The 51,737-nt window shown below is 66.2% G+C and carries 77 protein-coding genes and 1 tRNA gene (2 of these 78 running past the window's edge); 48 read left to right on the top strand and 30 right to left on the bottom strand.

What is annotated here, in order from left to right; genetic code table 11:
- Positions 1–403, top strand: partial view of an arginine N-succinyltransferase gene (gene astA, locus KZ810_RS08180; protein WP_219768551.1) — the 3' portion only. Its footprint begins 614 nt before the window's first position; 403 of the gene's 1,017 nt are visible here — the last part of the coding sequence; its start codon lies off the left edge, out of view; it ends in the stop codon at positions 401–403.
- Positions 404–408: 5 nt separating this feature from the next.
- Positions 409–1,659: an N-succinylarginine dihydrolase gene (locus KZ810_RS08175; RefSeq protein WP_219768550.1), complete on the top strand. Its 1,251-nt coding sequence runs from the start codon at positions 409–411 to the stop codon at positions 1,657–1,659.
- 71 nt (positions 1,660–1,730) lie between these two features.
- Here KZ810_RS08175 and KZ810_RS08170 read toward each other — a convergent pair whose 3' ends face one another.
- From KZ810_RS08170 to KZ810_RS17360, 15 genes are all read right to left on the bottom strand, one after another.
- Positions 1,731–2,747, bottom strand: coding sequence for a site-specific integrase (locus KZ810_RS08170; protein WP_219768549.1), 1,017 nt, complete (start codon positions 2,745–2,747; stop codon positions 1,731–1,733).
- Complete coding sequence (locus tag KZ810_RS08165) at positions 2,737–2,967, bottom strand: hypothetical protein (protein ID WP_219768548.1); 231 nt, start codon at positions 2,965–2,967, stop codon at positions 2,737–2,739. The genes KZ810_RS08170 and KZ810_RS08165 overlap by 11 nt, the downstream gene beginning before the upstream one ends.
- Positions 2,968–3,013: 46 nt before the next feature.
- Positions 3,014–3,463: an XF1762 family protein gene (locus KZ810_RS17235; protein WP_258044650.1), complete on the bottom strand. Its 450-nt coding sequence runs from the start codon at positions 3,461–3,463 to the stop codon at positions 3,014–3,016.
- A complete protein-coding gene (locus tag KZ810_RS08155) occupies positions 3,463–3,720 on the bottom strand; it encodes a hypothetical protein (RefSeq protein WP_219768547.1) in 258 nt (85 codons plus the stop codon). The genes KZ810_RS17235 and KZ810_RS08155 overlap by 1 nt, the downstream gene beginning before the upstream one ends.
- Positions 3,717–4,556, bottom strand: coding sequence for a Lar family restriction alleviation protein (locus KZ810_RS08150; protein ID WP_219768545.1), 840 nt, complete (start codon positions 4,554–4,556; stop codon positions 3,717–3,719). Before KZ810_RS08150 ends, KZ810_RS08155 begins: the two co-directional genes overlap by 4 nt.
- Positions 4,553–4,738 carry a hypothetical protein gene (locus tag KZ810_RS08145; protein ID WP_219768543.1) on the bottom strand — a complete coding sequence of 62 codons (186 nt, stop codon included), beginning with the start codon at positions 4,736–4,738 and terminating at the stop codon, positions 4,553–4,555. The genes KZ810_RS08150 and KZ810_RS08145 overlap by 4 nt, the downstream gene beginning before the upstream one ends.
- Positions 4,735–5,505, bottom strand: a complete 771-nt coding sequence (locus KZ810_RS08140; RefSeq protein ID WP_219768542.1) for a hypothetical protein — start codon at positions 5,503–5,505, stop codon at positions 4,735–4,737. Before KZ810_RS08140 ends, KZ810_RS08145 begins: the two co-directional genes overlap by 4 nt.
- The gene (locus KZ810_RS08135) at positions 5,498–5,734 is read right to left on the bottom strand and encodes a hypothetical protein (protein ID WP_219768541.1); all 237 of its coding nucleotides are present in this window, start codon (positions 5,732–5,734) and stop codon (positions 5,498–5,500) included. Before KZ810_RS08135 ends, KZ810_RS08140 begins: the two co-directional genes overlap by 8 nt.
- Positions 5,735–5,737: 3 nt before the next feature.
- Positions 5,738–6,169, bottom strand: a complete 432-nt coding sequence (locus KZ810_RS08130; protein WP_219768540.1) for a hypothetical protein — start codon at positions 6,167–6,169, stop codon at positions 5,738–5,740.
- A complete protein-coding gene (locus KZ810_RS08125; RefSeq protein ID WP_219768539.1) occupies positions 6,159–6,395 on the bottom strand; it encodes a hypothetical protein in 237 nt (78 codons plus the stop codon). Before KZ810_RS08125 ends, KZ810_RS08130 begins: the two co-directional genes overlap by 11 nt.
- Positions 6,392–6,766, bottom strand: coding sequence for a VRR-NUC domain-containing protein (locus KZ810_RS08120; RefSeq protein WP_219768538.1), 375 nt, complete (start codon positions 6,764–6,766; stop codon positions 6,392–6,394). Before KZ810_RS08120 ends, KZ810_RS08125 begins: the two co-directional genes overlap by 4 nt.
- The gene (locus tag KZ810_RS08115; protein ID WP_219768537.1) at positions 6,766–6,993 is read right to left on the bottom strand and encodes a hypothetical protein; all 228 of its coding nucleotides are present in this window, start codon (positions 6,991–6,993) and stop codon (positions 6,766–6,768) included. Before KZ810_RS08115 ends, KZ810_RS08120 begins: the two co-directional genes overlap by 1 nt.
- A gap of 91 nt (positions 6,994–7,084) precedes the next feature.
- The gene (locus KZ810_RS08110; protein ID WP_219768536.1) at positions 7,085–7,483 is read right to left on the bottom strand and encodes an HIRAN domain-containing protein; all 399 of its coding nucleotides are present in this window, start codon (positions 7,481–7,483) and stop codon (positions 7,085–7,087) included.
- 5 nt (positions 7,484–7,488) lie between these two features.
- On the bottom strand, positions 7,489–7,863 hold the full coding sequence (locus KZ810_RS08105) for a hypothetical protein (protein ID WP_219768535.1): 375 nt from the start codon (positions 7,861–7,863) through the stop codon (positions 7,489–7,491).
- Positions 7,863–8,570, bottom strand: coding sequence for a LexA family transcriptional regulator (locus tag KZ810_RS17360; RefSeq protein WP_219768534.1), 708 nt, complete (start codon positions 8,568–8,570; stop codon positions 7,863–7,865). Before KZ810_RS17360 ends, KZ810_RS08105 begins: the two co-directional genes overlap by 1 nt.
- 94 nt (positions 8,571–8,664) lie before the next feature.
- Here KZ810_RS17360 and KZ810_RS08095 point away from each other — a divergent pair, with 94 nt between their 5' ends.
- From KZ810_RS08095 to KZ810_RS08040, 12 genes are all read left to right on the top strand, one after another.
- Positions 8,665–8,892, top strand: coding sequence for a hypothetical protein (locus tag KZ810_RS08095; RefSeq protein ID WP_219768533.1), 228 nt, complete (start codon positions 8,665–8,667; stop codon positions 8,890–8,892).
- A gap of 291 nt (positions 8,893–9,183) precedes the next feature.
- A complete protein-coding gene (locus tag KZ810_RS08090; protein WP_219768532.1) occupies positions 9,184–9,591 on the top strand; it encodes a hypothetical protein in 408 nt (135 codons plus the stop codon).
- Positions 9,592–9,652: 61 nt separating this feature from the next.
- Positions 9,653–9,799: a hypothetical protein gene (locus KZ810_RS08085; RefSeq protein ID WP_219768531.1), complete on the top strand. Its 147-nt coding sequence runs from the start codon at positions 9,653–9,655 to the stop codon at positions 9,797–9,799.
- Entirely contained in the window at positions 9,796–10,425 is a 630-nt protein-coding gene (locus tag KZ810_RS08080) for a hypothetical protein (RefSeq protein WP_219768529.1), read from the top strand. Before KZ810_RS08085 ends, KZ810_RS08080 begins: the two co-directional genes overlap by 4 nt.
- A complete protein-coding gene (locus KZ810_RS08075) occupies positions 10,425–10,613 on the top strand; it encodes a conjugal transfer protein TraR (protein ID WP_219768528.1) in 189 nt (62 codons plus the stop codon). The genes KZ810_RS08080 and KZ810_RS08075 overlap by 1 nt, the downstream gene beginning before the upstream one ends.
- Complete coding sequence (locus KZ810_RS08070) at positions 10,613–10,873, top strand: hypothetical protein (protein WP_219768527.1); 261 nt, start codon at positions 10,613–10,615, stop codon at positions 10,871–10,873. The genes KZ810_RS08075 and KZ810_RS08070 overlap by 1 nt, the downstream gene beginning before the upstream one ends.
- Before the next feature lie 29 nt (positions 10,874–10,902).
- Positions 10,903–11,169, top strand: coding sequence for a DUF2312 domain-containing protein (locus tag KZ810_RS08065; RefSeq protein ID WP_373369146.1), 267 nt, complete (start codon positions 10,903–10,905; stop codon positions 11,167–11,169).
- Positions 11,169–11,321, top strand: a complete 153-nt coding sequence (locus KZ810_RS08060; RefSeq protein WP_219768525.1) for a hypothetical protein — start codon at positions 11,169–11,171, stop codon at positions 11,319–11,321. Before KZ810_RS08065 ends, KZ810_RS08060 begins: the two co-directional genes overlap by 1 nt.
- A gap of 2 nt (positions 11,322–11,323) precedes the next feature.
- The gene (locus KZ810_RS08055) at positions 11,324–11,530 is read left to right on the top strand and encodes a hypothetical protein (protein ID WP_219768524.1); all 207 of its coding nucleotides are present in this window, start codon (positions 11,324–11,326) and stop codon (positions 11,528–11,530) included.
- A gap of 1 nt (position 11,531) precedes the next feature.
- The gene (locus tag KZ810_RS08050; RefSeq protein WP_219768523.1) at positions 11,532–12,206 is read left to right on the top strand and encodes a helix-turn-helix domain-containing protein; all 675 of its coding nucleotides are present in this window, start codon (positions 11,532–11,534) and stop codon (positions 12,204–12,206) included.
- Positions 12,199–12,849: a hypothetical protein gene (locus KZ810_RS08045; protein ID WP_219768521.1), complete on the top strand. Its 651-nt coding sequence runs from the start codon at positions 12,199–12,201 to the stop codon at positions 12,847–12,849. Before KZ810_RS08050 ends, KZ810_RS08045 begins: the two co-directional genes overlap by 8 nt.
- Before the next feature lie 74 nt (positions 12,850–12,923).
- On the top strand, positions 12,924–13,460 hold the full coding sequence (locus tag KZ810_RS08040) for a transcription termination/antitermination protein NusG (RefSeq protein ID WP_219768520.1): 537 nt from the start codon (positions 12,924–12,926) through the stop codon (positions 13,458–13,460).
- 85 nt (positions 13,461–13,545) lie between these two features.
- Here KZ810_RS08040 and KZ810_RS08035 read toward each other — a convergent pair whose 3' ends face one another.
- Positions 13,546–14,508: a DUF2806 domain-containing protein gene (locus tag KZ810_RS08035; RefSeq protein ID WP_219768519.1), complete on the bottom strand. Its 963-nt coding sequence runs from the start codon at positions 14,506–14,508 to the stop codon at positions 13,546–13,548.
- 195 nt (positions 14,509–14,703) lie between these two features.
- Here KZ810_RS08035 and KZ810_RS08030 point away from each other — a divergent pair, with 195 nt between their 5' ends.
- From KZ810_RS08030 to KZ810_RS07935, 20 genes are all read left to right on the top strand, one after another.
- Complete coding sequence (locus KZ810_RS08030) at positions 14,704–15,204, top strand: terminase (protein WP_258044648.1); 501 nt, start codon at positions 14,704–14,706, stop codon at positions 15,202–15,204.
- On the top strand, positions 15,170–17,176 hold the full coding sequence (locus KZ810_RS08025) for a phage terminase large subunit family protein (RefSeq protein WP_219768517.1): 2,007 nt from the start codon (positions 15,170–15,172) through the stop codon (positions 17,174–17,176). The genes KZ810_RS08030 and KZ810_RS08025 overlap by 35 nt, the downstream gene beginning before the upstream one ends.
- The gene (locus KZ810_RS08020) at positions 17,176–17,388 is read left to right on the top strand and encodes a hypothetical protein (protein ID WP_219768516.1); all 213 of its coding nucleotides are present in this window, start codon (positions 17,176–17,178) and stop codon (positions 17,386–17,388) included. The genes KZ810_RS08025 and KZ810_RS08020 overlap by 1 nt, the downstream gene beginning before the upstream one ends.
- On the top strand, positions 17,385–18,824 hold the full coding sequence (locus tag KZ810_RS08015; RefSeq protein WP_219768514.1) for a phage portal protein: 1,440 nt from the start codon (positions 17,385–17,387) through the stop codon (positions 18,822–18,824). Before KZ810_RS08020 ends, KZ810_RS08015 begins: the two co-directional genes overlap by 4 nt.
- Before the next feature lie 50 nt (positions 18,825–18,874).
- A complete protein-coding gene (locus tag KZ810_RS17475) occupies positions 18,875–20,182 on the top strand; it encodes an HK97 family phage prohead protease (RefSeq protein WP_219768513.1) in 1,308 nt (435 codons plus the stop codon).
- Positions 20,131–20,814: a phage major capsid protein gene (locus KZ810_RS08005; protein WP_219768512.1), complete on the top strand. Its 684-nt coding sequence runs from the start codon at positions 20,131–20,133 to the stop codon at positions 20,812–20,814. Before KZ810_RS17475 ends, KZ810_RS08005 begins: the two co-directional genes overlap by 52 nt.
- A 24-nt stretch (positions 20,815–20,838) precedes the next feature.
- Positions 20,839–21,129 (top strand): hypothetical protein, encoded by a 291-nt coding sequence (locus KZ810_RS08000; RefSeq protein ID WP_219768511.1) that lies wholly within the window; start codon positions 20,839–20,841, stop codon positions 21,127–21,129.
- 14 nt (positions 21,130–21,143) lie between these two features.
- A complete protein-coding gene (locus KZ810_RS07995; RefSeq protein WP_219768509.1) occupies positions 21,144–21,476 on the top strand; it encodes a DUF2190 family protein in 333 nt (110 codons plus the stop codon).
- 2 nt (positions 21,477–21,478) lie between these two features.
- Positions 21,479–21,832 carry a head-tail joining protein gene (locus KZ810_RS07990; RefSeq protein WP_219768508.1) on the top strand — a complete coding sequence of 118 codons (354 nt, stop codon included), beginning with the start codon at positions 21,479–21,481 and terminating at the stop codon, positions 21,830–21,832.
- Positions 21,833–21,846: 14 nt separating this feature from the next.
- Positions 21,847–22,038, top strand: coding sequence for a hypothetical protein (locus KZ810_RS07985; protein WP_219768506.1), 192 nt, complete (start codon positions 21,847–21,849; stop codon positions 22,036–22,038).
- A gap of 5 nt (positions 22,039–22,043) precedes the next feature.
- Positions 22,044–22,736, top strand: coding sequence for a DUF6441 family protein (locus KZ810_RS07980; protein ID WP_219768504.1), 693 nt, complete (start codon positions 22,044–22,046; stop codon positions 22,734–22,736).
- Positions 22,733–23,191: a hypothetical protein gene (locus tag KZ810_RS07975; RefSeq protein WP_219768503.1), complete on the top strand. Its 459-nt coding sequence runs from the start codon at positions 22,733–22,735 to the stop codon at positions 23,189–23,191. The genes KZ810_RS07980 and KZ810_RS07975 overlap by 4 nt, the downstream gene beginning before the upstream one ends.
- 17 nt (positions 23,192–23,208) lie before the next feature.
- Entirely contained in the window at positions 23,209–24,147 is a 939-nt protein-coding gene (locus KZ810_RS07970) for a phage tail tube protein (RefSeq protein WP_219768501.1), read from the top strand.
- The gene (locus tag KZ810_RS07965; protein ID WP_219768500.1) at positions 24,147–24,731 is read left to right on the top strand and encodes a hypothetical protein; all 585 of its coding nucleotides are present in this window, start codon (positions 24,147–24,149) and stop codon (positions 24,729–24,731) included. The genes KZ810_RS07970 and KZ810_RS07965 overlap by 1 nt, the downstream gene beginning before the upstream one ends.
- Positions 24,732–24,754: 23 nt before the next feature.
- Positions 24,755–24,931: a DUF7697 family protein gene (locus KZ810_RS07960; protein WP_219768499.1), complete on the top strand. Its 177-nt coding sequence runs from the start codon at positions 24,755–24,757 to the stop codon at positions 24,929–24,931.
- The gene (locus KZ810_RS07955) at positions 24,918–27,509 is read left to right on the top strand and encodes a D-alanyl-D-alanine carboxypeptidase family protein (RefSeq protein ID WP_219768498.1); all 2,592 of its coding nucleotides are present in this window, start codon (positions 24,918–24,920) and stop codon (positions 27,507–27,509) included. Before KZ810_RS07960 ends, KZ810_RS07955 begins: the two co-directional genes overlap by 14 nt.
- A complete protein-coding gene (locus KZ810_RS07950; protein ID WP_219768497.1) occupies positions 27,509–28,114 on the top strand; it encodes a hypothetical protein in 606 nt (201 codons plus the stop codon). Before KZ810_RS07955 ends, KZ810_RS07950 begins: the two co-directional genes overlap by 1 nt.
- A complete protein-coding gene (locus KZ810_RS07945) occupies positions 28,115–28,720 on the top strand; it encodes a hypothetical protein (protein WP_219768496.1) in 606 nt (201 codons plus the stop codon).
- Positions 28,717–29,148: a DUF6950 family protein gene (locus tag KZ810_RS07940; protein WP_219768495.1), complete on the top strand. Its 432-nt coding sequence runs from the start codon at positions 28,717–28,719 to the stop codon at positions 29,146–29,148. Before KZ810_RS07945 ends, KZ810_RS07940 begins: the two co-directional genes overlap by 4 nt.
- A 208-nt stretch (positions 29,149–29,356) precedes the next feature.
- Positions 29,357–29,872: a hypothetical protein gene (locus KZ810_RS07935; protein WP_219768493.1), complete on the top strand. Its 516-nt coding sequence runs from the start codon at positions 29,357–29,359 to the stop codon at positions 29,870–29,872.
- 3 nt (positions 29,873–29,875) lie between these two features.
- Here the strand turns inward: KZ810_RS07935 and KZ810_RS07930 are convergent, their stop codons facing one another.
- Positions 29,876–30,211 (bottom strand): hypothetical protein, encoded by a 336-nt coding sequence (locus KZ810_RS07930; RefSeq protein ID WP_219768492.1) that lies wholly within the window; start codon positions 30,209–30,211, stop codon positions 29,876–29,878.
- Between the two features lie 19 nt (positions 30,212–30,230).
- Here KZ810_RS07930 and KZ810_RS07925 point away from each other — a divergent pair, with 19 nt between their 5' ends.
- The 10 genes from KZ810_RS07925 to KZ810_RS07880 all read left to right on the top strand — a co-directional run bounded on the left by KZ810_RS07925 (position 30,231) and on the right by KZ810_RS07880 (position 40,540).
- A complete protein-coding gene (locus KZ810_RS07925; RefSeq protein ID WP_219768491.1) occupies positions 30,231–32,219 on the top strand; it encodes a hypothetical protein in 1,989 nt (662 codons plus the stop codon).
- A complete protein-coding gene (locus tag KZ810_RS07920) occupies positions 32,216–32,674 on the top strand; it encodes a hypothetical protein (protein ID WP_219768489.1) in 459 nt (152 codons plus the stop codon). Before KZ810_RS07925 ends, KZ810_RS07920 begins: the two co-directional genes overlap by 4 nt.
- Before the next feature lie 15 nt (positions 32,675–32,689).
- The gene (locus KZ810_RS07915) at positions 32,690–35,311 is read left to right on the top strand and encodes a sialate O-acetylesterase (protein ID WP_219768488.1); all 2,622 of its coding nucleotides are present in this window, start codon (positions 32,690–32,692) and stop codon (positions 35,309–35,311) included.
- Positions 35,308–35,748 (top strand): hypothetical protein, encoded by a 441-nt coding sequence (locus KZ810_RS07910; RefSeq protein ID WP_219768487.1) that lies wholly within the window; start codon positions 35,308–35,310, stop codon positions 35,746–35,748. The genes KZ810_RS07915 and KZ810_RS07910 overlap by 4 nt, the downstream gene beginning before the upstream one ends.
- 13 nt (positions 35,749–35,761) lie before the next feature.
- Positions 35,762–36,067 (top strand): hypothetical protein, encoded by a 306-nt coding sequence (locus tag KZ810_RS07905; protein WP_219768486.1) that lies wholly within the window; start codon positions 35,762–35,764, stop codon positions 36,065–36,067.
- A complete protein-coding gene (locus tag KZ810_RS07900) occupies positions 36,064–36,378 on the top strand; it encodes a hypothetical protein (RefSeq protein WP_219768485.1) in 315 nt (104 codons plus the stop codon). Before KZ810_RS07905 ends, KZ810_RS07900 begins: the two co-directional genes overlap by 4 nt.
- 137 nt (positions 36,379–36,515) lie before the next feature.
- Positions 36,516–37,133, top strand: a complete 618-nt coding sequence (locus KZ810_RS07895; protein WP_219768483.1) for a glycoside hydrolase family 19 protein — start codon at positions 36,516–36,518, stop codon at positions 37,131–37,133.
- Positions 37,134–37,417: 284 nt separating this feature from the next.
- Entirely contained in the window at positions 37,418–38,047 is a 630-nt protein-coding gene (locus KZ810_RS07890) for a hypothetical protein (RefSeq protein ID WP_219768481.1), read from the top strand.
- The gene (locus KZ810_RS07885) at positions 38,047–38,706 is read left to right on the top strand and encodes a hypothetical protein (protein WP_219768480.1); all 660 of its coding nucleotides are present in this window, start codon (positions 38,047–38,049) and stop codon (positions 38,704–38,706) included. The genes KZ810_RS07890 and KZ810_RS07885 overlap by 1 nt, the downstream gene beginning before the upstream one ends.
- A 10-nt stretch (positions 38,707–38,716) precedes the next feature.
- Positions 38,717–40,540, top strand: coding sequence for an SGNH/GDSL hydrolase family protein (locus tag KZ810_RS07880; protein WP_219768479.1), 1,824 nt, complete (start codon positions 38,717–38,719; stop codon positions 40,538–40,540).
- A 518-nt stretch (positions 40,541–41,058) separates the two neighbouring features.
- On the opposite strand, the gene KZ810_RS07875 is transcribed toward KZ810_RS07880, so the two are convergent.
- From KZ810_RS07875 to KZ810_RS07850, 6 genes are all read right to left on the bottom strand, one after another.
- Positions 41,059–41,727 (bottom strand): DUF4145 domain-containing protein, encoded by a 669-nt coding sequence (locus KZ810_RS07875; protein WP_219768478.1) that lies wholly within the window; start codon positions 41,725–41,727, stop codon positions 41,059–41,061.
- A 3-nt stretch (positions 41,728–41,730) separates the two neighbouring features.
- Complete coding sequence (locus KZ810_RS07870) at positions 41,731–42,000, bottom strand: zinc ribbon domain-containing protein (protein WP_219768477.1); 270 nt, start codon at positions 41,998–42,000, stop codon at positions 41,731–41,733.
- A 95-nt stretch (positions 42,001–42,095) separates the two neighbouring features.
- Entirely contained in the window at positions 42,096–42,464 is a 369-nt protein-coding gene (locus tag KZ810_RS07865) for a hypothetical protein (protein WP_219768475.1), read from the bottom strand.
- A gap of 24 nt (positions 42,465–42,488) precedes the next feature.
- A complete protein-coding gene (locus tag KZ810_RS07860; protein ID WP_219768474.1) occupies positions 42,489–43,064 on the bottom strand; it encodes a hypothetical protein in 576 nt (191 codons plus the stop codon).
- On the bottom strand, positions 43,061–43,318 hold the full coding sequence (locus tag KZ810_RS07855) for a hypothetical protein (RefSeq protein ID WP_219768472.1): 258 nt from the start codon (positions 43,316–43,318) through the stop codon (positions 43,061–43,063). The genes KZ810_RS07860 and KZ810_RS07855 overlap by 4 nt, the downstream gene beginning before the upstream one ends.
- Positions 43,318–43,581 (bottom strand): hypothetical protein, encoded by a 264-nt coding sequence (locus KZ810_RS07850; RefSeq protein WP_219768471.1) that lies wholly within the window; start codon positions 43,579–43,581, stop codon positions 43,318–43,320. The genes KZ810_RS07855 and KZ810_RS07850 overlap by 1 nt, the downstream gene beginning before the upstream one ends.
- A 73-nt stretch (positions 43,582–43,654) precedes the next feature.
- On the opposite strand from KZ810_RS07850, the gene KZ810_RS07845 reads away from it, so the two are divergent.
- Complete coding sequence (locus KZ810_RS07845; RefSeq protein WP_219768470.1) at positions 43,655–44,173, top strand: hypothetical protein; 519 nt, start codon at positions 43,655–43,657, stop codon at positions 44,171–44,173.
- A 139-nt stretch (positions 44,174–44,312) separates the two neighbouring features.
- Here the strand turns inward: KZ810_RS07845 and KZ810_RS07840 are convergent, their stop codons facing one another.
- Positions 44,313–44,954, bottom strand: coding sequence for an SOS response-associated peptidase (locus tag KZ810_RS07840; RefSeq protein ID WP_219768469.1), 642 nt, complete (start codon positions 44,952–44,954; stop codon positions 44,313–44,315).
- On the bottom strand, positions 44,954–45,253 hold the full coding sequence (locus KZ810_RS07835; protein WP_219768468.1) for a hypothetical protein: 300 nt from the start codon (positions 45,251–45,253) through the stop codon (positions 44,954–44,956). Before KZ810_RS07835 ends, KZ810_RS07840 begins: the two co-directional genes overlap by 1 nt.
- Before the next feature lie 226 nt (positions 45,254–45,479).
- Between KZ810_RS07835 and KZ810_RS07830 the strand changes: the two genes are divergently transcribed.
- Positions 45,480–45,698, top strand: a complete 219-nt coding sequence (locus tag KZ810_RS07830; protein ID WP_219768467.1) for a hypothetical protein — start codon at positions 45,480–45,482, stop codon at positions 45,696–45,698.
- A 124-nt stretch (positions 45,699–45,822) separates the two neighbouring features.
- Here the strand turns inward: KZ810_RS07830 and KZ810_RS07825 are convergent.
- Positions 45,823–45,899 (bottom strand) — tRNA-Arg (locus KZ810_RS07825).
- 84 nt (positions 45,900–45,983) lie between these two features.
- Between KZ810_RS07825 and KZ810_RS07820 the strand changes: the two genes are divergently transcribed.
- Positions 45,984–46,502 carry a hypothetical protein gene (locus KZ810_RS07820; RefSeq protein ID WP_219768466.1) on the top strand — a complete coding sequence of 173 codons (519 nt, stop codon included), beginning with the start codon at positions 45,984–45,986 and terminating at the stop codon, positions 46,500–46,502.
- Here KZ810_RS07820 and KZ810_RS07815 read toward each other — a convergent pair.
- From KZ810_RS07815 to hemB, 3 genes are all read right to left on the bottom strand, one after another.
- Positions 46,499–48,700, bottom strand: a complete 2,202-nt coding sequence (locus tag KZ810_RS07815) for a spermidine synthase (RefSeq protein WP_219768465.1) — start codon at positions 48,698–48,700, stop codon at positions 46,499–46,501. The genes KZ810_RS07820 and KZ810_RS07815 overlap by 4 nt on opposite strands.
- A 94-nt stretch (positions 48,701–48,794) precedes the next feature.
- Complete coding sequence (locus tag KZ810_RS07810) at positions 48,795–49,325, bottom strand: GNAT family N-acetyltransferase (protein WP_308461514.1); 531 nt, start codon at positions 49,323–49,325, stop codon at positions 48,795–48,797.
- Position 49,326: 1 nt separating this feature from the next.
- Positions 49,327–50,319, bottom strand: a complete 993-nt coding sequence (gene hemB / locus KZ810_RS07805) for a porphobilinogen synthase (RefSeq protein WP_219768464.1) — start codon at positions 50,317–50,319, stop codon at positions 49,327–49,329.
- A gap of 95 nt (positions 50,320–50,414) precedes the next feature.
- Here hemB and KZ810_RS07800 point away from each other — a divergent pair, with 95 nt between their 5' ends.
- Positions 50,415–51,302 (top strand): diacylglycerol/lipid kinase family protein, encoded by an 888-nt coding sequence (locus KZ810_RS07800; RefSeq protein WP_219768463.1) that lies wholly within the window; start codon positions 50,415–50,417, stop codon positions 51,300–51,302.
- Here the strand turns inward: KZ810_RS07800 and KZ810_RS07795 are convergent.
- A protein-coding gene (locus tag KZ810_RS07795; RefSeq protein ID WP_219768462.1) for an MATE family efflux transporter crosses the window boundary here: on the bottom strand, positions 51,299–51,737 show its 3' end. The gene runs 1,022 nt beyond the window's last position; the window shows 439 of its 1,461 coding nt (coding positions 1,023–1,461); its start codon lies beyond the right edge, outside the window; it ends in the stop codon at positions 51,299–51,301. The two genes, KZ810_RS07800 and KZ810_RS07795, sit on opposite strands and share 4 nt — an antisense overlap.

The following is a 51,737-nucleotide window of genomic DNA, read 5'->3' as shown; positions in this document are numbered from 1 at the left end:
CGCTGACCTGATGCCCAAGCACCCGATCTATACCGCGATGCTGTCGGAGACCGCGCGCGCCGCGATCGGCAAGCCGCACCCCAGCGGACGCGCGGCGATGCGGATGCTTGAGAACGAGGGCTTCGCCTTCGAGAATTACGTCGACATCTTCGACGGCGGCCCGACGATGACCGCGCGGACCGACGCAGTGCGCAGCATCCGCGACGCGCGGCGCGCGACTGTGGTCGCGATCGACGCCGAGGCGGGCGAGCAGGCACTGATCGCGACGGGCGAGCTGGCCGGTTTCCGCTGCACCTACGGCGAGGTGCGCGAATGCGGCGACGGCGTCATCCTCGGCAGATCGGGCGCCGACACGCTCGGCATCGCGGAGGACGCGGCGATCACCCACGTCGGCAGGCTGTAACCGTGATGCGCGAGATCAATTTCGACGGCATCATCGGCCCGACGCACAATTACGCCGGATTGAGCCCCGGCAATCTCGCCGCGACCAGCAACGCCGGTGCCGTGGCGCACCCGCGCGCCGCGGCGTTGCAGGGCATAGCGAAGATGCGCGCCAATCTCGCGCTCGGGCTGGTGCAGGGCGTGCTGTTGCCGCATCGCCGCCCCGATCACCGCTGGCTCGCGGCGCTCCACACCGATTACGCGCGTGCCGAGCCGCATCTGCGCGCGCGCGCGCTGTCGGCATCGGCGATGTGGGCGGCGAATGCCGCGACGGTATCGCCTGCGCCCGATTGCGCCGACGGGCGCTGCCATCTGAGCGTCGCCAACCTCGTCACGATGCCGCATCGCAGCCACGAATGGCCCGATACGCTGGCGCAGCTCCGTCTCGCCTTCGCGCACGACGCCTTTCGCGTCCACGCCCCCGTTTCCGCCCCGTTCGGTGACGAGGGCGCCGCCAATCATATGCGCCTGTGCGCGTCGCACGACGCCGCGGGGGTCGAGGTGTTCGTCTACGGCGTGTCGGGCGGGCCCTTCCCCGCGCGCCAGCACGTGGAGGCGAGCCGCGCGATCGCGCGCGGGCATGGACTCAATCCCGCGCGGACGCTGTTCGTCGAGCAGTCGAGCGAGGCAATCGCGGCCGGGGCGTTCCACAACGACGTCGTCGCGGTCGCGAATGAGCGCACGCTATTTGCGCACGAACAGGCTTTCGCCGATCGTGCGGGGTTCTACGCGCAATTGCGCGCGGTGATGCCGGAGGTCGAGATCGTCGAGGTGCCCGCCGCGGCGGTCAGCCTGAGCGACGCGATCGGTTCCTACCTCTTCAACGCGCAACTGGTGAGCACACCCGCGGGTCAGCAAACGCTGATCGTCCCGCAGGAGGTGCGCGAGAATCCGCGGACGTGGGCGTGGTTGCAGGATCATCTGGCCGGGAATGGCCCGATCCGGCGCGTCGAAGTGGTCGACGTCCGCGAGTCGATGGCGAACGGCGGTGGCCCCGCGTGCCTGCGGCTGCGCGTGGCATGCGATCCCGCGCACGTCGATCAACGGTTCACCGTCGATGCGGCGAAGCTCGATCGCATCGACGATGTGGTCGCGTCGCACTGGCCCGAAGCGATCACGCCGGGCGAGATCGGCGATCCCGCCTTCGTCGCGCGGGTCGAGCAGGCACGCGTCCGGCTGTTCAGCGCGCTCGACCTTGTCGAGTTAATTGACACCTAACTAGAACATAAGGAAAACAGCCGTGTTCCGGCGATGGTTTTCACAAGTTTGCACGTTCGTGTTTCGTGCTCTCAGCCGCGCGGGTTATCTGCCGCGCCCTCCCAGCGCATCATCGCGGCGCTCGCGAGCAGCGCCTGATCGCGCCGCTTGGCGTAGTGTTCTACCATCTGGAGCGTCTGCCCCGAGATCGCCGCGGTCTCCGCTACCGAACACCCGGCCTCGAGCAGCGCGATCACGGCGTTCTTGCGCAAGCCGTGCGGCACGCAGGGCACGTTCTGCGAGGCGGTGAACGTCTTGAGCACCTTGCGCGCCATGTCGCCGCTGTAGGGCCGGCCAGCGGGGCTTCGCAGGATCGGACCCTCCCCGCCCTCACGGCCAAGCTCGTCGCGCAACGCGCGGTGGAGCGGGATGCTTAATACGCGCCCCGTCTTCTGCTGGCGCACGAGTAGACGATCGTCGCTGACGTCCGCCCAGGTCATCGCCAGCACGTCGCCGAGGCGCTGCGCGGTGTAGTAGAGCATGTGTGTCAGGCGGCGGACGGCAGGGTCGTCGCTTGCCAGCGCGGCGCGCAGAACATGCTCCGGCCACGGCTGGTGCTCGCCCCCGGGGAGCGTATCGACGCCTTCGCAGGGATTGGTCGGTACTAGGTCACGGTCCTTCGCCCAAGCGAAGAGCGCGCGCGCGGCCGAGAGGAAGGCGTTCGCGGCGCCGGGCGTCGCGGCCATGCCATCCATCAGCTTGCGAACGTCCGCGCGCGTTACCTCAGCGGCGGGCGCGGTCGGCAGCAGCTTCTCCAGCCGGCGCAGGTAGATCTCGTACAGCCGCTGACTGTTCGGGCTCAGCGTGCGCCACGCCGGGCTCGACTCGTATTGGTCGACCAGTTTAGGCACCTTCAGCATCTCGACAGGCGCGCGGCGGCTGCGATGCCCCTGCAACGCGGCGAGGGATCCGCCGAATTTCGGGTCGCGCAGGTCCGGCAGCCGTGCAAGTACCGGCTTGCCGTCAACCTTCTGGCCGGTGTCGAAATAGTAGTAGGTCCGCCCCTTCGACACCTTGCGGCGGACATGCTTCGGGAGGCTAAGCGGCAAGGCCCGGCTGCTCCCTGCGCCAGTCGGTCACATCGCCGGCGAGCCGGTCGAGGTCGCGATCGAGCGCGCCCCTGTCCCAATGATCTTCGCCCCCAAGCGTTACCGGCGGTGACAAGCGTCCGCTGGCGACCTCCTGGATGAATTTGCCGGGCGCGAGGCTGCAGTAATAGGCGGCGTCGGCGCGCTTCATCATGCGCGGTGGATACGCGCGCGAGGTCATCTCACCCCCTTATCGGTACTAGTGGAAAGACGGCGGATGGCGGAAATCATGCGGCGATCTCCCACCGTAGCTTCGGCTCGATCGGGTGCTTGTCCTGGCGGGCGCGGGACGGCACAGACCAGCTCTTACCGGGCGTCTCACCGATCAGCTTCCAACCGGCAGCGGCGAGGCTGGTGCCCGGCTCACGCTTCAGGATGTACGTGCCGATCCGCGAGTAGCCGAGCGCGAAGGCAGCGCGTGCGGCTGCACCGTACAGGAAGGAGCAGGCGTTGCGATGGCCGGTGGTGCACAGGCGCGTGACTTCCAGCGTGCGGCCATCATCCAACCTGCGCGCGACCGGACGGCCCACGATCACGACGCCGACTACATCATCGCCCGCCATCGCGGCGAGACTGAATTTGTGGCCGGTCGGGCGAGTGTGGTGCCGATGATGTTCGATCACGAAGGCCGCAGCGTCCGCGAAGGCGATCGGAGCGACACGAAGGCGCTCGCCCATCAGCGGTCCCCTTCATTTACCTGAGTGGGGGTGTCGGACAGCAGGTGCGCGCGGACAGCGAGACCCAGCGGGGTTACGTCAAACCGCCAGAACTCGTCCTCGTCGTCGGGCGGAAGCGCTTCCCAGATGCCTGCCCGTTCAAGTGCAGCCGCATCTTCGTGGCTGGCGAAGTCATCGTCGTACCGCCCGCTTGCTAACGCGCGTTGCTGTGCGGTCAGCCCCGCGGCAATCGCTGCCACGTCCTGCTCCCCGCTCATTCCGCCTTCTCCGTCTTTGCGGTGAGGGTAGCGACGAGCGCCTCTACCGTGTCGAAGTGCTCGACGTTCGGCAGGTGGTGGAACACCGTTTCGCGCGGGCCGATGATGGTCAGCCGCTTGTTGAGCGCAGCCGCGATGCCGAATTCAACGTGCCGCCCGCCGCGACCACCAGAGCGCTCCGGCTCCTGCAAGCTGATAAGCCAGTCGCAGTCACGCACGTTCTGTAGGTCAAGCTTGCCCCAATACTCACGGTATTCAGGCGCAGCGGTGTCACTCGGCCCGACAACCGGCACGCTTTCTTGATCGGCCTGTACCCACTCACTTGCGATGCTGTGCCCTGCCGCCTTCAACACCTGCGCAAGCGCATGGCACTCGTGGCGTCGGCTGAACCGGCTGGCGAGGTACACGCGCGCGGGTTGCCCCTCCACCGCTGTATTATCGAGTGTTGCGGGAGTGGAGAGGGCCGCGTGCGCCAGGCGCTCGAAGGTGCCGCGGCGCCCGCTTTCGTCCAGCGTGCCGGGTTCATCCTCGCTGGCCCACATTGCCTGCACCAGCCGTTCCACCATGTCTGTCCCGCTTACGGGAGATGAGAGACGGGTGTTCCAGGCGGCGATGGCGTCGGCCTCGCTGCCGTGGACCTGATAGGGCTCACTGCAATAAAGCGGGCAGTCCTTTCGCCCGTGGCACACGACGTGCCACCCAGCGTCAATCTCAAAGATACTGTGGCGGAGGTGCCCCGGCCCCGCGCAAAACGGACACGGCAGCAGCTTCTCGGGTTCGCTGGTCAGGGATGCGGCGGGCGAGTTCGTGCTTTCGGGTAGAGTTGCATCGGTCATGCGCCGCGCCTTTCGCTGCGGGTGGAGAGCGACGCGAGCTGCTGACGGACCTTGTTCAGGCCGAGCGTGCGCGCGGGAGATTTTGGTAGCTTGAGCAGCTGCTCGCGGCGGTCGATCAGGCGATCGCGCGAGAGGGTGCGCTCAGGGCCTCCGGTGTGGGGTCGAGGGGCACGGGCGGTCATGCTGCCTCGCTCTCAATTTGGGGGCGCACGTCGTCGATGGCCTGCACCATCGCGCGCGCGTGGTGCGCCAGCGTGTTGAGCGAGCCGTAGGTCGCCGCAACACCGGTGCGGTGAACCAGCGCGATAGCCCGGCCCAGCCCCTCGCCGTCGAAGTAGCGTTCGGGCTCAATGCCCGCGGCCTCGCGGATCGCTGCAAGTTGTCGGACAGCATCGGAGGTGGTGCGGGTATGCCGCTCGATCTCGTACTTCGAGCGGCGCTCGACCTCCTTCTCGATGGCGGCGCGCTCGTCTTTCATGGCGGTGGTCACGCCATCACGAATTGCCTGCTCGCGGGCGTCATGCGCGCGACGCAGCAGGGCGGCCAAGAACTCCGGCGACCACGCCTCGCGCTCCAGAACGGGTGCCTTTATCGCGCAGTTGAAGCCGTTGCCTTTGAGGATCAGGTGACCCCAGGTTGGCGGAAGCTCCCCGTCTTTCACGATGTCAGCCGGCGTGACGATCCACCAGTGGTCGCAGTAGCGCTGGAGGGCAACAGACTTCTCGGGCTGCTTCAGCTCGTGCAGCCAGTCCGATCGGCTTACCTTGATCTCGAACCCGTGCAGTCGAAGCCCGCGCGAGGGGTAGAGGCTCATCGCGATCGCGTCCGCGGACCGCGTGGCTCGCGCGCCCGTACTGTCGGCGACCTCGAAGAAGCACGCCCACTCCGGCGCCCGGTAACGGTTCAACAGCGCGGCGCGAACCTGCGCAGCGGTATAGCGCTCAGCCATGCCGCACCACCTTGCCGGCCGGCTCGGCGCGCGAGTCGCTGATCGTGTACGGACCGCGGCGATCGGCGGCGCCGTGCAGCGCCCGCCAGCGGTCCAGCTCGCGCGACGTCGGGACGCGCGGGCGACCGGCGAGCGCGTCGAGGATCTCGCCGAAGTGACGCTGGAGCTCGTTGATTATCACCGCGGCGGCGGCGATGCCGGCGCAAAGGATCACGATCCATTGCAGCATGGGTCAGTACCTCACGACGATTTGGCGGGAAGGTGCGATGCCCCAGCCGTCCTGGCGGACGTTGTAGGGCTTGCCGTCGGGCGCGATCACGCGGATGCGCTGGTCGGGCGTCAGGCTCAGGATGGGGCAGTCGAAGCCGAAAACGACGCGCTCGCCGTTGTAGCCCATGCTCCACTCCTGCGGGGTGGCCTGGCGGCGGACGAACATGAACTCGCGCGTGTCGAGCGGGATGCCGTGGTGCGCCATCGCGAGTTGCTGCTCGACGGTGAACCGCTCCCCGCCCACCAGCGCGCCGCTCACGACCTCGAAGCCGCGGATCGACCCGTAATACCAGGGGTCGCGCTTCGATGGCGTCCACTTCGCTTCGTTCGGCTGGCGCCCGATCGGCGGGCGGTTCGGGTTCAGCAACCCGCGCGAGCAGGGGTCAGCGAACACGGGCGAACGCCTTGCGATCTTCCGCATGCCAGTCCTTCCCGGCGACGGTCAGATGCCAGCTGTAGACCCGCGGTTTGGCGCGCGTCGTCCGCCATTCGACCAACCCGCGACGGCTGAGCGCGACGAGCGTGCGATCGAACTCGGGCGCATCGTGGCCCTTTGGCTCGGCAGCCGCGACGAATGACATCGCGCACCGCATGGCGGTGGTGAGCGGGGCCACGGTCATCGCCACCCCCACGCGCGCAACGCGGCGCCGGCTCCGTCGGGCGTGTTGACCAGCGCCCAGGGGAAGCCGAGCCGCTGCAGCTCGTCGCGCCACCAGATCTGATCGGGATCGATCTTCGCGACCCCTTCCCGCTTCACCTCGATAAAGCCGGTGTGCGGCGCCGTCTGATCGATCACGATCAGATCCGGGAAGCCCGGCCGCACGCCGTCGCGCTTAAGCGCGGTCGTCTGTTTCGCGCGGGCGATCGCGTCACCGGCGAGATGCGACCCGTTCGGCACGTGCGCCGCGTGGCAGCGCATGTGCGCGAGCATCTGGATGCTGGCGCGCTGGACGGCGCGCTCGGCCAGCTTCGGCTGTCGTACAGCACCCATCACGCGGCGGCCGCGCGCGTGCCGCCAACGAGGCTCAGTTTCGCGAGCGCGGCGGAGAGGCTACCGCCCTGCCCCTGCATCGACGCACCGACGGCGTGCGCGTGAACAGTCCACAATTCGCGACCGTCGACATTCTGCATGGTCAGCGACGCGCGCCCGGTGGCGCCGGTGAGGTGGCGAACGGCGGCTTCTACCGCCTCAAGCGTTGATCCTGTGATAGGTGCCACATTGGCCTCCCAGCGCCACTACGCGGATGTGCGGTGGCGTCGGTTCACATGTGCGCTATACTCACATTGTCGTCAAGGCTAATTGTGCGCTTTATTCACACTCGTCATCATCGTAGACCGGGTCGGGACAAAAACCGCTGTCGTCCTGTGGCTCGGGGGCGGCGCGCTGCGACGGTAGGTCAGGTACCTCGCCATCGAAAGCCACGCGTACCCAACCAGTGTTGCTAGTCAGCCCTTGCCAGACAACTGTCATCTCGCGACCTTCGCGGATCATGCCTCCGATCCACTGAGCCTTTTCGGCCGTCAGGTAGCCGATCTGAACGTCGCGACATGAGAACACCGCTACGGCCCATCGGTCCTGTTTGTTCTTCGGCTCGGGCCGTAGCTCGATCGGTTCACCGGGCGTGCAGAGATTGGCCTCAAACAGCCGGTCGGGTCCACGCTTATTCTGGTACGGAAGGCCAACGACCGCGAGAGAGAACGGGCGCACGCTTTTTAGGCTGGGCAGCGCTTGTACGCGTTGAACGGGTCGCGCAGAGCGTCCGGGTTCTCACTTTCGCTTATGTAGAGCCCACCCTTGTCCATCGACAATCGGATGACGCCTGTTGAGAACTTCAGGCCTTCAACCCAGCGCATCGAGGCGTGCACCGCCGGCACGTCGTCAATCTCATTGAGCCTCAGCAGATCAACGACACCGTGACGCTCGTAAAAGTCGATATGCCGAGGGCGAATCTCCACAACGTCACCTCCTGGCGCCTTGCAGTCGGATAGATCTATCGCCCACCGCCCGATGTACGATGCCGGGATCACTGCGACATCTGGGTCTACGTACCCGCCCTGAACAATGAGGAGGGCGAGCGCGAATAGCATCAGAGGTCCCTCGCGAAGCGGATCACCCTGCCCCAGATCACGACTTCGCTCGCCTCGACCTCGTAGGGCTCGATCATCTTGTTATCGGATATGACCAGAATGCGAGCTCCGCCCGCGACTGGCCGCAGGCGTTTGATGGCCGCGCCTCCATTGATTGATGCGGCATAGATGCGATCGGCGTGGAGCAGCTGGTTCTGTGTGGTGTCGATCCACACGAGATCGTTTGGCACCAGGGTTGGAAACATGCTGTCGCCGGCGCCGGCTGCTAGACGCAGCCGGTATGGCGGCGTGCGGGTGAACGATCGAACGTAGGCGGCGTCGAATACAAGAGGCTCGTGCTCCACGTAGTCATCGACGGTGGCGCCTGGCCCCATCGGGAGCGAGAGGTCTAGTCGGGTGATCTCAACGATCTCGCCCGCACCTATTGATCGAGCAACAGGCTGGTCGGCGGCCAAGCCGACTGCCGGGCTAACCGGCATTGCGGGGGCGGCTTCCTTCTCGTCGATTGTGACGCCCACACGCGCGAGGATCTCTGAGGTAGGCACCTTCAGAATCGCGGCAAACGCATCAACGTAAGATAGGTCGAAGCGCACATCGCCATTGATGACCTTCGTGACGGTGGTGCGATCACGCCCAATCGTCTCAGCGATTCGCTCATCGCTGACCTTCAGTTCCCGCTTGCGAGCCTTGAACCACGCCGTATCCACAGATGGCTTGTGGAGCGTTCCGCCAAAGCCGTCTTGGGCGTATTCTTCACACATTGCCCTTGACGAGTGTGCGTTTAACTCACATTGTGAGCGCATGAGCAACCCTCTCGATATCTACATGCGGCGCGAGCGGATCACCGATGCGGTCATGGCGGCGGCTATTGGGAAGGATCGCTCGCTCGTAACGAAGCTCCGTAAAGGCTCGGTTCGGCCGACGATTGAAGTTGCTGGCGCCCTCGAGCGCGAGTCCGGTGGCGCGGTTCCCATGCAGGCTTGGCTGGCGCGCGCGGAGAAGCCGGCAATTCGCAAGGCGGCCGCATGACCTGCCGCGGCTGCAACGAGCAGGTCTGCACCTGCCCCGACCCTATCTACGCCGGCCTTACCCAGCCCCCCGCGAGCGCTGTGCCCCCTTGCAGCGCTCATCCTCTCGCCGGCGGGGTGCCTCCCTGCCTCGCCGGTGACCTTGTCGACCAGTGCGCGCGCGATCGCGATGCGCACGGCGCGCGGGGCGAGGTGAAGGGTGCTGCTATCCATGAAGGAGTTGATACCCATGCCGCTTAGCAAAGGGTTGGGTGATGAGGTCCGCCTCACCCAAAGTTCATACCGCAACGCCGTGTCCGAGACGGTTCGCGACCTGCAGGACAAGGGCACCGACCGCGACATGGCGGACGCCTGGGGCGTGTCGGCCAGCACGGTCGAGAACGCGCGCAACCGGAAGCACGACCTTGCTGGGCTGTCGATGCTCAAACTGGGCGAGCGCTTCGGGCCCGAGGCGATGGACACGATCCTGTCGCTGATCGGCGCGCGCGCCGTGCGACGCGACGCGGTGACCGTCGATGTTGCGCGCATCCCCTGCGACGTCGCCAAGACTCTGCCCTTACTGATCGAGCTGCTCGCCGACGGGAAGTGCTGCGCCGCTGACGTTCGCACCTTGGAGGAGGCTGGTGCGATCGATTGCCTGATCCGAACGGCCGACATGCTCCGCGACGCCCGCGACCGCATGCGGCTGCAAGTCGCCTGACAACCTGAGGTTCTAACGCGCCGGCACTGATCCGGCTGGAGGTACGACAATGGACGCCACAATGGCGCGGAGGCCCGCTTCCGCGAATGAAGACCTGCGCCCGATGGCGCACCGGCAGTTCAAGCGGCGGGACGTGTACCCGGTGCCGCTGCACATCCCGTTCGCCGACGCATGGAACGCCGCAATCGTCGCGCAGGTGCTCGGGTGAGCCAGAACCGTTCAACCGCCGTCATGCAACGCCGGGTTCAGCCGCTGCGATCGCTCGACGACTTCCCCACACCGCCTTGGGCGACGCGAGCGCTTTGCGAGTGGCTTTTGGCCGAGGGCGAGCCGCTGGCATCGCTGACCTGCCGCGAGCCCGCAGCGAACCGCGGCTTTATGGTGCGCCCGCTGTCCGAGCACTTTGCCTCCGTCGATGCGAGCGACATCGGCGACTACGGCATGGGCTACCGGCAGGAAGATTACCTCTTCCCGTTTGAGCTGCCGGCGGTGGATTGGACGATCACCAACCCGCCATTCACGCTCGCCGACCGCTTCATCGAGCGGGCGCTCGCGACCTCGCGTGTAGGTTGCGCCGTCATCTTGCGCGCGGCCTTCCTTGAAGGGGTCGGCCGGTACGATGCGCTGTTCTCCAAATGCCCGCCTGCTGCGGTGCTTCAATTTGCCGAGCGCGTGCCGATGGTCGCCGGCAAGGTCGACCCCGCCGCCTCAAGCGCGACTGCATACGCCTGGCTCGTTTGGCGTCACGGGCAGTCAGACACGCGGCTGCATTGGATCGCGCCGTGCCGGAAGCGCCTGGAGCGCCCGAACGATTATCCGGCGGAGGCTGCATAATGGCCGACAACGTCGACATGGCGAACGATTTCGCCGAGCAGCACCTCGAGCGCAGCCTGCGCGCGGCGACGCAGCCGGTACTAGCGGGCGAGCCGGGCGAATGTCAGCAGTGCGGTGACGACAGCCCCCGCCTCGTGCACGGTCGCTGCGCCCCCTGCCGTGATGGTCGCAACCGGCGGGTGCGCTGATGGTCGCGCCCCTCCCCGCATCATCGATCGATTTCACCGGCATGTCGGTCGCCGACGCCGTCTCGATCATCGGCCGCCCGTACGGCGCGACCCGTGCATGGCTGATCCACAAGGGATACCGGTTGCCCGGTGACGTGTGCGTAGCGCCGACCAACCCGCGCGACATCCAGGATCAGATCGCCGCGCGCATCGCCGCGGCACCGCCCTCGACGCCCTGCTTCCGCTGCGGCGTCCGCGCCGGCTGCGAGCACCGCCCGTGACCCACACCCACTCACCCAAGGAGCATACGATGACCGAAGAACGCGGAGAAGGCATGGGCGGTGGTCACGTCGCGGCGGATGAGCTGCGGCTGCTGATCGAGCGCGCGGAGCGGCTGGAAGAAGAGAAGAAGGGGATCAACGACGACCTGAAGGACGTCTTCGCGGAAGGAAAGAGCCGCGGATATGATCCCAAGGCCATCCGCAAGATCATGCAGATCCGCAAGAAGAAGCGGGAGGAGTACCAGGAAGAGGAAGCGATCCTCGAAATTTACATGCAAGCGCTGGGCATGATCTGATGCGCACGCTCGCTGCCACTCTCATCATCGGCGCAGCGATCGCGGGTGCGCTGTCGCTCATGGTCACTGGTTTCCCGGCAGGCTTCGCTGCTGGCGTCGCCTACATGCTGGTCGCGTCGATCACCATCAACACGCGCGCGCGGAGGGCCTGACCATGTGGGGCCTGTTCTCCAAGCGCAGCCGTGAGCAGGCCCCACCCCAGCCGGTCAGCCTTGCCGACGAGATCGAGGCAGCGTGCGCGCGGCAGGCGGAAGCTCGCCGTGCTCGCGCGCCGCGGGACGAGGCCAAGCGGTTCGCCCACGCCCGTCCCAAGCTCGAGCAGCTCCGGCACGACATCGCTATGCAGCAGGTCGACTTCTGACGTGCTGACCGGCTTCGATCTTTGCCGAGCTGCCGTCGCGGTCGAGGGCATCAGCGCGCCCGAGCAGAGCGTGCTGATGGTGCTCGCCATCATGGCGGACAAGCAGGCGCAATGCTGGCCGAGCGTCGCCATGCTGGTCGCAAAGACGAAATTGTCGGAACGCGCGGTGCAGAACGCCGTGAAGGCGCTGGCATTGGCCGGCCACATGACGCGGACCGAGCGCCCGGGCCGTGGCGTCATCTACTCGCTGCACCCCCGCATTGTCTGCACCCCCGCACAAGATGCACCGGTGCAGGATGTGCGCCCCGCAGGAGATGCGCCGACCCCCGCACCTCCTGCACCCAATCAGCCAAGAACCACCAAACCCAAGAAAGAGCGCGAGCGTGGTTCGCGGGTGCCGATCAACTTCGCTCCCGAACCGGCAAGCGGCTCGATCACGGCAGCCGTCATGGCCGAGTGGCCACCCGGCACGCTGGCCGAGCAGGTCGAGCACTTCGTCGACCACCACACGACACACGGGACGCTGAGCCTCGACTGGCAAGCCTCCTGGAGAACCTGGGTCAAGAACTGGAAGCGCTTCAATGGCCAACGAGCTAACCACCACCAGCGCCGCGGTACCGGCAACCACCGATCGACCGAAATGGCTGACGCCTACCGAGACCTCGGCTTTGGCTGACCGCGGCACGATCCTGCCGTTCAGCGCGCGCGCCGCGGTCGCCGCATTCACGCCCGACCGGCTCACCGAGCTGTCACTGCGCTACGACGCCGCGCTGATGCCATGCGATCCGACGAAGCTCGCCGCACGCCTGCGCGCGCTGTGGGAATCGACCACGGCACCGGGGAACATGACCGCAAAGTCGTGGCTGCACGAGGGCAACCGACTGCTCCGCGACCTGCCGCTCGCGATTGCGTACCGTGCGATCGACCGGGCAGTGCTCGACAGCACGCGCGGGTTCACGCCGTCGGTCGCTGCGATCCGCGCGCATGCCGACCCGATGCTTTCTGAGATGCGCCGGCACGCGACGCGGCTGCATGCCGTGAAGCGCGCAGCGGAGACGCCAGAGCCGACCGAGACCGCCGACCACCCGCACGCCGGCGCGATCGCCGATCACGAGACGACGTCGGAAATCCTGCAACGCGTCTGGCCGGGTATGGGGCAACATGACACTGGACCGCGCGCGCCAAAGAGCGAGGCGGATCCCGATCGCCCCTGCCGCGCCCCGACGCGCGAAGATTACCTGCGCATGGGCGTGACGCCCGAGGTGCTCGACCGGATCGCAGCACCGCCACCAGCGGACGAGCAGCGCGACGCAGCGTGACCACAAACGACAAATCTACACGGCATCAGGTTGGAGTGAGGCGAATGGGGCGGGATAGCGAGGGCAATCGTTGGGTGATCCTGACGACGGGGAGCAGCCGCACGCTCCTGCTCACGGACAGCTTGGCCGAGTTCGGCGCGTGGACGCCGCGTCGCGTCGAGCGCCGCAAGGGTCGCGGTAAGAAGCGCGACGTGGTTGTCCAATTCGACGTGCCAATCACGCCCACGTTCGTGTTCGTGCCGGCCAAGTATCTGTCCGAGCTACTGCGCATTCGCGCGCTGCCAACCAGCCCGCATCCCGCCTTCCGCGTGCTTCAGTTCCGCGACCGCATCCCGGTTGTAACCGATGCCAGCCTGCGCCCGCTGCGCGCTGGTGAGGAGAAGTTCCGCGCGTCGCTGATCAAGACCATCCGACGCCGCGTCGAGCCGGGCACGTCGGTGCGCGTGAGCAAAGGCGGGTTCGCCGGCATGACGGGCATCGTCGAGAGCAGCACGGAGAAGGATGCCAAGGTCAACTTCGGTAGCGGCTTTGTTGTGAAGATTGCCTCTTACCTGATCGGAACAGACGTGGTACAGGCAGAGCCACAGTCCGGCATGGACCTCGCCGCATAGATGGCGATCGACGGGTTAGCGACGGTTCCGACCGCCTCCGTTGACACCGCACCGATTAACTCGGGGCGGAAGTCCGAAGGTATGGTCAACTTTGAAACGTCGGCTCTTCGTGAGTGACGATAATTTCTCCCGCGTTCGATTTGAGCTCTACAATTGAGGTGGATGTCAAACTCCCGGCGAGGGCGGCGGCAATCCTTCTCAGCAAGGGCCGTTCGTCTATCGCGGTGAGTAGATTTAGCACAGCGGCTCCTGATCGAGTTACCTGCAGGCCAGACAGCGTCAGCTTCCCGGCAGGCGGGCCTCTCACAAGCAAGCTTTTCCGTGCTCCAATATAGTAGGTTGTTCCGTCGTCGCGGATGGTCTTCGTTGCCGTAAGTCCAGCTCCTGGATCAGAGATTAATCCGACTCCACATGCGGTGAGCATGTCGGCCATCGCGGGTCGGTCTGTCTTGTCCGAGAAGGTGTATAGAAAGTCGTCCAAAACAAACGACTGCAGGTTTGCCATAGCTTGAATGTCAGCCTGCTCTAACTCGGCGATCGTTCTGATTACAGAGCGGGGAAATGTTCCTCTCTGCTTTATCTCGCCCGCAAGAACCCGGCCAAGCCGATCACGCAACTGTTCTGAAGAGGCAAGTTCAGCTTCACGAGAGAGGGTGTCGGCCCACTCCTGATCTAGCCCCGCCTCGCTATTTTCATCAGCCGGTTCGCTGGTTGTGTCGAGGTGGGAGAGGGAGGCTTTGAACACTCCCTCAATGTTTTCTTGCCCCCGAAGGGCCTCAGCAAGGTATCGTGAGCGGGCTCGCTCCATGACGAGTGGGTCACTGATGGCCTTCCTTCCGACAGCCTCGGCCACCATCTTACTGACGGTTGATTGAGCTTCAACCTCGTCGAGGCGGGCCCGGGCTTTGGCGTAGACCTCTACGCCTGCATCAGATCCTGCGATGATCTGGAAGGCTATGCGCCCTAGTTTCTGCCGCCATCTCTCGGGCCCAACCTGGTCGATAAGCGCAAGTGCGCCCCCCGACTCGCTTCTTGTCTCATCCGCCATGTCGCCCCCCCCGATCTAATCGTACTTGTGGACCGAGGCTTGGCAAGCGGGACCGTTGGGTCCTTCCCGGCCCCAAAATGGATACGGGGGGCAAAGGCCCGGAACGTTTCTAGGCACGAAACTGCCTATGGTGCCGCCGCCTCCTAACGGTTTCGCGCAGTTTTCCGCCACTTTCGACACCGAGGAGGCGGCACTTTGCCGATCGACACCGTCACCCTCACCCGTGCCGACGTCGCGTGGCTCACCGGCATGTCCGATAGCTGGGTCCGCGACCGCATGCAGGCCGGTGACCTGCCGCGGCCGGGTGCGACCGCCGACGAGTATGTCGAGGCGTTCGTCGCCTACCGCGTGCGCAAGTTCGAGATCGCCGACGAAGACGGCACGCTGAACAAAGAGCAGGAGCAGGCCCGGCTCGCCAAGGAACAGGCCGACGCCAAGGCGATGGACAATGCCGAGCGTCGGCGCGAGCTCGCCTCGCTGCCCGACATGATGGCGGCCGGCGCGGGCGTGATCATCATGGTGGTGGCGCAGCTGCAGCAGATCGGCGCGCGCGTCGCCGGGGCCGACATCAAACTACGGCAGCGGATCGACGCCGAGGTCAACAACGTCCTCACCGACCTGAGCATGACGCGGATCGAGGAGGCGCGCGGCGGGGGCCTTGATGAAGAAGAGGCCGCCGAAACCGAGGGAGCCTGACACCTACCGCGCTCCCGGCGCGCACGGTGCCGCCCTCGCCCGCAGCTGGTTCGCCGCCTGCAAACCGCGCGAGCGCCCACCGCTGTCGAAGTTCATGGCCGAACACGCCCGCACCGATGATGGGCAGCGCATTCGGCCTTTCCCGTTCCAGTCGGACATGGCCGACGCGTTCACCGATCTCGACACGCAGCAGGTGTCGTGCCGGAAGAGCAGCCGCATCGGCTACTCGACGATCCTGCAATGCTTCGTTGCCTGGGCGATCAAGCACGATCCGCGCCGCCAGCTGTTCTACCAGCCGACGATCGACGACGCGGAGAAGTTCAGCCGCGACGATCTCGACCCGGTGTTGCAGTGGCCTGTCGTACGCAGCGTCGCGACGTTCAAGCCGCGACACGCCGACAACCAGATCCGGGCGAAGCGCTACAAAGGCGGCTGGATCCAGATCAAGGGCGCGAACAGCCCGAAGGAATTTCGCCGCGTCACCGCCGACGACGTGCTGCTCGAGGAATGCGACGGCTATCCCTGGGCGTCGAAGGAAGAGGGTGACCCTGCCCGTCTCGCGTTCAAGCGCAACCTGACATCGCCGCGCCGGTTCAGCGCGGCCGGCTCGACGCCGAAGGTGAAAGGCTTCAGCCGCATCGATTCCCTGTTCGAGCAGGGCAGCCAGGAATACCGCTACGTTCCCTGCCCGCACTGCGGCGAGATGCAGCAGCTGGTGTTCGGTGACGGTACCGGCGCCGGGATAAGATGGGAGCCGACGGAGAACCCGACCCGCGCCTGGTACCAGTGCGTCAACGGCTGCGCGATCGACGAGGCCGACAAGGCTGCGATGGACGAAGCGGGCGAGTGGCGAGCACACAATCCCGCAGCGTTTCCACGGCACCGGTCATTCCACATCTGGGCCGCGTACAGTCAGCACCCCGGCGCCGCGTGGTTGGAGATCGCACGCGAGTTCATGGAGGTCCGCAAGGATCCGAACCTGCTCCGCACGTTCGTGAACCAGGTGCTCGGCGAGGCATGGGCCGAGCGCGGTGAAGCCCCCGAGTGGCAGCGGCTCTACGATCGCCGGGAGAAGGCGATGCGGCTTGGGAAACCGCCGGAATGGGCCGGTCTGCTAGTCGGCGCGGCGGACGTCCAGCGCGGTGGCGGTGGTCGTATCGAGCTGGATGTCTGGGCCTTTGGGTCCAACCGGCGTCGCGCTCTGGTCGAGCACATCGAGATCGACGGCGCCGCGTCGGACGCAGCTACATGGGCGAAGGTCGACAAACAGATCGCCCGTGAGTGGACGTCGGAAGATGGCCGCTCGATGAAATTGGCGCGCGTCGGCATCGACTCTGGCGACGGCGAGTCGACAATGGAGGTCTACAATTGGGCGCGCCGGCATCCCGGCTTCGTCATGGCACTGAAGGGCCGCGAAACCTTGGCCGCGGCGCAAGCGATTGCCGGGCCCACCTGGGTCGATGTCACGATCCGCGGGCGCAAGGTAAAGCGCGGCGTGCGGTTGTGGACCGTCGGCACTTCGATGCTGAAGCTGGAACTCTACGGTCAGCTCGCGCTCGAAAAGCCGGTCGACGGCGAGGTATACCCTGACGGGTACATCTACCTGCCTGACGGTACGCCAGACGAGTGGATCAAGCAGCTGGTCGCCGAGGAGCTGCGCATGACGCGGCTGCGCAACGGCGGATTTCGGCGGGAATGGCACAAGACCCGCGATCGCAATGAAGCGCTCGACATGGCGGTCTACGCTCGGGCGATCACGTACGCCTTAGGCATCGATCGATGGTCGGCGTCGCACTGGCAGAAATTGCGCGGCGAGATGGATAAGCCGGCCGAGCCCTTAGCCTCGCCGCTCAAGCCGCCACCGCCAAAAACCGGCTCGGAGCTACGGAAACAGGCTCCCGCGAAGCGGCAGCTCGCCCGTCCGACCGCACCGTCCCGCAAGCCGAACCCATTTACGACGCGGAGGCGCTGATGGCGTTCCAACAGTCCGACCTCGACAAGCTCGACGCGGCCATCCTCGACGACACGCTTGAGGTGCAGTTCGCGGACGGCCGGAAGGTGCGCAAGCACAGCAAGGCCGACATGCTCGCTCTGCGCGTTGAGGTGAAGGCGGATCTGGCGTCGGCAGCCTCGCAAACGCGACCGCTGCGCCGCACCACCATTGGCCGGTTCCGCCGGTCGTGAACCTGTTTGAGCGATCGATCGCAGCGGTGGCGCCTCGCTATGCGGCAAAGCGAGCCTTGGCGCGCATCCAGTTCGATCAGGTGCAGCGCGTTCGTAGTTCGATGCAGCGCCTGCGCGAAGAAAACCCATCTTTCGGCGTCAACACTGGCGATCCGAACGACGCCCGGCCAGCTCGAATTGTTGATCGTGCCGCGGTGTTACGGCTCGCCTACCAGAACCCGTATGGCCGGAAAGCCATCCGCGCGCTGCTGAACGGTACGATCGGCTGGGGCATCACGGGTGCGCCCAAAGGCCCGAAGGCTGTCCAAACGCTGTGGGCGAATTGGGTGCGCGTGAGCGATTTCCGTGGGCGTCTGAATTTCTACGGGCAGCAGGCGTTAGCCACCCGCACCATGTTCCGGGAGGGCGACAGCTTTATCGTCCGACGCCTGGTCAAGGGCGCAGCTGTCATCCCGCTGCGCATCGACGTGCTCGACGGTGGGCTGCTCGACACCAGCAAGGTCGGCGAGAACGTTGAGGGCGGTATCGAGTACGATGCCGACGGCAATGTCACCGGTTACTGGTTCCTGCCGGCGCGCGCCGACTATCGTCGCAGCCGCCCGTCGTTCCGCATTCCTGCCGAGGATGTGATTCACCTCTACGAGCAGGAGGAGGCGGGGCAGAAGCGCGGCCGGTCAGTGTTCGAGCCGGTCATGAAGAAGCTCGGCGACATCGACGATGCGCTCGACGCCGACCTTGTCCGCCGCAAAATCGAATCCTGCTTCGTTGGGTTTCGCCGCATCAATCCCGACTGGGTTGATGAGCCCTTCGGACAAGTCCAATCGCGCGGTGACGAACTCCCGCCTGTCGAGTTCTTCGAGCCCGGCACCATGACGACGTTGGCACCCGGTGAGGATGTACAGTTTGCCGATCCGAAACCCGCGGGCGGCCTAAATGACGCGGTCAAGATCAATCTGCTGGCAACCGCGGCAGGCGTCGGCGCCACCTATGAGCACGTCACCGGTGACCTCTCGAACGTCAACTTTTCCAGCTACCGTGCGGGAGCGTTGGAGTTCGACGCGACCAACGAAGAGCGACAGTTCAACACCATCATCCCGGTCTTTCTCGACCGGGTGTGGGACTGGTTCTGCCAGGCGGCGTACGAGTTCGGGAAGACGCGCGCGCCGTATTACGAGATGCGGTGGACCCCTCCCCCTCGCAAGTCGATCGACCGCGAGGGCGACGCGAAAGCCGACATTCTGGAGATGCAGGCCGGTCTAGAGAACCGCCGCAGCCTGCTGAATTCCCGCGGCATCGACCACGATACGTTCATGGCCGAAACCAAGGCCGACCTCGCCAAGCAGCAAGGTGAAGGTCTGTTCTACAAGGGCGATCCCTTCACCGCCGCGCAGGCCGCGGGCGGGAGCACCGGCGCCGCAGCGCAAGGAACCAGCTGATGACCGCAACCGCACCTTCCGCGGGGACGCGCGCGGTATCCGCGCCGACAATGCTCCGCGCGGCCGATGTCCGGCCCTCGTCGTACCAGGAAGAGGACAATTCGATCGAGGTCGTATGGTCGATCGGGGCCGCTGGGCTTCGGTTCGACTGGCTGGACGGGGGTTACTACACCGAAGAGCTGAGCATGGACGCGGGCGCTGTGCGCCTCGGCCGCCTGAATGCCGGCGCGTGCCTGCTCGACAGCCACAGCACGTACAGCCTTTCGAGCGTGCTTGGGTCGGTAGTGCCGGGCAGTGTCCGCATCGAGAACGGCGAAGGACTATGCCGGGTTCGCCTCGCGCGCACGCCGGACGTCGCCGACACGGTCGCGAAGATCATCGACGGTCACATCCGATCGCTCAGCGTATCCTATAACGTCTTCGAGTTTCAGCGCACCGAGCGTGAGGGTGAATATCCCCACATGCTCGCCACGGATTGGGAGCCGGTCGAGCTCTCGTTCGTGACGGTGCCTTTCGATGCCGCGGCGCAAGTGCGTCAGCGGAGTGCCGCGCAGGGCGGCGAGCACCCCTGCACCATCCGCGGCGTCGCCGCGTCCACCACCCAGGAGATGACCATGGCCGATGAGGCTACCCAGGCGGCGGACACCGCGCCCGCCGAGACCACGACCGCCGCAGCCCCGGAGCAGCGACAGGCGCCCGAAAATCAGACCCGCGCCGCGCCCGCGATCACCGCGACCCGAATCTTCGAGCGATGCGGTCGCGCCCCCGAGCTTGGCGACGCGTTCGCGCGACAGCTGATCGAGCGGAATGAGGCAACGCCCCTGAGCGAGGTCGAGTTCGAACGCGCGATTAGCGATCACCTGATCGACAGCCGTGCGTTGCCGACGATCGACGCGCGCGCGGGGCGCACCGGCACTGACAGCGACGGCTATCGTCGCGCGATCGAAGCAGCGGTGGTGCTGCGCGCGGACCCGTCCGCACAGGTCGCCGAGGCCGATGCGCTCGCCGCGCGCGAGTTCCGCGGCATGTCGATGATGGAGATGGCGCGTGATTACTGCCAGCGCACCGGCATCGGCGTGTTCGGCGGCAACAAGCTGGAGATCGCCGGAGCGGCGCTCGGCCTGCGGTATGGCGCACACACGACCAGCGACTTCGCGAACGCCCTTTCGAACGCAGCCGGAAAGCGGGTGCGCGCTGCCTACGAGGCGGCGCCCCAGACGTTCGGCCCCATCGTGTCGCGCGGCACCCTGCCGGACTCAAGGACACCAACATCATCGGCCTGGGCGATGCGCCCTCGCTGCTGCTGGTGCGCGAGAACGCCGAGTTCACGTACGGCGCGATGTCCGACACCGGCATGACCTACCGGCTGCAGACCTATGGCCGCATCATCGCGATCACGCGTCAGGCGTTGATCAACGATGACAAGCGGCTGTTCTCGCGCGTGCCGCAGCAGTTCGGCTTCAAGGCGAAAGACCTCGAGAGCGACCTCGTCTGGGGCATCATCGTCAGCAATCCGACGATGGCGGATGGCTTCGCGCTGTTCTCGAACCAGCACGGCAACCTCGGCGCCGGCGCGGCTATCAACGTCACGTCGGTAGCTGCCGGCCGTCAGGCGATGGCAACGCAGAAATCTGCCGAGGGTGGGTTCATCACCGTTCGCCCCGCCTTCCTCGTCGTCGGCCCCGCCAAGCAGACCGAAGCCGAGCAGTTCTTGACGGCCGTGGCCGCGGCGCAGCCGTCGAACGTCAACCCGTTCGCGGGCAAGCTGCAACTGATCGTCGAGCCGCGCATCACCGATAACAGCTGGTACCTGGTCGCCGATCCCAGTGCGATCGACACGATCGAGCTGTCGCACCTGGAAGGCCAGGAGGGCGTGTTCATCGAGACGCAGGCCGGCTTCGACGTGGACGGCATCAAGACGAAGGCTCGTCTCGACGTCGGCGCCGCGACGATCGACTTCCGCGGCTTCTACCGCAACCCCGGCAACTGAGCCGAACCGAGAAAGGATTGAGCGATGAAGATCGTGGACCTGATCGGCCCGGCGGTGATCGCCGGAGCCGTTCGCTACCCCGTCGAGGGGCCGTTGACCGTCACCGACAAGGAGGCGGAGCAGCTGCAGGAATCGCGCCGCCTGGATGGTGAGCCCGAGGACATGCCGGAAGAAGGTGAACTTGAGGACGACGGGCTCGATGCCCTGAAAGTCGAAGAGCTGAAGTCGCTCGCGGGCGACGAGGGCGTCGACTTCACCGGCGTCACCACCAAGGCGGCGATGATCGCCGCAATCCGGGCCGCTCGCGCGGACTGATTGGGAGAAACAGCATGAAGAACTACGTGCAGAAGGGTGAGAACCTCACCTTTACCGCCCCTCGCGATCTAAAGAGCGGCGACGGCTTCCTCGTCGGCTCGATCTTCGCGGTCGCCTCCGGTGCTGCGGCATCGGGCGCGCCGGTGGTCGGGGTCACCGAGGAGGTGTTCGACCTCCCAAAGGCGGCCGGCGCGGTCACGCCGGGCGCCAAGGCGTATTGGGACAACACCGCGTTCGTGGTGACGCCGAACGCCTCGGGCGCGGTGCTGATCGGCGCTTTCACGCAGGCGGCAGCGTCGGGTGACCCAACCGGTCGCGTGAAGCTGACCGGGCAGATCGCCGCCTGATCATGTCGGACCCGTTCGCCGCGGCGCTGGACGCGCTATTCAACGCGCCCGGCACCGCGGCGGCGGTCTACCAGCCCGATTACGGCGAGCCCGTCGCTATCCGCGTCATCATTTCCAGCCTGGAAGACGACGCCTCGTATGGCGGCGGTCAGCGTACCCGCATGCGCGGCACGGTGCTGGAGATCCGCCGCTCGGACGCGCCCCGCATCAGGCCGGGCGAGATCGTCGCGATCGGCGGCAGCATCGCTGACGGTCAGCTTGTCGGCGGCGACCCGGTCCTTCGCATCAGCGGCGACCCGCGCGGCGACGTCGAGGGGCTCACCTGGTTCTGCGGCACCGAGCCGCTCGACGAATGACGAAGGAGCGCGCCATGAAGGACGTCTATCTGTTTGGGCCGACAATCGTGAGGTCCGGCGACACGCAGAGCGTGCAACACCCGCACGACAACCCGATCAGCGTCAGCGACGCCGAGGAGAAGCGTCTGCGCGAGCAGGACGTGCTCGCCGAGCCGCCCGTTAAGGGTGAGGTCGCGCCGACGCCCCCTGCCCCGGCAGCGGAGTAACCGCCATGCGCGTCGACGTCGGGTTGCCGTCATTCGGCAAGCTGGCCGACGAGATCGAGGGCGGCATCGCCAAGGCTGCCACCCGCGCCATGCGCGCCTCGCTGATCCCGACGCGCGACGAGCTCCGGCAGCAGATTGTCTCAGCGGGACTCGGCACGCGGCTGGCGAACACCTGGACCGGCCGCGCCTATCCTGACGGCGAGAAGAACAGCATCAATCCCGGCGGCTTCATCTGGAGCCGCGCGCCGACCATCATCGCTGGCTTCGTCGCTGGCGCCACCATCCGTCCGGTCGCCGGTGCGCGCTACCTCTGGATCCCCACCGACAACGTGCCCCGCGCGCGCAGCCGGAGCGGTCCGCGCATCGGCACGACGGGCGGGCGACCGCGCTACCAGCGCTATGCCGCCGGAGCGATCACGCCGGAGGAGTGCGAGAGCCGGTTCAACACCGACTTCGTCATCCGCCCTGGTCGAAACGGCAACCTGCTCGCGTTCATGGACCTGATCGCTGGCCGCTCGCGGGGTGTCCGTCCGAACACGCCCGGTCGGCGCGCGCGTGGTCGCGTGTCGAAGCTCACGCTGATGTTCACGCTCACCCGGCAGGCGCGCTTGCCGAAGCTGCTCGACCTCGACGGCCCCGCGCAGCGCTGGACCAACCGCTTCGACAGCGCATTTGGCGAGGAGTTGCAGCGAATATGAGCAGGCGACTCGATGTGCTGAACGCGGTCAAGCAGTTGATGACGATCGCGGTGCCCGGCGCAGAGGTGCTTGGGCTCGACGGCAAGGACATGGCACCGTCGGACGTGCCGGCAGCGGGTCGCGTCATCGTTCGCGCGGGGGTTCCGACGCTGACCGAGACGACGCTGAGCCCGCTGACCTATTGGTACGATCACGAGATCCCAGTCGAGGTCTACGGTTTCCGCTCGGGCGGCATCACGCGCGAGGAAGCGCTCGACACCATGCTGGTCGGCATCGGCGAGCAGATCGAGGCTGATCGCACGCTTCGTGGGCTGATCGACTGGCTCGACACTTCGGCGCCGGAAACCGACGACCTCGCGAGCTACACCACAGACGGCGACATCATCGGCAAGCCCGAGCGCGTCACCACCCTCACCCTTACCGCCTCGTATTCGACGAGCGGCCCCCTCGCCTGACCCTGGAGACCTGACCTATGGGACGCGCACGCGGCGCTACGGCGCAGATGCTCGCCAGCATCGAGACCACCTACGGCACCCCGCCAGGCAGCGGCTTCCTCAAGCTGCCCTTCATCTCGTCGCAGCTCGGTGCCGAACAGCCGCTGATCGACAGCGACTTGCTGGGGCTCGGCCGCGCGCCGGCGGACCCGACCTATGATGTCGTGACCAACGACGGCGACGTCGTCGTGCCGCTCGACGCCAACAACCTCGGTTACTGGCTGCGGCTGCTGCTCGGCACTGCGGTCGACAGCACGGTCTCGGCCAATGTCTACCAGCACGTCTTCTCCAGCGGCGCGGACCCGCTGCCCTCGGGCTCGATCGAGATCGGGCACCCGTCCGTCCCGAGCTTCCAGACCAGCTACGGCGTGCGGGCGAACACGTTGCGCATCGCGATGCAGCGCTCGGGCAACACCAGCGCCACGATCGGGCTGATCGCAAAGGGCGAAACCGCGCCAGCCTCGGCGTCGAACGGCGGCACGGCAACCGTGCAACCGACCACCCGCTTTGCCGCGGCGACCGGCGCCATTCGGATCGACGGCGTGCAGGTCGGTGAGATCGTGTCGGCCGACATCAGTTTCAGCAATGCGCTGGAGAAGATCGAGACGATCCGCCCCGACGGCGAGATCGCCGACGCCGATCCCGGCATGCCGATGGCGAACGGGTCGCTGACCGCCAAGTTCAGCGACAATGCCCTGTTCAACAAGGCGACAGCAAAGACCCCGGTGTCACTCGAGTTCGCGTGGACCGCGGGCGCGTACAGCCTCAAGATCGTCATCGCGCGCGCGTTCCTGCCGAAGGTGAAGCGGCCGATCACGGGGCCGGGCGGCGTGCAGCAGGACTTCAACTTCCAGGGCGCGACCGGCGCAGGCGCGATGTTCGTCGCCACGCTGGTGAACGCGGTCGCGGCGCACTGATGCTGATCATCTCGACCAAGCCGACCGAGCCGGAGTGGACGCCCGTGCTCGGCGCCGAGGTGCTGTTCGCACCGATCGACCGCGCGGCCGTCCTGCGCGCGCGGCATGCGGCGCGTGCGGTGTCGCAGGCTGAGCCTGAAGATAGCGATCGCTCGACCATCGACTTGCTCGACGACATGGGGACCGCGGTCAGTCACGCATTGATCATCGCCGGCGCGCGTGACTGGCGCGGTGTCGCGACGCAGCGATTCGACAATGAAGGCGAGCCGGTGCTGGAAGACGGCGAGCCGGTGTTCGATGACCTGCCCTTTACGCCCGAAAACCTCGACGCCGCGCTCAGCGACGCCATCACCTTCGACGCCTTCGACGAGGCGTATGTTCGCCCGTTCTGGCAGCGCGAGCGGGAGCGCAAAGCGCCGGGAAAAGGCTCGCCGCGCTCGCCGCGTGGCACTGGAACGAAGGCGCGGAAGGTGCGGACTACTGCAACCTCTCGTGCGGCGGCGAGCGCGGCCCGTGCAACGAATGCCCCTATCGGATCCACGAAGCGCGGTCGGTCGAAGAGGAAGACGTCTGGCGAGTCCTGACCGATTGCTCTCACCAGCTGCGCATGGCGCAGTTCGGCCCCTTCGCGCTCGACTTTGGTGCGATCATGCAGGTCGGCGCCGCGCGCGGCGTTGATCTCGACCTGCTCTCCCAAGCGCTGCCTCACGTTGAAGCCGCCATTATCAGCAACCTGACCGATCAGGCACCGAGCGACCAGGAGGGCGGCGATGGCGGATCGTAAGGTCGCAATCCGGTTCGGCACTGAAGGCAAGGCGCAGATCGTCGCTGATCTGGGTGAGATTGGCACGTCCGGTGATGCAGCGTTCAATCGCGTCGCCAAGTCTGCCGCGCGCGCCGGACAGGAAGCGGAAGCCGCAGTCGCGCGCGCGAACAGGCAGGCCGACAAGCTCGCCGCGCTGATGCCGGGCCTGAACCCCGGCAAGCTCGACATGTACGCCGGCATAACCGAGGGTGTCCGAAAGGATGCCGCGGCATCAGGCGCGATCTTCGAGGCCGCGTTCGCCCAGATGGAGAGACGCGCCGACGCGCTGCGTGCCGCCATTGATCCGGTCTATGCCGCACAGCAGCGCTTCAACCGCGAGATCGGTGAGGCGCGCGGACTGGTCAATGCGGGCGCGCTCTCGCTCGATGATTACGTCGCCAAGCTGCGCCACGAACAAGCCGCGCTGGACGCCGTCGCTGATCAGCACCAGCGTGTGTCGCAGAAGTCGGGGGCGATGGGTCAGGCGATGGCCGGAGCTTCGTACCAGCTACAGGACTTCTTCACGCAGGTCAGCATGGGGCAGAATCCGGTGCTCGCCTTCATCGTCCAGGGCGGACAGCTCGCCGGGCAGTTCCAGAATATCGAGAATCGTGCCGGCGCCGTCGCGCGCTTCTTCATGACCGGCTGGGGTCTGGGCCTTCAGATCGCCGTGCTGGCGCTGGCGCCGTTCGTGTCCAAGCTGTGGGAGGAAAGCGAGGCCGAGAAGGCCGCGCGCGAAGCGGCCGACGAACACCGCAAGGCCGTGCTGGACCTCGCAGACGCGCAGGGCACCGCTATCCGCACGGCTGAGCGCAAGCAGGCGATCGACGTCGCTAATATCAAGATCATGCTCGACGCCGCGATCGCGACGCGGCAGCAGACACAGGCGCTTCTCGAGCAGGCTGTCGCGCAGGAGCGGATCGACCGCCAGCGCGCGGGTGCACCGGGGCAGCGCGGCGAGAACGCGTCGTTGTCAGCCGTCGTGTCCAGCAACCGTGCGGCTGGGCTCGAGGCGTTGCTGACGAAGAACCAGGGCGATCTCGACCGCTTGCAGAAGGGATTCGACCTTGGCGTTGCGCGGCTCGTCGGCATGAAGATCGACGCACGCTCTACGCCGACGGGCATCGTCAACGCGCAATATGAGCGCGCGCGGGCTGACGCGATGGAGAAGTATGCGGGAAACGAGCAGAAGCTCAGCGCCCGGCTGCGCGAGCTTATTTCCATCCGCGACAAGGAGATCGAGCGCATCCAGAAGGCGGAGGCAGCACAGCGTTCGCTCAACAAGTCCGTTAACGAATATGGTCGCGAGGTCACCTCGGCGCAGGCATCGGCGATCGCGCGCGCCGCGGGCCTCACCGTCAACAGCGCCGACCGCAGCGTCGAGCGCCAGCGGCAACTGTATAACGCTTGGGTTGCAGCCGGTAAGCCGTCCGACAACCCCGTCGCCAAGCCGGGATCCAGCGCGCACAACCGCGGTAACGCGCTGGACATCCAGATGTCGGCCGGCGTCACGGTCGCCAAGATCAAGTCGGCATTCGAGGCCGAGGGCGTCCGCCTTACCAAGATCATCACCGAACGCGGGCACTGGCATATCGAATGGGCGCGCACGTCGGGGCAGAGGCAAGCCGACAAGGACATGGCCAAGGATGTGCGCGACGCGGCAGCCGCGCACCGCGAGCTGCAGAGCGACGTTGACGGGCTGATCAAGCTGCTCGACCCCGCGCGTGCCGCGGGTGACGCGTACGCGCAAACGCTGCTGACGATCGCGAAGGCCGAGCAGGCCGGCATGCTGACCCAGGGCGAGGCTCTCGGCTATCGGCTCACCGCTGCGCAGCAGGAGCGTGATCGGCGCGGCAAAGAGCTGGTGCAGGCCAGCACTGCGATGTTTGGCGGTGACGACCCGCTGAAGGATCTGCTCGACCGCGGGCAGCGCGAGAAAGAGCAGCAGGTCGACCTGTGGAATGAGAACCGCGAGCGCGGGATGGAGAGCTACCGATCGGTCGCAGACTTCTACCTGAACGCGATGAGCGGCGGCACCCGGTCGATCTGGGACCTGTTCCGGCAGAACGGCCTGCGCGTGCTGTCGGAGCTGCTTGCGAAGTGGACCGTAGGACAGTCGGGTGGCGGTGGCGGTCTGCTGAAGCTGCTCGGGCTGGCGGGCAGCGCGACCGGTGGCACCAGCGCGGAAGCTTTGCGCATGGCTCAATATGATGTGCCGGCTGGCATTACGATGCCGCCTGGCTTTGCGACCGGGACCGAATACGCGCCTGGCGGCTGGGCAAAGGTTGGAGAATTTGGACAGGAGCTGATCCGGCTGCCGCGTGGGTCGCAGGTGAAGTCGGCGGCAATGACTCGCGGCATGATGGCAGCCAACGACGCTGGCCCGCGCCGCGTCCGCGTTGATGTCGGTCTCAACAGCGAGATGCTAACTGCGACAATCTCCGACACGGCCGATCAGCGCATCGGTGTTCACGCGCCAGGCATCGCCGCGGGCGGCGCTGAACTCGGGCGAGATCAGATGCGGAGAGCAAGCCGTAGAAAGCTGGGGCGCCGCTAGTGACGATCTACCTCCCGCCCTCACCGATGCCACGTGCCGCGACGCCTGCCCCCGTTGTGTTCGGCGGCTGGCAAACGCCTCCCACCGGCGGCGTTGAAACATGGCTGGGCTTCATGGGGTCGCGCATGTCGCTGACCATTGAGACACCCAATCTGAAGCCGGAGCCTGATAGCCGGCTGTGGACGGCCGCCCTCCTCGATGCCTGGATGACTGGTGAGACGGTCGCCTGCCCGTTCCCGCAACCAGGGCTGAAATCGCTTGTATCGAGCAGGCAGTCGATCGTTGTCGATGGCGTCGACCAGGCTGGCATGGTGCTCGCGATGCGCGGTTTTACCCGCAGATCCGTCGTTCGTCGGCGCCAGTTCTTCTCCCTGATGCACGGTGGCCGGCGCTATCTCCACTATGCGCGGCAGGAAACGCTTGCAGACGAGGACGGGAGGATGTCGCTCCCGATCGGTCCCATGCTGCGGGTCAGTCCGCTCGACGGCGACGTCTGCGACTTCGTGCCGATGATCGAGGGGAAGCTGAGCGGTGATGCGAGCGGGTGGAAGATCATCCCTGCGCGCGTGCAGGGCCTGACTTTCACAATCACTGAGATCGCCTGAATGTCGCTGCTCGATCCCGCACTCGAGGCGGCGCTCTCCGCCGATCGCGCGACGATCTTCGGAGCGATCCGCATGGCGCTGCCCGGCCGTACGGTGCGGCTGCTCGTCGGCAGCGGCTTTGTCGATTTTCTCGTCGACGGCGTGCTCGAGCGGTTCACCGGCGAAGACGAGGTGGTCGGCACTTTCACGGCGATCGACACGCTGACGGATGGTCTCGGAAACGAGGCCCCGCAGTTGTCGCTGACTTTCACCCCGCGCAACGGCGTCGCGGCCGCGCAGCTCGCGTCGGTGGCGATGCAGGGCGCGTCGGTGTTGCTCTGGCTCGGCGCGATCGATCAGCAGACCGGCCGCGTGATCGGTCAGCCGCTGCTCTTGTTCAACGGCCTGCTCGACACCGCCACGCTGTCGCTCACCTCGAACAGCCGTAAGGTCGAGTACGAGGTGACGTCGATCTTCGAAGACTTCTTCCTCTCCGACGACGGCGCGAGGCTGTCGGACAGCTTTCACCAATATCTGTGGCCGGGCGAGCTCGGTTGCGCGTTCGTCACCTACGTCGCGCAGCAGATTTACTGGGGCACGTCGAGCCCAGATGGAGTGCGGCGATGAGCCAGCCCGAGATGGTGCGCCGCGTCGCGGCCGCGACCGCCACCCGCGACCAGTTCATCGGGCGGCCGTTCCGCTGGGGGCGTAGCGACTGCGCGCGCCTCGCCGCCGCGCACCTTCGCCGCATGGGGTACCAGGTGCAGCTTCCGCCCTCGGGCAGCTACGGCGGCGCGAAGTCGGCGCTGAAGGCGCTGCGCGCGCGCGGGCACGAGACGCTGGCTGCCGCGCTCGACGCGCTCGGGCTAGAGCGCATCCCGTGGTCGACCGCGGTCACCGGCGATATCGTCATGGGCGCATCCGGCGACGTGTTCGGTGCGCTCGGCATCAAGCTCAGCAACGGGCGGCTGCTTGGCTTCCACGAACACGCGGTCGGCGCTGCAATTCTTCAGGAGGTTGGGCTCGACACCGCGTGGCGCGTGACGCCCCGCTGATCTCGGGAGTGGCGCATGGCTCATCGCCATGCGCCTGAGATCGCGACGCTAGCGCTTGGAAGGCGGTGGCGGCGGTGGCGGCGGAGGAGGCGGTGGTGGAGGTGGCGGGCTGGTACGACCGCCATCGCGATAACCGGGGAAGCCTTTGGTCCCTCCCCCATCTTTGTCTGGCAACACAGGCACCCCCGAATCGTGTAGGAGCAGCAGGATGACACAGGCATCGCTCGACGCCAACGATCGCGACATCTGGGAGTGGCTAGCGCTCCGGGCCGAGGTCCGTCTTCAGGCTCAGTTATCAGCCGCGATCGCGGCTGATCAGCGAGCGATGGTGTGGTCGGGCCTTTTGGCGGCAGCAGCGGCGGCCCTTGCCAGTGCAGCGTCGGTTTGCCTGACTAGCAGCCCGCCTAAGATTGGTCTGGGTTACACAGCGGTTGTGGGGTGTGGGGGACTATTGATCGGGCTGCTCTTCGCTGTTCTGGCAGCCCGACCGTCACGCTGGTTCTATCCGGGCAGTCTTCCGTCCGCGTGGATCAGCGACATACGCACCCATAAGCCTCAGGCGCAGGCAATGCAGGAGTTCTGCGACGATCTCTCCGACATGATTTGCAAGAATGAGCGGCTGATGGCCGATAATGGCAAAATGCTCATGCTATCCGTCTACCTGACGGTCGCGACCCTCTTCGGATGCGTGATCTCCATCGGCAAAATCACCTTTGGCGCATAAGGTCTAGCGCTGGCGAGGTGCGCATTCTTCCACCTGTTTCGCCGGCATCCACGAGCGCACGTGCGTGCCGGTCACGGTGCGGCGCAGGTCCACACGGTACAGGATCGCGCCTCCCACCTCCGGTGCCTTGAACCATATCAGCATGGCGTCGTCGGGTCGGTCGGGTTGACGATACACGCTGGGTGCGGGCGCCTGCGGCAGGTCAATCAGGCAGCGCTCCACATCGCCGGCCTGAGCAGCGCTGTTGTAATCCGCGAGCGGCGGCCGCGATTGAAACCTCGCGATCGGCCCGGAGCTGCTGAGCGTCACCGCGGCAAGAACAGTCAAAAGCTCGTTCATGGAAAGGGAGGGTACCGCCGTGTCACGCTTCCTTGCAACTGCCGCGATGGTCGTTGGTGGCGTCGCCTTGGTCGCCACCGGCGTCGGCGCAGCAGCCTCGATCGGACTTCTCGGGCAGTATGCCGCTGGCAGCGCGACTGCGGCGTTCGTCACCACTGCCGCCACCGTCGCGAAGGTTGCGGGCTTCGCCGCCGCGGCGCTGATGGCGACGAGTGCGCTGACCGCGCCCAAGGCGACCGGCGGCGGCTCGCCCGATCAATGGAAGGCCGATCCGAACGCCGGCATCGATATCGTGTTCGGTGACGCCTACAACGGCGGGCACATCATCTATCGCCAGGCATACGGCTCGACCAACAAGTACCAGTCGATCGTCACTGAGTGGTCGCTCGGGCCGGTCCAGTCGCTCGATACGCTCTACATCGACCAGATCGCGCGCGGCGTCGTCGGGCAGATCGTCGACGTGCCAAATCGCGGCTTCGTGTTGGAGGCGCGGCAGCTGGGGCAATGCCCGGAGCCGGCTGCGCTGACGCTCGCGGGCGCAACGCCGTATGGTTGGAGTGACGCGCATCGCTTGTCGGGCAAGGCCGCGACGATGATGCGCTTCGAATACGACACGAAGGGCAAGAACACGCAGACCTCGATGCCGACCTGCGGTTGGCGCGGGAAGGGCGTGCTCTGTTACGATCCCCGAAAGGACAGCACCTATCCCGGCGGTGACGGGCCGCAGCGCGTCGCCGATCATTCAACCTGGGCGTGGAGCGACAACCCCTACGTCGTCGCGCTGACGTGGTGCCTCGGCTGGCGGCAGAACGGCAAGCTCGCCGCCGGCGTGGGCCTCCCGATCAGCGGAATCATCGTCGACAATTTTGTCGAGGGCGCGAACGTCGCGCAGATCAACGGCTGGCGGGTCGGCGGGGTCAAATCGACGCTCGACGACAAGTGGGACGTGCTGACGGACATTCTGCAGGCGGGCGCGGGCGAGCCTCTGCGCCTCGGCGCCATGCTCGGGTGCATCGTGTCGACCCCGCGGGTCAGCCTCGCGACGATCGACCGGGACGCGCTCGCGCAGGGCGAGGTCAGCATCGTCACCATGCAGGCGCGCCGTGACCGCATCAACGCGCTGGTCCCGCGCTACTGGTCGGAGCAGATCAGCACCGATCCGCAGAGCGGTATCACCACGACGACCTGGGCCGAAGTGCCGGCCGAGCCGATCATCGTTGCTGAGCACGTTGCGGCCGACGGGCGGCAGGTCCGAAAAGAAACGTCATTCCCGTTGGTGCAGTGCTTCGCTGGCGAGGAACCTAAGCAAGTCGGAACCTTGGCGCGCTACGCGATCGAGAACGCGCGCGAGTTCGGGCCAATCAACCTGCCGCTCAAGGTCCGGTGGATCGGTTATAAACCCGGCGACGTCGTTACAGTCGACCTGCCGGATGCGGGCTTGCTCGATCAGGACGTAATGCTGCTGACGCGATCGCTCGATGCTGGCAGCGGCATCGTGACCGTGACCGCGCGATCGGAGACGGCGGCGAAGCACGCCTTTGCGCTTGCGCAGACTGCGGTGCCGCCCGTTTCGCCCGGGCTGCCCTCCAACGCCTGGATGTTCGAGGTGCCCGGCGCTCCCACAGGCGCCGCCACCCAGATCGTTCAATCCTCCGCCTCGCTCGCCTACCCGGTCACCAGCAGCGACACGACGATCAGTATTGCCGCATTCACCGCCGCGCTGTCGGACGGCACCACCAGCTTCGCCTTCCCCGCCGCAACGATCACCGGCCTGACTGCGGCGACGTCATACCTCGTGATCTTCGACCGCTCAGCGAACGCCTATGCCGCGCTCGTCCAACCAGCGAGCGGGCCCGAGGTGGTGGATCCCGACAACATCATCGTGCGCAGCTTCGTGACGGCCAACGCTGATCGAACCTATCCGCCGACCGAGACGCCGCCAGGTGGTGACGGCGGCGGCGGTTACGGAGGCGGTGGCGGTCGCAACCCGAACGTGGTGCAGCAATGACCAAGGGCCTGCCGACCAACCGCCAGCTCTACGGCATCATCCGCCAGCGCCCGGGTGGCGGCCGCGTCCTTCGCTTGACGACGCAGAACGCGCCCGATGTGAGCGGCGCGGACGGCGCGCTGATCTGGCGGGGCGAGATCATGGCGGGCGCAGAGCTCGACATCGACCTGCTTGCGGAGCCTTCCGCAGTCACGCTCGGCACGCTGACGCTGACGCAGAAGGCAACGGTCGCGCTGGTCGCGGGTGTCCGCCGTCTCACGATCACCACCCCGGCAGCGTGGAAGGTAGACGCCAGCCAGGTGCTGACGATCGCGCCTACCGCCATCCTGACCGGCTACGCGGTGCACGACGTGGTCGCGACCAAGGCCAACGAGGTGAGTGTCGCGCTCACCTGTCCCGCACTCGCTGTCGGCGCAAGCTTCACCCTGCCCGCGAAGCTGATCCGCTTCACCTGATCATCGGAGATCTGCATGTCCAACGTCGCGGAGCTGCCGATTCTGGCAGACCGATACACCCCCTGTGTCCGTACGATCCGTGTGGTGGGCGTCGACCTGACCGGCGTCGCGATGCAGGCGCAGGTACGGCTGCGCGGCGACACCCCCGGCGCGCCTGAGGTCGACCTCGCCACCGTCACCAACGGCAACGCGGAAGGTCTGCGGCTGATCGGTGTAACGGTGACCGATGGCGTGCCGACCAGCACCGTCGAGCTCGTGATCAACGAGACGACGATGGAAGGGCTGCCTTACCAGGGCGAGATCGGCGACACGACCGCGCTGGCGTGGGATTGGCAGGCAACGTTTGCGGGGCGCAAGCGGCGGATCGCGGCTGGGCCGTTCCTGATCACCGGCGACGGTGTAACCGGCGCAGACAACGCGCCGTCCGCGCGCCCAATCGGGTACGGCATGCAATCCGTCAGTGTGTCGGGCATGCGTACTGCAGCGACACTGACCTTCGGCGATGATGTCGTCGAGGTGCGGATCGACGGTATCGACCTGCTCGCACCGTTGCTCGCGGGTGCTGGCGCGAACGGTGATCGCGCCGAGGAGGCAGCTGCGACCGCTGTGCAGGCCCGAGACGACGCCCTCGCCGCCTCCGCGCCCATCGTGTCCGCGCCGCGCAACGAGCTGGTCGACGACCGCGGCGGCTTGCTTGGTGGCGGTTCCGCGATCTACGTACCCCTGCCCTACTACTACAAGCGGGGCACGGTAGCGGCCGGCAACGCTGGCGGCGTCGACATGCCGAGCAGCGACGAGATGGTCGGCTATGCCAAGGTAGCAGTGCCGCCGGTGTCGGACGTGGTCACGGCGCTGATCTACCGCCAGGCGACCAACCGCTTCGAGCTGATCCCGTTCGCGAATGGAGACCTCATTCTGCCGACCGACGGGGTGGTCGACGTGCTCGCCACGATCTGGGGCGACGCGATCCACAGCAAGATGGCGGTACGCCGCGCCGGACAAATGATGGGCGCGAACCAGAACCTGTTCGGGCGCACGATGCGCCAGATCCCTCGCACGTTCCTGACGCCGGCCTATCGCACCGAGACCGAAGCGAAGCTGCTCGCAATGGGGCTGACCGAGTCTTACGCGCCGGCAGCCGATGCGGCGTTCGCGGGCGACAACCTTGATCCGGGCGACACGGGGCTGATGGCGGTAATCGCCTACACGCTGACCACGGACCAGGCCGACGCGTTCGGCGTGCCGATCATCTATTTCCGCGACGCGCAGGACTCGAATGTCGGGAGCGTGAACCCGCGCCTGGTCGCGCGCCTGTCCGACCGCGTGCGGCGCTACGAAGCCAGCTTCACCATCCCGAAGGGTGCGACCTACTATCTCGCAGGCACCGGTGAGGTTGCCAGCGGAGCGCGTGCGGGCGTGCTCGGGATCCAGCACCACATCGCGCGCCGCGGTACGCGGCCGACCGGCATCGCGCGCGGTGACTTCCCCGCCGCGCCCGCGCACAACGGCACGATCATCATTCCGGTGCTCGGGCAGAGCAACGCGATCGGCTGGGGTGCCGGCGGCCCCGACCCGATCGTCGACAGCCAAGACATGCGCGTTCTGCAGCAGCTGCCGTTCGGTCTCGGCGTCGAGCGCGCGTCTGCCATCACCGCGGCAAGCTGGGCCAGTCCGAACGGCAACATGGACGTAGCCGCGGATGGCGACGCGGTGGTGCTGACTTCGAACGGCGCTGACCCGACCTATCCGGCAGCACGTTTTCAGCTGAGCGGGCTCGCGCAGGGCACGTACCGCGTCGAGATGGACGTGGCGGCGGTCAGCGGCGTGCAGGCAGGCTTGCGCGACGAGCCGCAGACCGGGCTCGCCTACGCATCCAGCCCAATCGCGCGCACGTCGGTGTTCGACGTGACGGTCGGCAGCAGCGGTGCGCTGTCGGTGTTCCTGATCGGCAACGGCGGTCAGGGCGGATCGCCCGCAGGTACGGTGTGGCGGGTCGAGCGCTTGTCGGTGCGGCAGCGCACCGCCGGCACTGCGATCGTGCGCGCGGCCGAGCCGCTGTCGTGGCAGCAGCCGAGCGACATCGGGGCATGGGCGACGAGCCCGGTCTTCTACGCGGCGAAGGTGATGCTGGCGCTCGACCCGACGCTGAAGCGGGTGGTGATCCTGCCGACCGCACAGGGCGGCACGTCGCTGGTGAACGGTCCATGGGACCCGGATGGCGGCGCGCTCTACGCCAACATGGTCGCGCAACTGGCGGCGGCGTTGGCGACCTATCCCGGCGCAGGTGTCGCGCTGTACGTCGCGCAGGGCGAGGCTGACGCGACCGCAGGCGTCGCGGGAGTTACCTACGAGGACGAGCTACGCCGCGCCATCGCCGGCACGCGCGCGGTGAAGGGCGCGGAGAACGCGCACGCTGCGATCGTCAGCATGGTGCCCGAGTGGGTCGCCGATCCTGGCGCGCCGAACGGGCAGACGCGCGCGGCGATCGACGCGGCGCACCGGGCGATTGCAGCGACCATGCCCGACGTCAGCTTCGTGAACGGCGCGACCGGCTTCGCGACCGCGGGCGACATCATCCACTACACGCGCGAGGGGGCACGGCGGAATGGCCGGGCGGCCGGGGCGGCTTTGTCATGATTCTGCTCATGCCGCTTGATCGTTTCGCCCGCACCTTCCGCGAGCGCGCGCCCGAGTGGGTGCTGGCCTTCATTCTGGCGGGCTGGGGTTTCACGCTGCTGCTGCCTGGAAGCAGCTTCGGTCGCCCGTTCTTCCGCCCCCTCGCCGCTGTTGCCTCGGAAGGCACCTGGGGCTCGATCACCTTCACCATGGGCGTGGTCAGGATTGCCGCGCTCTACGTGAACGGCTCCCGCAAGGAGACACCGCGAATCCGCCAGATCGGCAGCTTCCTCGGCATGACCGTGTGGTCGTTCCTGCTTTGGGGCGCGCTGTCCGTCGAGTGGCTGTCGCCGGCGATCTTCACCTATTCCGGCCTCTTCGCGCTGGAGGCAATCATGTTCTCCTATTCCGCGGCGGATGCTGCTCGCATCGGGACGCCCGCTTATGGACGCGCCTGAGGCTCCGAACGCGGTGTCGCTGCTGGCGCTGACGTTCTCTGGCGGCGTCGCCGCGCTGGTCACGTGGTTCGAGCGACGCAGCCGGAAGCGGGAGGCACCCGAACCGACCACCCCCAACCAAGTCGTTGCGGCCACCTTCACCGAGCGCGGCCAGATGGAGCGCCTGACGACCGCGCTGGTGTCGGTCGAGCGTGCCGTCACCGCCAGCAACGAGAAGACTGGCGAGCTAGTCGACCTGCTCCAAGCCGAAGCCCAGCGCCGCCACGACGAGGCGATCGTCCGCCAAGCGCTCCGAGACAGAGGGATCATTGAGCCATGACCGACGCCGATCGCCACTGGCGCTACGCCCTCGCTGCCATGCTGATCGTGTCCACGGTCGCGCTTGGCTTTGCGGTGATCTTCCATGCCGTGCCGGAGTCCAGCCAGCGGCTCGTTGACGCGCTGTTTGGCGGCCTGCTGCCGATCACCGGCAACGCGGTCACGAAGGCGATCGATGCCGCGCGGTCGGTTGAGGACGCCACCACAATCAAGCAGCAGTCCGCGCAGCTGGCGGGCACGCAGCCTGCAGATGGCCCGAGCGGGCGGCCAGGCGATCCGGTGTCGGTGACGGAAGAGGCTGGCTCCGCATAAATCGAAGGCGCCCCGCCTTTCGACGGAGCGCCCCGGAGGTACTCATGCTGAAGCCGCATGCTGTGACACCGCCGTCAGCAACACAAGAGAAACATGCAAATTGGAAGAAACCGTCATCTCGCTGGGAGAGATTACGCATGTTCGACGCCATTCCGATGCAGCGCCGCCTCGGCGTCACACCTGACAATCAGCCCGGCCCCGTGACGATGAACGCCCTGTTCCTGCGGTGCGGCGCAAAGGCCGACGTCGCGCAGGAGCTTGGCCTCGCCGCGGCCGTCCACTTCCGCACCTATGGTATCCTCGACGCGCCGCTGCGGCTGATTCACTTCTTAGGTCAGTGCGGCCATGAGAGCGGCAGTTTCCGCTACATGGAGGAGATCTGGGGTCCGACGCCCGCGCAGTCTGGCTACGAAGGCCGAGCGGATCTCGGCAACAGCCAGGCGGGCGACGGCAAGCGGTTCAAGGGTCGCGGACCGATCCAGACCACCGGCCGAGCCAATTACGAGCGCGACGGCGCAGCGCTGGGTATCGACATCGGCCGCCATCCCGAGATCGTCGCCATGCCATCGATCGGCCTGCTGACCAGCTGCCTCTACTGGTCGCGCACCGGGCTGAACGCGCTCGCGGATGCCGACGACGGCATCGCGATCGGCCGCTCGATCAACCGCGGCAACCCGCGCGCAACGAAGCCCGCCAATGGCGAGGCTGAGCGCATCGCCTTTACCGCCCGCGTCCGCGCGCTCGTGCTGCCCTGATCACCCCGAAGGAGACGACCATGAAGATCAATCTCGCCACCATCTTCCGCATTGCCAAGGCGCTCGCACCTGTCGCAATCGCGGTCGCGCCGGCCGTCAAGCAGGCGATCAAAGAGGCAAAGAAGCCGACGGCGTGAAGGCGCCGGTCGCGCGCCTTTCTGTCCGCGGGGGAACGCGCGACCGGCTACGCGAACGAACCGGGAGGCGGGTCCGCGCATCCCCATCATGATCATCATCTGCTCCGGCGCAAGTGCTGTTGAGCCGCCTGTAAGGAACCGTGCCGCATGAGCGCCCTTGCCTCTCGCTTCACGATCACCGGTGACGTGCGCTGCTTCGCTGGCGAGGCGCTGACGGTCGAGATCGCCTTCGACAATGACGGCGCCCTGATCGACCTGACCGGGCGCACGTTCGCTTGGACGGTGTACCGCGCGAACGACCGCGAGCCGCTGTTCTCGGCGGCGGGCGTCGCCGTGTCGGTCGGCGATGACCATTGCATCCGCTTCGCTATCGACGGCGACACGACCGACGAGCTGTTCGCGACCAACCGCATTGGCTTGCGGCATGAGATTGCCGAGATCAATGAAGCTGGTCGCGACATCTGGATCGAGGGCCAGTTCTCGATCGCGCGCTCGGCCGCGACCGTTGCGCCGGTGTCGGTAGACGCCTCCGCTGCCAGCGTCACGCGGTTCGCCTTCGAGTACGACACGCGGCGGCTGGTGATCAGCCCGCGCGGCGCACCAGGGATCACGCCGTGGCAGGCTGCCGGGCAGACCTATGCCGAGTGGACCGCCGCTCTCGCTGCCAGCGCGCAGACCAGCTTCGTGCAGGACACCCAGCCCGACCGCGACGGCCCCTACGCCTGGTGGGACACCTCAAACGGCAATCTCACTCTCTGGATCGAGGACGGACGCTGATGACGTTGCGCAATGCCTTCGCCGACTTGGCGACCGATGAGACCCTGCAGGACGTGCTCGCCAAGCTGCCAGCGGCGCCAGCGACCGCGGGTGGTCAGGCGACGGGCAACGCCTCGCTCGCGCAGATCGTCACGCTGCTGACCAGCGAAGGCGGCTATCTCGACGGGGTCGAGACGCTGCTCGCTGCGGTGCGCGACAAGCTGATCGCATCGCCGGCGACAGACGCGAAGGTCGAAGCGGTTCGCGCGCTGCTCGCCGGCACGCTCGCGATCTCGGCGGCTGCCCTGCCCCTGCCAGCGGGTGCCGCATCGGCTGCGCGGCAGGATCTCCAGCTCGGCTTGCTCGCGGGCACCTCGGGGCTTGGTCAGTCGGGAAAGACGCCGGCGGCCAGCCAGCGCACCACCGCCGGTGTCGGCGACGCTTTCACGCCAATCGCTGGTCGCACCATGAACCTCGTCTGCTCGGGCGGCTCAGGCGTGGTCGCGCAGCTCGAGCGCAGCTTCGACAATGGCGCGACCTGGTACGTGAAGATCAGCGACGCGCTGCGGGCGGCCACGCCCGAGACCTTCACCGACACCGAGACGGAGGTTGGCGTCCAGTACCGCTGGAACGTGACCGCGATCGCGTCCGGCACCGTCACCCTTCGCATCTCTCAGTGAGGACACGCGTATGACCGATACGATCGCGCGCGCGCTGGCTGCTCGCGCCAAGGGGTTCACCGACAAGCTGTTCGGAGGGGTGGTGACGTCCGCGGCGGAACGGACAGCACTGCAGCAGGCGCTGACGGCGGCGGCTGTCACAGCACCTGATCCGGTGGCGCGAAAGGCTCTGCCTATTCCGTGCTCGATCGGCACGAACTTTCCGTTTCAGTCGTCGGCATCGGCGGGCATCACAGCCGGTCAGCAAGCGGGTTTCCGTGTTCCGATCTACATCCCACAGGGCTGTACCAACCCACGCCTGCTATTCGTGGGCGGTGCAGTTGCAGGCGCTTCCGAAGCGACCCTCTCAACCGGCTTTCCGCTGAAGGTTAGCGTGGAGGTTGGCCAAGGATGGAACCCTTCCAAGACCTACGCGCCTGGCGAGGTCGTGATGGACTATACAACGAACGGTGGCGGCGGCTCCTACGGTAGCAACCCTTATTTCGAGTGCGTCACGGCGAATAAAAACTCGCGGCCAACACCTACAAACATGGATTGGAAGGCCGGAACTCGTCCAGCGACTTACCCGGTGACCTTCAACGGAGTGCAGGATTGCTCGTTCGGCACCCAGACACTCCCCGATGGCAGCGTGGTGGCGCGCGGCACGCTGCTTACCGATCCCATCCCCCTTACCGTGCCTGTTGGGGGTATGATGGTGGTGTGGGCGTGGCTTCCCTGCTCCGGTTCGCAAGTATTCCCAGTCAGCGGCCAGAGCATGGCCATGTCGCTCGGCGTCGTGACGGAGAACGGCACGACCGTCACCGATCGGACGGCAGCTGGTGGAAACTCCGCGCCGCGCAGCGCCAACGCCTCCCAGTTCGCGCCTGTGGCCGTGCTGGGGCAGCCACTCGCGCCAACGCCAACGGCAATCCTCATCGGCGACAGCTTAGGACAAGGCAAGATCGGCACGTCCAGCTTGTCTTCTGTGACTCTGCAATCCGGCGGCTCGGGCTACAAGGTTGCCGACATCCTCACGCTTGGCCGTAACGGCGCGACCCCGGGAGCGGTAGCCGCAGGATCTGACGCAAAGGTCATCGTGGACGCAGTGTCGTCGGGTGCTATCACCGCTCTGCGCGTTGTCGATCCAGGAGGCTACACAAGCACCGCGACGCAAACCGGCCAGGCGCTTCCCTCCGGCACGATCAGCCTCTCGGGCGGCTCGGGAACAGGGGCGACGGTGACGGCTTCGTTCGGCACTAACCCGTATGACATGGGCGATAGCAATGGCGCGCAAGGCTACCTTGCGCGCGCCATGTCGCAGCGGGGCATCCCATATGTGATGTCCGCAGCAGCCGGTGATCGGCTTAACCTGTGGACTGGTGGGCGCTCGCTTACCCGTATGGCCGTACTCGCAATGTGCAATGCCACGACCGCAGTTGTGGCGTTGAGCCGCAATGACCTGTCGGCCGGCGATAGCGCAGCCACGATACAAGCCAACCTGGCGACTCTCGCGGCTCGCCTGCGTGGTATGGGCGTCAAGCGCCTCATCGCATGCACTGCGATGCCGGAGACGACGAGTACGACCGCGGCGGGCACGTCCAGCGTTGCCGACCAATCCGTCACCGCCAATGATCCAGCCCGTCAGACACTCAATGCATGGATGCGCGCAGGTGCAGGTGGCATCTTCGATGCGGTTGCCGATGTCGCCGCAGTAGTCGAGCAGGGCGGCGCGTCGGCACCTACCGGCAAGTGGATTACGATCAATGGCGAGCCTGCCGCTGCCGATGGCAAGCACCCCGGCATAGCGGCAATCGCACTCATGCAGGCCGTTGTGGCCGCGGCAACCTTTGCATGACCCCCACGTCTCAGGTGTAGGAGAGCAGAGACCTAGGATTACGTATCATCCCGGTAGTGCGTGAGCCGTCGCTGCCTGGGCTTCACATAGTTACGCCACCACCAATCGTCGACTTTGCGCCGGCGGGATCGGCGAGCAACCCGATCAGCCTCAGAGCGCCGCTTCCTGTCTCGTTGAGTGATCAGCAGCGCGGCCACCACCGCACCCATGAGACACGCCACAATCCAGCTTACGTGCACCATAGTCGCTCCTGCGAGTCTGCTGCACTGCACATAATAGATCGTGGGCCGGACGGGTTGCGCTCATCTGTACCTTTTCCCGGATCGGTACAGGAGTGATCCTTGCCGCTCGATCGCGGTGGCCCCTGCCGTGAAGCAGGCGAACAGTGAAGGAAATGTCCCCGCCGGAGCGGGGGAACCCAGCCTCCAACATATTCGAGGTTGAGTGAGATCGGTCCATCCTCGGCGAAGCGAGGGATTTGTCGCCGCTCTGGCTTTATTAGACTGAGTGGGCATCCGCTACGCCACCTCGGTCGGCAGCCCTCGACGTCGCGCAACCTCCGCAGGAAGGGTGAAAATATAGCGAAGCGCCGCGTCAACGAAGCCTCGAGCGGCGATCAACTCATCTCGCGTTACCCCTTCGACCTCATGCGCCCCGTCATTCCCAATTAGCCGGACTTGGTCCAACCAATCCCCGATCGTAGCTGGTAGGTGGTGATCTCGAACAAGGGTCTTTATTCGAGCCGCTAGCGAACCTGTAAGCTGCGGGTAAGCGGATTTGACGCCGAGCTCCAATGATCTGCGATACATCATTGCTGCAGCTTCTTCACAGTCTGGCGTGCTTCTGTTCACCTCTGCTTGACTAAAAGCTTTTTCTACCTCTGAAGGTAAATCAGCAGGTATCTGCGGTTTCAATCGCTCAGGCCACTGAGCAATACGAGTGGTATCCTCGCCTTCTAACTCCCATCCACTCTGCAAACGATTGCGCAGATTAGACGTGAAATGCTCGCTAGACCCGGCACTTTTTGAAAATACTCGGATTACGATCGGCAAACTACATTTTTTGCACGCCGCACTGATGCTGGCAGTGCTTACACCGCCGAAGTCGGCAGCAGCGAAAACCCCGAAAACTGAAAAGGTCATATTCTGAGCCCCGCAGTGGGGGCAATCGGCGGTGATGATCGACATAAGCTATGCCATCGCTTGTTCGTGTTGGCAGAACCGGCACACGCGAGCTTCGTTGCGAATCATCTCCGCGCACGCCGGGCACTTCTTCATTCCCTGGTCTTCAGCCTGACGATCAAGCGAGCGTTGATCGGCCTTCATGATCAATGAATGCGGCATTGCGACAATCCAGATCGCGGCACCGTAAAGCCACCACAGCATGAAGCTGCGCCCTTTGCTTTTCGCAACAGCTGCCGGGATCAGCCCGAGCAACACCGCGAATACCAGAATACCCATGCACCCTCCTGGCCGCGGGTGACAATTCTGCACGTTCCGCGAGAAAGTTAGGCTACTTAGCCGACGTTCCCTGTCCAGCGCGGTGATTTACAGTTTCAGACCGGCCGTCCCTCCAGCGACGCGAACGCCGCGTTCGCCAGCTGCGCATACTTTGCCTGCCACTGATCCGCCCGCTCCCACGGCAGATCGCCCTCTTCCCAGCGGCTATCCCACAGCGCCTGCGCGACCATGAGCACAAGCGTCTCGCGATCGTTGCTGGTGCACAGCAGGCAGCGCCCGTGCCGATCGGCGTCAATGCTGTCGGCAACCACCCCCGCGAACCCACGGTAAATCGCACGATAGCCTGAGCACTCATCCCAGCGGTAATCGTGCGTGCCGTCGCAGCGGCTCTCGAACATAGCGGCCGCGAGCTGCTCCACCAGCGCGGCGCGATCATCCGTGCGACACAGCGCGCAGCGGGTCATGCCGCGGTGATCGTGCTTTGACATTTAGGAGGCCGGCGGAATAATGGACAATTCTTCCGGCAGCGGGAGGCGTCCAGTTTGTAGAAACGTCAGCTGCTTAAGACGTTCCTGCAGGTCCGCTCTCTTCTCGCTCAGAAACTTGCGATACTCGGCTTCGCTGACATGTTCGCTGATACCCCGAAGATCGGAAAGGTCCTTCAGCGTCCGGACTGTCCGGGCGAGCGTGAGAACTAAATCTCCTTCTGCCGGTGCCGAGATCTGCATTCCCTCAGCGCCATCACGAATCGGCTCAATCACGTGGGTTATGCCATACTGCCTGTTTGCCCAGACAAAGCCGTTCGTGAATTCGACCTTGTCATTCTCCTCGTCGATCAGGCGAATCGCCTCTGAGGCAAGCCACGTGCAGGTATGGAGAAATCTCGCTCGCACCCGCTTTGCCTCCTGATCAGCCCTGAGTCGATCAGCATTCGCTCGTCTCTGCTCCAGAATGAACGCTCCTAGCGCGGCGAACAACGCTAAGACTGCGACGAGATCAGAGATCCAAGTTGCCCAGCCCAGACCCTCAGGAGTGAAGGCCCAACTTACTTCTTGCGGTTTCATGCTCCGGACCTTGCCCATGAATCTCTCGCGGAGATAGCCGGCCGCCACGGCATGCGCGTGCCCAGCGACACCTCGTCGACGTCGAGCACCATCGCCATGCGCAGGCGGTCGTCTTCGTCGAGCTTCCGCGGTGATCCTCGCTCGAGCCACTGCTGCACGAAGGCGTCATTCCGTCCGATCAGCCGCGACAGAGCCGCGAAGCTCAGCCCGCGCGCGGCTGCCCGCTCACGCACCACGGCACGCGCGTCCGGCATCAGTATGCCCGCCAGTCGATCTCAGCCTCGTCGACGGCCTCGAACAGGTCGCCCTCTGCCTGCATAGCGGCGAGGTGTCGGCGCACGTCCTCGGGGCTGCCATCGCGCGGGAAACGCCGATCGGCCTTCGCGCCGGCGACCAACTGCCCGACAAGGCCCTCGCGATCGACCTGGACGCGCAGCCAGGCGCCGAATGTCTCGCCGTGGTGATTGAAGGCGCGCCCGTTCGCAGCGCCGTGAGCGGTGGATTGCGACTCGATCATCCGCTCATGATGCCGTTCCCAATCCTACAATTCCAGACTTTTGTTCTGCATCTGTTCCATGTCAAAGCGGGGCATGGTCGGCCACCCGAAGACACTGCATGACCTGCGTCGCGTAGAAGCCGCGGTGCAGGTGACGTGCCGCAAATGCGGGCATGTCGCGGTGCTCGATCGCGAGGAGATGATCGCCAGCCGGAAGCATGGCCGACGCTCGATGGAGTGGGCCGCGGTCCAGCACGATCAGATCTGCCGGAAGCCCAGCTGCGTCAGCAGCGACGTCGTCGTGCTGCCCCTGCCCTTCGGACAGACAATGCCCGAGGTGCGCCAGCGTCGCGCGATGATGCTGGCTGTCAATCTATCGCTCCAAGTCTTGGAGCAGGCCTGTCGCAAGCCGCCGGAGAGCAGCCGGGAGTCGGTACGGCTGGCGCTGCGCGTGCTGCACCCGCACGTGCGCGACGAGGCGCTGATGCTCGAATTCTGGGAGCATGCGATTACGAAGCGCGACGACATCGGATCGCACCCTTATCTCGTAATCAGGTGGATGGTGCGGAAGCTGGTCGAGCGGGGGTATGCGGTGTGGGCGGAGTTGCGATAGCGCCGGGCAAAAAGAAGGGCCGCCGAAGCGACCCAAAGGTTTACTTAGGAGAGGATGCCTGAAAGGCCTGACTAATTTGCTGCGCTCGCGAACGGATGGCGAATGCAAATGTTGAGGTCGTAGATTGCAGCGTCTGCAATCAGACCGTCCCTTGCTTCTGCCGCGTCGGAAACACCGGGCCCCGCACCGTCATCTGCTCAGCCGGATACGGACGCTGTAGCGATACCACGTCGTCGTAGCTGCCGCTCAGCCAGCGATCGTGATCGTCAGGCGCGAGGATCGTGATCATGGCCTTCGGGTGGATCGGCGCGACTAGCTCATTCGGATCGCACGTCACCATTGTGAAGCCCGCGCCCTCGGCCGTGCGCTGCCAGAACCCCGCGACCGCGAACAGGGGCTGGTCGGTGACCTGGAACCACATCTCGCCCTTGATCGCGGGCTTTCCGTCGCCGAGGTCGTGCTTGTCAGGCGTCCACTCGCAGAATTCAGACAGCGGCACGAGGCACCGGTTCTCCGGCTTCTCGGCCAAGCGACGCCACTGCGGCAGGTGCAGCTGGCGGACGTTCGTCATCGGCCACTTCGCGCCCCCGCCGAGCACGTCCCATTCCATGACGTCGAGCCCGCGCTTCCCGCTCTGCTCGCGGATCACGTATGCCCGGCTCTTCGGCCGCAGCTCGCACGGGTCGAAGCGGTTGTCGCGTGGCTTCTCGGCAAGCCAGTTCGCGCCGAAGTGCGTCAGGATCGTCTCGGGCTCGTAGGACAACCGCGCGCGGTTACACATCAGCCGAAGACTCGGCGCGTGAGATAGATTGCGGTGATTGCGACGACGGCGATCACGACCGCGAAGGCGGCCCACGCCCCGCCAGGTGCGGTCATGATGCGACCGGCCAGTATGTCGGAGCCGGCTGCAAAATCCTCATCACCGACTGACCCAAAGGAGAGATTGCGCCGCATCATTTCAACCGCGATTGCCGCGCCGTCGGCGTGCCCAAGTTCCCAATTGCTGCTGACCCAGAACGTTCGGACCTGTTCGTCGGTCCATGTGGCAAGCGCTTCCGGTGAGAGGGGCGAGTCGGTCATGGGGGCAGCGTAGGCCCAGAACCGCGGCGCGCAATTAACCAGACAGCCGCTATTTCGGTTTTCACTTTTCAGCCCCGCCCAGGGGCGAAATGCGGCCCGTTTTCACACCTCGGCTCGCAGAAACGGCCGAAACGCTGGGTGTCGCCTTAATTGACACTTAACCATCCGGGCCCCCTCCGAAATGGCGGGAATCGGGGGTTGGCGCGTGTTTTGCGTAATGCGCGGCATGTGGAGCCGCATTGCACGCCTGTTCGTCATCAAGACCAAGTTCGAGGCGTTCCTCGTCATCTATGGCCTGGGCGTCGGGGCGGTCGAGCGCGGGATGCACTACCGCGCGCAATATCCCGGCGCGCAGGGCTGGCTGCTGTTCGGCGCGTGCACGGTCGCGGTCTTCATGGCCGGGGGAAAGATCATCGAGGCGGTTGAGCACGGCGCGAGCGATTAGCCCGCGCCTGCGCGAAATTCTGCGTCAACGGCCGCAAATTATAGATACGAAAAAGCCGGGTCATCACTGACCCGGCTTCGTCCATCTTCGCGATGGTTTTCCAGCCAATTCTTCCGAAGAAGAATGGCGCGCCCGGAACGATTCGAACGTCCGACCCTCAGATTCGTAGTCTGATGCTCTATCCAGCTGAGCTACGGGCGCCCTGTGGAGGCGCGCTGATACGAGGGCTTTTTCGATCGCGCAAGTGCGTTGCGCACTTTTCTCGAAGAATTTATCGCAACGCCCATGGCGCACCCCATCACCCGCCCGACGCTGCTGCTCTGCACGGCCCTTGTCACGCTCGCGGGCTGCGCGGTGCCCGAGGGGCCTTACCCCTCGCTCGCGCCGCGCCCGGCGGAAAAGCTCGGCTTCGACGAGCCGGCGGTGGCGCCGCCTGCCCCGGTCGCGCCCGATCCCGCGCTCGACGCGCGTCTGGCCACCAACGCGCGCGATCGCGCCGCTGCCGCGCAGGCGTTCGATCAGGCGGCAACGCGCGCGGAACGGTTGGCTGCGGCGGCGCGGGGGGCAAAGGCGGGGAGCGATCGCTGGCTCGACGCGCAGACCGCGCTCGCCGAGCTCGACGCGCTGCGCGCGCGGCATCAGGACGCACTCGGCGTTCTCGAGGATCTCGCCGCGACGCGCGCGCAATCGCTCGAGCCCGCCTATCCCGAGCTCGAACGGGCGCTGGAGACGGCACGCGCCACCAGCACCGCGCAGACCCGCCGCATCGATGCGATCGCCGCGAGCCTCGCCCCCGCCGCTTAGAAGCGCAAGAGCGGCAGGATCGTCCCGTAGTCGTCGCTCCACGCAACGAAGCCCGCGCGCGGCCGGACAGGCCGCCACTGTTCGTCGTGCTGGCGAAGCGTCTGAAACACCGCGTCGTCCCGCGTCATCGCGACCCAGGCCGATAGGCTCGCATTCTCGTCGAACGGATCGGGGGTGTAGTTGAGGATCGCAGCATGCCACCCCTGCGCGCGTGCCGCCGCGGCGACGACGGGAACGAGGTTCAGATAGCGGTTCGAGATGTGCACCGCGAGCACGCCGCGCCGGTCGAGCACCCGACCGTAGGTCGCGAACGCCTCGAGCGTCAGGAGGTGCATCGGCACCGCGTCCGAGGAAAACGCGTCGAGCGCCAGCACGTCGAGCGTATCACCGCCCTCCCGCTCCAGGCTCAACCGCGCGTCACCCAGAACGATCTGCGCGTCGGGGGCGCAGCGACGCAGAAACGTGAACGCGCCGTCGCGCGCGATCCGCACCATCGCGGGATCGATCTCGTAGAAACGCCAGCGTTGGCCGGGTTGGTGGTAGCAGGCGAGCGTGCCGGTGCCCAAACCGACGACCCCGACGCGCGCCCGCTGGCCATATAGCGCGGGCGCGAGCGCCATGACCCGCCCGACGCCCGACCCCGGCACGTAATAGGTCGTCGGCGTCCGCTCGCGCGCGACGCTGCCCGCCTCCTGAACGCCGTGCACGGTGCTGCCGTGGACGAGCATCCGCCGCCTCGGTGCGTCGCTGAGCGTATAGATACCGAAATAGCTTCGCACGCGCGCGCCGGGGTCGAGCGAGAGCGACAGCGATCGCAGTCCGCCGAACAGCATCAGACCGCTGGCGAGCACCAGCACGAACGGCAGTCGCGCACCAACCGCGGCGATCCCGAACAGCGCAACGACCGCGAACATCAACGTGAAGTGCGGATTGGCGCCCGACACCGCCTGCGGGCCGCTGCTGACGATGAACAGGCTGGCGAAGACCGCCACGTAGAGCGCGAGCGCGATCATCCGCGATTTCGGCATCAGCCACAGCCGCGCGAACTGCTGTGCGAGGAAGCTCTGCGGCATCAGCACGCCGGTCGCGAGGATCAGGATCGGATATTCCCAGGTCCAGTCGAAGACGACCGGCGCGATCAGCGCAGTGAAGACCCCACCCAGCGCGCCGCCGGTCGACATCGCGAGGTAGAAGCTCGTCAACTGCGCCGGTGCCGGGCGCAAGCGATAGAGACGCGTGTGGAGCGCGACCGAGGCGACGAACAGCACCATCAACGCGATCCCGACCGCGAGTAGCGCAGCGTCGGAGAAACCGCCCATCAGGATGCCGCCGAACACGACGAGCGTGACCGGGGCGTAACGCGTGATCGCGTCGGCGAGCGCGCGGTTGGCGGCGAAGGCGACCGAGAAACTCAGCAGGTAAAGCGCGAGCGGAAGCACCCACAGCAACGGCATTGCGAGCAGGTCAGTGCTGATGAATGTGCTCGTCGCGAGCATCAGCCCCGAGGGCACGAGACCGAGGATCACCCAGGTCAGCCAGCGCTTCGCCCCCACCGTCGCGGGGGTGGCGACCTGTTTTTCCGGTGCCGCATCGGCGCGCGCGCGCGGCAGCATGCGCGTGCAGACGAACACCAGCGCGACGAGCAGGACGTACCCCGCGCTCCACAGCCAGCGCTGCGCGCTCACCGGCATCAGCGGCTCGACGATCAGCGGAAACGCGAGCAGCCCGACGAAGCTGCCGATGTTCGATGCGGCGTAGAGCGCGTACGGATTCTCGTCCGGGCGCGCGAGCGCGGACCAGCGCTGGACAAGCGGGGCCTGCGCCGACACCGCGAAGAACAGCGGGCCGATCGAGATTGCGAACAGATACGGCACCCAGACGGCCGGCTCGGCTCCCACGGGCATGACGCGATCCGCGAGGCCGATCGGCAGGAACACCGCGGCCGTGGCGAGCACGGCGAGGTGCAGCAGTCCCTGTCGACGCGGGGTCAGCCGGCCGATCGCGTGCGCGTAGGCGTAGCCGCCGAGCAGCAGCGCCTGATAGACGAGCATCGCCGAATTCCACACCGCCGGCGCGCCGCCCAACCGCGGCAGCGCGATCCGCGCGATCATCGGCTGGACGAGGAACAGCAGGAACGATCCGGTCAGGATCGTGGCGATGAACACCCAGCGCGTGGCGCGCGTGCGAACAGCAATCATGCGTGACTTTCGGGTGGGAAACGACGGGGACGAGGCGCTGCCCTACGGCCCCGATGGTTAACCGCGCGGCAACGACGCGGCGTATCTTCGCGGATCAGGGCCGCGTCACCGCATAGGTCACGATGTCGCCGAGCGGGTCACCCGGGGCAAAGCGCGGGTGCGCGAAATCCAGCGCGGGCTTATGCGCCATGCCGAGCCGCTCCATCACCCCGCGGCTCTTTTCATTACGGCGCGCGGTGATCGCGACGATCCGCGGCGCTGTGGTCGTCGCCCAGCCCCAGTCGAGCGATGCGCGCATCGCCTCCAACGCGTAACCCTGTCGCCAATGCGCGCGCGCGATCATCCAACCCGCCTCGATCTCGTCCGCGATCGGCGTCGCAGGGGCGCCGGGCTTCAACCCACAGAAACCGATCACCGCCTCGTCGCTCTGGCGTACCACCGCGCAAAAGCCGAGCGCGGGGCGATAGCTCGCGTGTCGCGCCAGCGCTTCCTCGCTGTCGGCGGCGGTCTTCACGGGGCCCAGATCAGCCATCACCAGCGGGTCGGCCCAGATCGCGTGAAGCGCGGCGTGATCGGCTGCGACCGGCGGGCGCAGGATCAATCGCTCGGTCGCGATCACCGCCACGTCAGCGCGACAGCAGCCGCGCCGCGTGGAGCGCGTGATAGGTGAGCACGCCCGAGCACCCCGCGCGCTTGAACGCGAGCAGCGTTTCCAGCACCATCGCGTCGCGATCAGCCGCCCCTGCCGCCACCGCGGCCTCGATCATCGCATATTCGCCCGACACCTGATATGCGAAGACGGGCACCGCGAACGCGTCCTTCACCTCGCGCACGATGTCGAGATAGGGCAGCCCCGGCTTGACCATCACGCTGTCGGCACCTTCGGCGAGATCGAGTGCGACCTCGCGCAGTGCTTCCTCGCGGTTGGCGGGGTCCATCTGGTAGGTCGTCTTGTCGCCCTTCAGCAATCCACGGCTGCCGACCGCGTCGCGGAATGGTCCGTAGAAGGCGGAGGCGTATTTGGCGGCATAGGCCATGATCTGGACGTTGACGTGTCCGTCGCGCTCCAGCGCCTCGCGTATCAGCCCGACGCGCCCATCCATCATGTCGGAGGGGGCGATGATGTCCGCACCCGCCGCCGCCTGGTTGAGCGACTGCCCGATCAGCACCTCGATCGTGCGGTCGTTGAGCACGTATCCGGCATCGTCGACGATCCCGTCGTGACCGTGCGCGGTATAGGGATCGAGCGCGACGTCGGTCAGAATGCCGATGTCGGGCACCGCCTGCTTGATCGCGCGGATTGCGCGGCACATCAGATTGTCGGGGTTGAGGGCCTCGGCGCCGTCATCGCTGCGGCGCTCCTTCTGCGTGTTGGGGAAAAGCGCGAGACAGGTGATGCCGAGATCACGCGCCTCCCGCGCGCGGGCGACGACCTGATCGACCGACCAGCGCGAGACGCCGGGCAGCGTCGTGATCGGCTCCTCGACGCCCTCGCCCTCGGTCACGAACAGCGGCCAGATCAGGTCGGCCGCAGTCAGGACGTTCTCCGCGTGAAGACGGCGGCTCCAGGCGGAAGCGCGCGTGCGGCGCAGGCGTAACGCGGGATAGGGTGCGTGCATGCGCGGTAATGTCGGCCACGCGGCAGCGCAGCGCAAGTATTTGACCTCGCTCGGACGCTACGGTAGCGCAAGCCGCATTGGAGCGTTCTAGGCGTATGACACACCCACGCATCGCGACGGCCGCCCTGATCGTGAACGCGAAATCGCGACGCGGGCAGAAATTGTTCGCGCAAGCGTGCGAGCAGATGCGCGGCCTGCCCTTCCCGGTCGACGCGCACGCGGTCGAGGACCCGTCCGACCTCGAGCGGACGGTCGAGAAGGCGCTGGCGAAGAAGCCCGATCTCGTCATCCTTGGCGGCGGTGACGGGACGATCAGCGGCCTGGTCGACATGCTCGTGGGGAAGAACGTGATCCTGGGCGTCCTGCCGCTCGGCACCGCGAACAGCTTCGCGCGCTCGCTCGGCCTCCCGCTCGACATCGCGGGCGCGGTGCGCGTGCTGTCCGAAGGCACGCCGCGCCGGATCGACCTGGGCATGATCGACGGCGATTATTACGCCAATTGCGCCGCGATGGGGATCAGCCCGCAAATTGCGGAAAGCGTCCCGCACCTGCTCAAGAAGGTCGCGGGTCGGGTCGGCTATCTCAGCTGGGCAGTGCTACGGTTCTTCCGCTTTCACTCGTTCACGCTCGTGGTTGGTGACGGTCCTGACGCGGCGCGGATCAAGGCGGTCGAGGTGCGGATCTCGAACGGGCCCTTCCACGGCGGCACCGATGTGGTCGAGGGCGCCGAAATCGATTCGGGCGAGATCGTCGTCCAGGCGGTCAAAGGACCATTCAAGCGCAACCTCGTCAAAAACTGGGCAGCCTCGTTCGTCGGACATGACGCGCGGCGCGAGCATACCACGTCGTTTCGGGGTACGAGCATCCGCATCGACACCGTGCCGACGGGAATGCCGATCTCGATCGACGGCGAGGTGCTAGCGCATACGCCGGTCACGGCGCGGATCGCCGCCGGGGTGATCGAAGTGATGGTGCCGCGCTAGCTTGTAGGGCGCATGCTGCCGCCGGCTTCGACGTCAGCGTGGCTGCGCTCATCGCAATGGTGCTCGGGTGCCAGCAGTGCTCCCTTTCGCCAGCCCCCGTGGCGGTAGTAAAGCGCGGCGAGCAGCACCGTCGTGGCCGATCCCAGCGGGAAGCTCCACCACAAGGCGTCCGCGCCCATCGTTGGCCGCAGCGCCAGCGCGACCCCGAGCCGGACCGGGAACATCGCGATGAACAGGATCGCGAGTGGCCCCCACACCGCTCCGTTCGCGCGCACGACACCGAATAGCACCATGGTCGCGCCGAACAGCACGAAGCCCCAGGTCGAGACGAGGTTCACGTGCTCCGCTATGCTGAGCACGGCCGACTGATCGGGCACGAACAATGAGAGCAGCGGCCGATCGAACAGCAGCGCGACCACGATGATCGCGCCGGTG

It is taken from the genome of Sphingomonas citricola, from assembly GCF_019429535.1.
GTDB classification, from domain to species: domain Bacteria; phylum Pseudomonadota; class Alphaproteobacteria; order Sphingomonadales; family Sphingomonadaceae; genus Sphingomonas; species Sphingomonas citricola.
This window is presented reverse-complemented; position numbering and strand designations above follow the sequence as displayed.

Coding starts and splice junctions, on each gene's coding strand:
- KZ810_RS07880 (WP_219768479.1), top strand. CDS start 38,717: ATGACCGATACGATCGCGCGCGCGCTGGCTGCTCGCGCCAAGGGGTTC.
- KZ810_RS07995 (WP_219768509.1), top strand. CDS start 21,144: ATGAAGAACTACGTGCAGAAGGGTGAGAACCTCACCTTTACCGCCCCT.
- KZ810_RS08065 (WP_373369146.1), top strand. CDS start 10,903: ATGACCGAAGAACGCGGAGAAGGCATGGGCGGTGGTCACGTCGCGGCG.
- KZ810_RS07975 (WP_219768503.1), top strand. CDS start 22,733: ATGAGCAGGCGACTCGATGTGCTGAACGCGGTCAAGCAGTTGATGACG.
- KZ810_RS07830 (WP_219768467.1), top strand. CDS start 45,480: ATGTGGAGCCGCATTGCACGCCTGTTCGTCATCAAGACCAAGTTCGAG.
- KZ810_RS07920 (WP_219768489.1), top strand. CDS start 32,216: ATGACCAAGGGCCTGCCGACCAACCGCCAGCTCTACGGCATCATCCGC.
- KZ810_RS07960 (WP_219768499.1), top strand. CDS start 24,755: ATGGCGCAGTTCGGCCCCTTCGCGCTCGACTTTGGTGCGATCATGCAG.
- KZ810_RS08095 (WP_219768533.1), top strand. CDS start 8,665: ATGAGCAACCCTCTCGATATCTACATGCGGCGCGAGCGGATCACCGAT.
- KZ810_RS08055 (WP_219768524.1), top strand. CDS start 11,324: ATGTGGGGCCTGTTCTCCAAGCGCAGCCGTGAGCAGGCCCCACCCCAG.
- KZ810_RS07875 (WP_219768478.1), bottom strand. CDS start 41,727: ATGTCGATCATCACCGCCGATTGCCCCCACTGCGGGGCTCAGAATATG.
- KZ810_RS07840 (WP_219768469.1), bottom strand. CDS start 44,954: ATGTGTAACCGCGCGCGGTTGTCCTACGAGCCCGAGACGATCCTGACG.
- KZ810_RS07855 (WP_219768472.1), bottom strand. CDS start 43,318: ATGCCGGACGCGCGTGCCGTGGTGCGTGAGCGGGCAGCCGCGCGCGGG.
- KZ810_RS08060 (WP_219768525.1), top strand. CDS start 11,169: ATGCGCACGCTCGCTGCCACTCTCATCATCGGCGCAGCGATCGCGGGT.
- KZ810_RS08025 (WP_219768517.1), top strand. CDS start 15,170: ATGAAGAAGAGGCCGCCGAAACCGAGGGAGCCTGACACCTACCGCGCT.
- KZ810_RS07990 (WP_219768508.1), top strand. CDS start 21,479: ATGTCGGACCCGTTCGCCGCGGCGCTGGACGCGCTATTCAACGCGCCC.
- KZ810_RS08145 (WP_219768543.1), bottom strand. CDS start 4,738: ATGACCGCCCGTGCCCCTCGACCCCACACCGGAGGCCCTGAGCGCACC.
- KZ810_RS07895 (WP_219768483.1), top strand. CDS start 36,516: ATGTTCGACGCCATTCCGATGCAGCGCCGCCTCGGCGTCACACCTGAC.
- KZ810_RS08120 (WP_219768538.1), bottom strand. CDS start 6,766: ATGGGTGCTGTACGACAGCCGAAGCTGGCCGAGCGCGCCGTCCAGCGC.
- KZ810_RS07915 (WP_219768488.1), top strand. CDS start 32,690: ATGTCCAACGTCGCGGAGCTGCCGATTCTGGCAGACCGATACACCCCC.
- KZ810_RS08075 (WP_219768528.1), top strand. CDS start 10,425: ATGGCCGACAACGTCGACATGGCGAACGATTTCGCCGAGCAGCACCTC.
- KZ810_RS07850 (WP_219768471.1), bottom strand. CDS start 43,581: ATGATCGAGTCGCAATCCACCGCTCACGGCGCTGCGAACGGGCGCGCC.
- KZ810_RS07800 (WP_219768463.1), top strand. CDS start 50,415: ATGACACACCCACGCATCGCGACGGCCGCCCTGATCGTGAACGCGAAA.
- KZ810_RS07985 (WP_219768506.1), top strand. CDS start 21,847: ATGAAGGACGTCTATCTGTTTGGGCCGACAATCGTGAGGTCCGGCGAC.
- KZ810_RS07935 (WP_219768493.1), top strand. CDS start 29,357: ATGACACAGGCATCGCTCGACGCCAACGATCGCGACATCTGGGAGTGG.
- KZ810_RS08175 (WP_219768550.1), top strand. CDS start 409: ATGCGCGAGATCAATTTCGACGGCATCATCGGCCCGACGCACAATTAC.
- KZ810_RS07945 (WP_219768496.1), top strand. CDS start 28,115: ATGTCGCTGCTCGATCCCGCACTCGAGGCGGCGCTCTCCGCCGATCGC.
- KZ810_RS07980 (WP_219768504.1), top strand. CDS start 22,044: ATGCGCGTCGACGTCGGGTTGCCGTCATTCGGCAAGCTGGCCGACGAG.
- KZ810_RS07865 (WP_219768475.1), bottom strand. CDS start 42,464: ATGACCCGCTGCGCGCTGTGTCGCACGGATGATCGCGCCGCGCTGGTG.
- KZ810_RS17235 (WP_258044650.1), bottom strand. CDS start 3,463: ATGGGCGAGCGCCTTCGTGTCGCTCCGATCGCCTTCGCGGACGCTGCG.
- KZ810_RS08140 (WP_219768542.1), bottom strand. CDS start 5,505: ATGGCTGAGCGCTATACCGCTGCGCAGGTTCGCGCCGCGCTGTTGAAC.
- KZ810_RS07940 (WP_219768495.1), top strand. CDS start 28,717: ATGAGCCAGCCCGAGATGGTGCGCCGCGTCGCGGCCGCGACCGCCACC.
- KZ810_RS08125 (WP_219768539.1), bottom strand. CDS start 6,395: ATGACCGTGGCCCCGCTCACCACCGCCATGCGGTGCGCGATGTCATTC.
- KZ810_RS07815 (WP_219768465.1), bottom strand. CDS start 48,700: ATGATTGCTGTTCGCACGCGCGCCACGCGCTGGGTGTTCATCGCCACG.
- KZ810_RS08135 (WP_219768541.1), bottom strand. CDS start 5,734: ATGCTGCAATGGATCGTGATCCTTTGCGCCGGCATCGCCGCCGCCGCG.
- KZ810_RS07835 (WP_219768468.1), bottom strand. CDS start 45,253: ATGACCGACTCGCCCCTCTCACCGGAAGCGCTTGCCACATGGACCGAC.
- KZ810_RS17475 (WP_219768513.1), top strand. CDS start 18,875: ATGCTCCGCGCGGCCGATGTCCGGCCCTCGTCGTACCAGGAAGAGGAC.
- KZ810_RS07970 (WP_219768501.1), top strand. CDS start 23,209: ATGGGACGCGCACGCGGCGCTACGGCGCAGATGCTCGCCAGCATCGAG.
- KZ810_RS07885 (WP_219768480.1), top strand. CDS start 38,047: ATGACGTTGCGCAATGCCTTCGCCGACTTGGCGACCGATGAGACCCTG.
- KZ810_RS08165 (WP_219768548.1), bottom strand. CDS start 2,967: ATGACCTCGCGCGCGTATCCACCGCGCATGATGAAGCGCGCCGACGCC.
- KZ810_RS07900 (WP_219768485.1), top strand. CDS start 36,064: ATGACCGACGCCGATCGCCACTGGCGCTACGCCCTCGCTGCCATGCTG.
- KZ810_RS07820 (WP_219768466.1), top strand. CDS start 45,984: ATGGCGCACCCCATCACCCGCCCGACGCTGCTGCTCTGCACGGCCCTT.
- KZ810_RS07870 (WP_219768477.1), bottom strand. CDS start 42,000: ATGGGTATTCTGGTATTCGCGGTGTTGCTCGGGCTGATCCCGGCAGCT.
- KZ810_RS08085 (WP_219768531.1), top strand. CDS start 9,653: ATGGCGCGGAGGCCCGCTTCCGCGAATGAAGACCTGCGCCCGATGGCG.
- KZ810_RS08155 (WP_219768547.1), bottom strand. CDS start 3,720: ATGAGCGGGGAGCAGGACGTGGCAGCGATTGCCGCGGGGCTGACCGCA.
- KZ810_RS07930 (WP_219768492.1), bottom strand. CDS start 30,211: ATGAACGAGCTTTTGACTGTTCTTGCCGCGGTGACGCTCAGCAGCTCC.
- KZ810_RS08150 (WP_219768545.1), bottom strand. CDS start 4,556: ATGACCGATGCAACTCTACCCGAAAGCACGAACTCGCCCGCCGCATCC.
- KZ810_RS07910 (WP_219768487.1), top strand. CDS start 35,308: ATGATTCTGCTCATGCCGCTTGATCGTTTCGCCCGCACCTTCCGCGAG.
- KZ810_RS07860 (WP_219768474.1), bottom strand. CDS start 43,064: ATGAAACCGCAAGAAGTAAGTTGGGCCTTCACTCCTGAGGGTCTGGGC.
- KZ810_RS08070 (WP_219768527.1), top strand. CDS start 10,613: ATGGTCGCGCCCCTCCCCGCATCATCGATCGATTTCACCGGCATGTCG.
- KZ810_RS07965 (WP_219768500.1), top strand. CDS start 24,147: ATGCTGATCATCTCGACCAAGCCGACCGAGCCGGAGTGGACGCCCGTG.
- KZ810_RS07955 (WP_219768498.1), top strand. CDS start 24,918: ATGGCGGATCGTAAGGTCGCAATCCGGTTCGGCACTGAAGGCAAGGCG.
- KZ810_RS07845 (WP_219768470.1), top strand. CDS start 43,655: ATGGTCGGCCACCCGAAGACACTGCATGACCTGCGTCGCGTAGAAGCC.
- KZ810_RS08000 (WP_219768511.1), top strand. CDS start 20,839: ATGAAGATCGTGGACCTGATCGGCCCGGCGGTGATCGCCGGAGCCGTT.
- KZ810_RS08105 (WP_219768535.1), bottom strand. CDS start 7,863: ATGCTATTCGCGCTCGCCCTCCTCATTGTTCAGGGCGGGTACGTAGAC.
- hemB (WP_219768464.1), bottom strand. CDS start 50,319: ATGCACGCACCCTATCCCGCGTTACGCCTGCGCCGCACGCGCGCTTCC.
- KZ810_RS08020 (WP_219768516.1), top strand. CDS start 17,176: ATGGCGTTCCAACAGTCCGACCTCGACAAGCTCGACGCGGCCATCCTC.
- KZ810_RS08035 (WP_219768519.1), bottom strand. CDS start 14,508: ATGGCGGATGAGACAAGAAGCGAGTCGGGGGGCGCACTTGCGCTTATC.
- KZ810_RS07890 (WP_219768481.1), top strand. CDS start 37,418: ATGAGCGCCCTTGCCTCTCGCTTCACGATCACCGGTGACGTGCGCTGC.